39 protein-coding genes (1 of these 39 cut by a window edge) are annotated in these 44,806 nt (G+C 59.2%); 20 read left to right on the top strand and 19 right to left on the bottom strand.

The annotated features are described in order from the left end of the window. Window positions 1-85: 85 nt before the first annotated feature. On the bottom strand, window positions 86-4,453 hold the full coding sequence (locus tag DW151_RS00695) for a carboxypeptidase-like regulatory domain-containing protein (protein ID WP_118333989.1): 4,368 nt from the start codon (window positions 4,451-4,453) through the stop codon (window positions 86-88). A 155-nt stretch (window positions 4,454-4,608) separates the two neighbouring features. Next, on the bottom strand, window positions 4,609-5,613 hold the full coding sequence (locus tag DW151_RS10620; RefSeq protein WP_199407955.1) for a helix-turn-helix transcriptional regulator: 1,005 nt from the start codon (window positions 5,611-5,613) through the stop codon (window positions 4,609-4,611). A gap of 297 nt (window positions 5,614-5,910) precedes the next feature. On the opposite strand from DW151_RS10620, the gene guaA reads away from it, so the two are divergent. Continuing rightward, a complete protein-coding gene (gene guaA, locus DW151_RS00685; RefSeq protein WP_082435590.1) occupies window positions 5,911-6,891 on the top strand; it encodes a glutamine-hydrolyzing GMP synthase in 981 nt (326 codons plus the stop codon). Window positions 6,892-7,007: 116 nt separating this feature from the next. Here guaA and DW151_RS00680 read toward each other — a convergent pair whose 3' ends face one another. Continuing rightward, on the bottom strand, window positions 7,008-8,156 hold the full coding sequence (locus DW151_RS00680; protein ID WP_117645855.1) for a cell wall metabolism sensor histidine kinase WalK: 1,149 nt from the start codon (window positions 8,154-8,156) through the stop codon (window positions 7,008-7,010). After that, window positions 8,153-8,827 (bottom strand): response regulator transcription factor, encoded by a 675-nt coding sequence (locus tag DW151_RS00675; RefSeq protein WP_117645853.1) that lies wholly within the window; start codon window positions 8,825-8,827, stop codon window positions 8,153-8,155. The genes DW151_RS00680 and DW151_RS00675 overlap by 4 nt, the downstream gene beginning before the upstream one ends. An 89-nt stretch (window positions 8,828-8,916) precedes the next feature. On the opposite strand from DW151_RS00675, the gene DW151_RS00670 reads away from it, so the two are divergent. From DW151_RS00670 to DW151_RS00650, 5 genes are all read left to right on the top strand, one after another. Further along, window positions 8,917-9,063 carry a CD1871A family CXXC motif-containing protein gene (locus DW151_RS00670; protein WP_197032205.1) on the top strand — a complete coding sequence of 49 codons (147 nt, stop codon included), beginning with the start codon at window positions 8,917-8,919 and terminating at the stop codon, window positions 9,061-9,063. After that, window positions 9,056-9,967, top strand: a complete 912-nt coding sequence (locus tag DW151_RS00665; RefSeq protein ID WP_233543266.1) for a 4Fe-4S binding protein — start codon at window positions 9,056-9,058, stop codon at window positions 9,965-9,967. The genes DW151_RS00670 and DW151_RS00665 overlap by 8 nt, the downstream gene beginning before the upstream one ends. A gap of 35 nt (window positions 9,968-10,002) precedes the next feature. Beyond that, window positions 10,003-10,965 carry a redoxin domain-containing protein gene (locus DW151_RS00660; protein WP_118333986.1) on the top strand — a complete coding sequence of 321 codons (963 nt, stop codon included), beginning with the start codon at window positions 10,003-10,005 and terminating at the stop codon, window positions 10,963-10,965. A 226-nt stretch (window positions 10,966-11,191) separates the two neighbouring features. After that, the gene (locus DW151_RS00655; RefSeq protein WP_117743321.1) at window positions 11,192-12,883 is read left to right on the top strand and encodes an FAD-dependent oxidoreductase; all 1,692 of its coding nucleotides are present in this window, start codon (window positions 11,192-11,194) and stop codon (window positions 12,881-12,883) included. A gap of 221 nt (window positions 12,884-13,104) precedes the next feature. Beyond that, on the top strand, window positions 13,105-16,359 hold the full coding sequence (locus DW151_RS00650; RefSeq protein WP_118333984.1) for an ABC transporter ATP-binding protein/permease: 3,255 nt from the start codon (window positions 13,105-13,107) through the stop codon (window positions 16,357-16,359). 43 nt (window positions 16,360-16,402) lie between these two features. On the opposite strand, the gene DW151_RS00645 is transcribed toward DW151_RS00650, so the two are convergent. Then, the gene (locus DW151_RS00645; RefSeq protein ID WP_117799875.1) at window positions 16,403-17,536 is read right to left on the bottom strand and encodes a hypothetical protein; all 1,134 of its coding nucleotides are present in this window, start codon (window positions 17,534-17,536) and stop codon (window positions 16,403-16,405) included. A gap of 258 nt (window positions 17,537-17,794) precedes the next feature. Between DW151_RS00645 and DW151_RS00640 the strand changes: the two genes are divergently transcribed. Continuing rightward, window positions 17,795-18,748: a tRNA-dihydrouridine synthase gene (locus DW151_RS00640; protein ID WP_117799876.1), complete on the top strand. Its 954-nt coding sequence runs from the start codon at window positions 17,795-17,797 to the stop codon at window positions 18,746-18,748. 131 nt (window positions 18,749-18,879) lie between these two features. Here the strand turns inward: DW151_RS00640 and DW151_RS00635 are convergent, their stop codons facing one another. From DW151_RS00635 to DW151_RS10530, 4 genes are all read right to left on the bottom strand, one after another. Further along, window positions 18,880-19,146 (bottom strand): ribbon-helix-helix protein, CopG family, encoded by a 267-nt coding sequence (locus DW151_RS00635; RefSeq protein ID WP_055252530.1) that lies wholly within the window; start codon window positions 19,144-19,146, stop codon window positions 18,880-18,882. A gap of 332 nt (window positions 19,147-19,478) precedes the next feature. Beyond that, a complete protein-coding gene (locus DW151_RS00625; protein WP_118333983.1) occupies window positions 19,479-20,765 on the bottom strand; it encodes a hypothetical protein in 1,287 nt (428 codons plus the stop codon). 285 nt (window positions 20,766-21,050) lie between these two features. After that, window positions 21,051-21,296 (bottom strand): glutaredoxin, encoded by a 246-nt coding sequence (locus DW151_RS00620; RefSeq protein ID WP_118333981.1) that lies wholly within the window; start codon window positions 21,294-21,296, stop codon window positions 21,051-21,053. Between the two features lie 52 nt (window positions 21,297-21,348). Next, window positions 21,349-22,176, bottom strand: a complete 828-nt coding sequence (locus tag DW151_RS10530; RefSeq protein WP_117757265.1) for a TipAS antibiotic-recognition domain-containing protein — start codon at window positions 22,174-22,176, stop codon at window positions 21,349-21,351. A gap of 140 nt (window positions 22,177-22,316) precedes the next feature. On the opposite strand from DW151_RS10530, the gene DW151_RS00610 reads away from it, so the two are divergent. Then, window positions 22,317-23,054: a tRNA (N6-threonylcarbamoyladenosine(37)-N6)-methyltransferase TrmO gene (locus tag DW151_RS00610; RefSeq protein ID WP_233505724.1), complete on the top strand. Its 738-nt coding sequence runs from the start codon at window positions 22,317-22,319 to the stop codon at window positions 23,052-23,054. A gap of 112 nt (window positions 23,055-23,166) precedes the next feature. Then, on the top strand, window positions 23,167-24,378 hold the full coding sequence (locus tag DW151_RS00605; protein WP_118333979.1) for a MalY/PatB family protein: 1,212 nt from the start codon (window positions 23,167-23,169) through the stop codon (window positions 24,376-24,378). A gap of 97 nt (window positions 24,379-24,475) precedes the next feature. On the opposite strand, the gene DW151_RS00600 is transcribed toward DW151_RS00605, so the two are convergent. Continuing rightward, window positions 24,476-24,955 carry a pyridoxamine 5'-phosphate oxidase family protein gene (locus DW151_RS00600; RefSeq protein WP_117630053.1) on the bottom strand — a complete coding sequence of 160 codons (480 nt, stop codon included), beginning with the start codon at window positions 24,953-24,955 and terminating at the stop codon, window positions 24,476-24,478. 42 nt (window positions 24,956-24,997) lie between these two features. Further along, on the bottom strand, window positions 24,998-27,802 hold the full coding sequence (locus DW151_RS00595; RefSeq protein ID WP_158571631.1) for a transporter substrate-binding domain-containing protein: 2,805 nt from the start codon (window positions 27,800-27,802) through the stop codon (window positions 24,998-25,000). A 170-nt stretch (window positions 27,803-27,972) separates the two neighbouring features. Between DW151_RS00595 and DW151_RS00590 the strand changes: the two genes are divergently transcribed. The 3 genes from DW151_RS00590 to DW151_RS00580 all read left to right on the top strand — a co-directional run bounded on the left by DW151_RS00590 (window position 27,973) and on the right by DW151_RS00580 (window position 30,392). After that, on the top strand, window positions 27,973-28,398 hold the full coding sequence (locus DW151_RS00590) for a potassium channel family protein (protein WP_055252221.1): 426 nt from the start codon (window positions 27,973-27,975) through the stop codon (window positions 28,396-28,398). Window positions 28,399-28,434: 36 nt separating this feature from the next. After that, window positions 28,435-28,968, top strand: a complete 534-nt coding sequence (locus DW151_RS00585; RefSeq protein ID WP_117758274.1) for a TIGR00730 family Rossman fold protein — start codon at window positions 28,435-28,437, stop codon at window positions 28,966-28,968. 125 nt (window positions 28,969-29,093) lie between these two features. Further along, window positions 29,094-30,392: a chloride channel protein gene (locus DW151_RS00580; RefSeq protein ID WP_118333976.1), complete on the top strand. Its 1,299-nt coding sequence runs from the start codon at window positions 29,094-29,096 to the stop codon at window positions 30,390-30,392. 95 nt (window positions 30,393-30,487) lie between these two features. Here DW151_RS00580 and DW151_RS00575 read toward each other — a convergent pair whose 3' ends face one another. From DW151_RS00575 to DW151_RS00565, 3 genes are read right to left on the bottom strand one after another with little or no spacing between them, the layout of a single operon-like run. Next, window positions 30,488-31,186 carry an ABC-2 transporter permease gene (locus DW151_RS00575; protein ID WP_117776021.1) on the bottom strand — a complete coding sequence of 233 codons (699 nt, stop codon included), beginning with the start codon at window positions 31,184-31,186 and terminating at the stop codon, window positions 30,488-30,490. After that, window positions 31,183-32,064 (bottom strand): ABC transporter ATP-binding protein, encoded by an 882-nt coding sequence (locus DW151_RS00570; RefSeq protein WP_118333974.1) that lies wholly within the window; start codon window positions 32,062-32,064, stop codon window positions 31,183-31,185. The genes DW151_RS00575 and DW151_RS00570 overlap by 4 nt, the downstream gene beginning before the upstream one ends. 23 nt (window positions 32,065-32,087) lie before the next feature. Then, a complete protein-coding gene (locus DW151_RS00565) occupies window positions 32,088-32,468 on the bottom strand; it encodes a GntR family transcriptional regulator (RefSeq protein WP_118333973.1) in 381 nt (126 codons plus the stop codon). A 215-nt stretch (window positions 32,469-32,683) separates the two neighbouring features. Here DW151_RS00565 and DW151_RS00560 point away from each other — a divergent pair, with 215 nt between their 5' ends. The 3 genes from DW151_RS00560 (at window position 32,684) to DW151_RS00550 (ending at window position 35,866) form a co-directional block, all read left to right on the top strand. Then, window positions 32,684-34,297, top strand: coding sequence for a peptide chain release factor 3 (locus tag DW151_RS00560; RefSeq protein ID WP_118333971.1), 1,614 nt, complete (start codon window positions 32,684-32,686; stop codon window positions 34,295-34,297). A gap of 156 nt (window positions 34,298-34,453) precedes the next feature. Continuing rightward, window positions 34,454-35,176: a VUT family protein gene (locus DW151_RS00555; protein WP_233543264.1), complete on the top strand. Its 723-nt coding sequence runs from the start codon at window positions 34,454-34,456 to the stop codon at window positions 35,174-35,176. A 9-nt stretch (window positions 35,177-35,185) separates the two neighbouring features. After that, complete coding sequence (locus tag DW151_RS00550; RefSeq protein ID WP_118333970.1) at window positions 35,186-35,866, top strand: SDR family NAD(P)-dependent oxidoreductase; 681 nt, start codon at window positions 35,186-35,188, stop codon at window positions 35,864-35,866. A 51-nt stretch (window positions 35,867-35,917) separates the two neighbouring features. Here DW151_RS00550 and DW151_RS00545 read toward each other — a convergent pair whose 3' ends face one another. Together DW151_RS00545 and DW151_RS00540 are read right to left on the bottom strand one after the other, a co-directional pair. Continuing rightward, the gene (locus DW151_RS00545) at window positions 35,918-36,643 is read right to left on the bottom strand and encodes a uracil-DNA glycosylase (protein ID WP_118333968.1); all 726 of its coding nucleotides are present in this window, start codon (window positions 36,641-36,643) and stop codon (window positions 35,918-35,920) included. An 88-nt stretch (window positions 36,644-36,731) separates the two neighbouring features. Then, the gene (locus tag DW151_RS00540) at window positions 36,732-37,634 is read right to left on the bottom strand and encodes a DMT family transporter (protein ID WP_118333967.1); all 903 of its coding nucleotides are present in this window, start codon (window positions 37,632-37,634) and stop codon (window positions 36,732-36,734) included. 158 nt (window positions 37,635-37,792) lie between these two features. Here DW151_RS00540 and DW151_RS00535 point away from each other — a divergent pair, with 158 nt between their 5' ends. Beyond that, window positions 37,793-38,659 carry a LysR family transcriptional regulator gene (locus DW151_RS00535; protein ID WP_117776026.1) on the top strand — a complete coding sequence of 289 codons (867 nt, stop codon included), beginning with the start codon at window positions 37,793-37,795 and terminating at the stop codon, window positions 38,657-38,659. 27 nt (window positions 38,660-38,686) lie between these two features. On the opposite strand, the gene DW151_RS00530 is transcribed toward DW151_RS00535, so the two are convergent. Then, window positions 38,687-40,069: an MATE family efflux transporter gene (locus DW151_RS00530; RefSeq protein ID WP_117776027.1), complete on the bottom strand. Its 1,383-nt coding sequence runs from the start codon at window positions 40,067-40,069 to the stop codon at window positions 38,687-38,689. A gap of 191 nt (window positions 40,070-40,260) precedes the next feature. Between DW151_RS00530 and DW151_RS00525 the strand changes: the two genes are divergently transcribed. Continuing rightward, the gene (locus DW151_RS00525; RefSeq protein ID WP_118259607.1) at window positions 40,261-41,073 is read left to right on the top strand and encodes a putative RNA methyltransferase; all 813 of its coding nucleotides are present in this window, start codon (window positions 40,261-40,263) and stop codon (window positions 41,071-41,073) included. Window positions 41,074-41,198: 125 nt separating this feature from the next. On the opposite strand, the gene DW151_RS00520 is transcribed toward DW151_RS00525, so the two are convergent. Beyond that, window positions 41,199-41,600, bottom strand: a complete 402-nt coding sequence (locus DW151_RS00520) for a hypothetical protein (RefSeq protein ID WP_118333965.1) — start codon at window positions 41,598-41,600, stop codon at window positions 41,199-41,201. Window positions 41,601-42,036: 436 nt separating this feature from the next. On the opposite strand from DW151_RS00520, the gene DW151_RS00515 reads away from it, so the two are divergent. Beyond that, a complete protein-coding gene (locus DW151_RS00515; RefSeq protein WP_118333963.1) occupies window positions 42,037-42,741 on the top strand; it encodes a class I SAM-dependent methyltransferase in 705 nt (234 codons plus the stop codon). Between the two features lie 48 nt (window positions 42,742-42,789). Here DW151_RS00515 and DW151_RS00510 read toward each other — a convergent pair whose 3' ends face one another. Further along, window positions 42,790-43,086 carry a hypothetical protein gene (locus DW151_RS00510; RefSeq protein WP_055310006.1) on the bottom strand — a complete coding sequence of 99 codons (297 nt, stop codon included), beginning with the start codon at window positions 43,084-43,086 and terminating at the stop codon, window positions 42,790-42,792. 77 nt (window positions 43,087-43,163) lie between these two features. Here DW151_RS00510 and DW151_RS00505 point away from each other — a divergent pair, with 77 nt between their 5' ends. Continuing rightward, complete coding sequence (locus DW151_RS00505; protein ID WP_118333962.1) at window positions 43,164-43,652, top strand: GNAT family N-acetyltransferase; 489 nt, start codon at window positions 43,164-43,166, stop codon at window positions 43,650-43,652. Between the two features lie 257 nt (window positions 43,653-43,909). Next, window positions 43,910-44,806 carry the 5' end (the start) of a translation factor GTPase family protein gene (locus tag DW151_RS00500; RefSeq protein ID WP_118333960.1) on the top strand. It continues 1,107 nt past the right edge of the window, so only the first 897 of its 2,004 coding nucleotides appear in the window; its start codon is at window positions 43,910-43,912; its stop codon lies beyond the right edge, outside the window.

The following is a 44,806-nucleotide window of genomic DNA, read 5'->3' as shown; positions in this document are numbered from 1 at the left end:
TACCCTAAGAGCAAACCACCCCTTTTAGGGGTGGTTTTGATGTTCGATGAGCCGATTCAGCGTCTCTCACAAAAGTAAGTAGGAGCTAGCGAGGCCTATCCAAATTGACCTCATTGGCGGTGTCGGTCTCGACCGCCGTGCGGCGGGCGCTGTAGGCGACGAGGCCGGCGCCTGCCGCGGCGAGTGCTGCGGCGGCTGCTGTAAGGGGGACGTTGACATCGCCCGTGCCCGCAAGCGCGCCCGCTTTCCCGGAGCGCTTGTTATTGCCGTGGTCCTTGCCACTGCCGGAGCTGCTTCCGCCGGAGCCGCCGCCCTTGTCAGTACCGCCGCCACTCGAGCCACCATCGCCGTCTGCCGTCATCGGGGCGTCGTGAAGTCCTGTCGCATCCGCGCTATCGCATACGCCGACCTGAACTTCTGAGCGTTCGCATGCCGCGCCGGGCACATGAAGCTCGTGCAGTACGGCACCCAGCGCCGAGTTCGCGCCTGGTCGAATTTCCCCGAGCGTTACGGGATCGAGCGCCACCAGATCACGCGCTTTCGCATACAGCGTTACGCGTTTGCCCACTTCGTCGCTCCAACTTTCGGGGATGGCGAAGCTCATGCGGAACTGTGCCGTGCAGCCTGGTGCCAGCACGGCGTTTCCATTGTCGGCAACCAGCGGGTGCGTCGCAAAACGTGCGCCCAGCGCCTCGAGCGCGTGCTTCACGTGTGCCATGTCGTTGGCCGAAGCGTCCTCGGCAAGCTCTGGATCGTAGATCGAAGCCATGCGCGCGTTCGCTCCGAATCCAATGGATGCGCTGGAGAACGGCTGGCTGGAGCCCTCTCGGTACAGATCGATCGTGCCGGCGGTCAGCAAGGTGTTGCCGTCGTTTCGAACCGTGACCATGAAGGATTCGCCTGCTGCTCCGGGCACCACCGCGCCCGAGGTAGCGACCGCGCCCGTCGGAGTGGCACATGCCACCAAAGGCACTTCGATGCCGTGCAGCTCTGCCTTGCTCTGCTCGGCACTCACAATGTGCGTGGCGAGCGCGGAGAGCATGCCTCCCGACGTCAAAAATGTCGTTATCTGATCGACGGGATGGTCCAGCTCGCACATTACGAACGGCTCCGTGAAAAGATCGCCTGCCAAGGTGCTGGCGAAGATGCGGAAGTGCTTGCCCATCACTGCTACCGGGTTGCCTTCTTCGTCGTAGGTTTGTCCCACCTTGCCGTCGGTGTTCTCTACATAGAGTACACACCTGCCGTTGTTGCTTACGCTAAACGATGCCGGGCCACAGCCTGCGGCACCCACGGGCTGCGTTGCAAATGCCGATGCGCCTCGCGTCCAAGTAATATGCTGCAGTTGCTCGTTGACGGTGGCCAAAAAGCCCGAATGTTGTGGCCACGGCACCGCACGGGGTACCGTGGCGTCTGGTGACATAACGCCCCAGCCCGCAATGGACTGGCCGATCACGGCGTACGATGCGCAGCCGCAACCGTCTGCGGTCTCGTACGCAACGGGCACCACCATTTTGCCGTTGATATTTTCGGGCTCGCCCAGCTCGATACTCGACGGTGCTTGCGGAAAGCGGAGAACTTGGCGGAACGTCAGGCTGTCGCCCGAAACGTCCGACCACAGGGTAAAGCACTCCAGCGCAACCTCAGCCTCGCTGCCGAGTGCCTTTTCTGCGGTGGTTCCGCGGCGGTGGAGGTAGGCACCCGACAGGCGCCCGTCGACCAGCGTCTTGCCCACCGTGATACGCGGGCACTGCAGGCAATGGTAGCCATCCTCTTGCAGGCGGCCGCGCGAGATGCTGCGCCATGACGTATGCGACACCACGCGGGTCTCGTCATTACTTATGCGCAGGCGCACGACGGACAGTATGCCGGCTGTGCTTGCCGTATCGAAAAGGGTGTTGTCGCCGTCGGGGCGCTCGCCCGAGACCAGCAGCACGTAGGCGTCCTGGTTTCCCCTCTCGTCCGTATATTCCACCACGTCGAAGTCGTAATCGTATATGCCGTCGCGCTCCACGTCGCCCTCGCCAAACCCAAGGGGGAAGTCCACGGGCGTGGGGGCGGACCACGTGCCGTTTGCCCTTGTGTGCACCACCAGGCGCGAGCGGCCATTGTCGCCGTAGCACACCGAGGCGATACGGAACAGGCATTCTACGCCGGCAATCATTGCCAGCTTCATGTGGGCTTCGCTGAGCACGCCGGAAAACAGCACGTTGTCGCTCGAGGGTTTTATGCCGCCACGCTCGTCCTCCGACACGCCGGCAGAATTGGCGTTGGGGTCCGCAACGGCGTTCGTCGCCTGCCCGATATAGGTGTACTTATACATTGGCGCGGCGTTTTCGTCGTTCTCTATCAGTGCATGGACGAAATGCTCGATCTGTCCCGTGTCGTCGCTTTCTGCATCCGCCTCGAGCTCAATGCGCGTGACCGCTTGATCCCAATCGCGCACGACAGGCGCGGCGTTTACGGCAGTGGCCTTAACCTCGGCGCGTGCGAGCAGCTCGGCGTTAGTGACGATGGTGGCCGATGCGATAAATTGCGGCACACCACCTGTCTCGGCGTTGCCGGGCGTGCCGAAGCAGGCATCCAACGTATAAGGCGTATTTCCACCCAATGCCAGCTCAGAGCGCTGGAGCACATACTGATCGCCATTGTTCACCGACAAATTCCACGAATCGAGGAGTGTGGGCCACGATCCCGACCAAGCTTTGGTGGTCCACTTGAACATGACGAACTGGAGTATCACATCGACATCGACGTCCGCACCTACGCGCAGTCGCGGAAGCTGGTGTCCATCCGCCTTCTCGTACCCAATGAACAACGTGAGGGACGCGGCGCCGCGCACGGCAGACGAGGCGACGCCTGCAACGCCGGCGCCAAAAGTGACGGCAAGCCCGATCTGGATGGTGAACGAGCCCGACGTGTTTGACCAATCGAGCGAAATGTTTTTAAAAAACGCCGCGCCGCTACCGTGCGTGTGGGCGCCCACCGCGAGCGCCAGTTTTGCCAGCACCCAGGGGTTGACGTTTAGGAAAAACGGCACCGGTCCCAAGGTGAACTGTTCGGTCCAGTTGAGGTCGGTTCTTACCTGGAAGAGGGCCTTAATATTGCCGTATGCGGGGTCGTTGTTGTCACCCCAGGTTTTGCCCACCCAATCGTAGGCGAGCGAGCCGTACAGCTGTGTGGCGATATCCATTGTGAACAGCAGCGTGCAATGGTGGCGAAGGAGCTTGGTGTTTCTTGGGTCGGTGCCCGAACCGGCACTCATGCTCTTGTACTGATTCCACTTCCCCTCCATCTCGTCGAGGTAGCGGTTTGCCTGCTTGGCACCCGACTCGCGCGGTGATTTCTTCCAGTATTCCGGATCAGGATTGCCCGAATCGTTCATATAGCTGGCTGGTTTGTATCCTCCGCCAAACAGCACGTATCCAGCAAACGAGAAATCGAAGAGGATCGGAAATGTGGGTATCCAGCACGTGAACTTATTGCCGCCGATGCCGGGAAACGCCGCGGGGAAATCAAACGGAGTGATCTCTTGGTCCATGGTGGTGGGAATGATGGTGGTCGAGCCCGATTCCGCCTTTGCGGCCGGCGCGGTAACAACGGCCATAGGGGATGAAAGCGTGTAGGTTTTGCCCTGATAGTCGAGGACAAAGCGCAGTTTGCACCCTTCTTCCAGAAGGCCCGATGCCGCGTCGAGAAACATGTCTTCGAGTGTGAACGTCGCCAGATTATCCGCGCCCGATGCGCTGGCCTTGATCTGACCGATCTGCGTGACGGTTTCGGGTGAGCTGCCCGCGGCAGACGTCACTTTGTTGATGCGCAGCGTTGCCTGTCCGCCCTGTGGCAGATGTGCCTGAACGGTAAAGGCGTGCGTATCGGGCTGCTCGTTTGCCGTGTCGTCTTTCGGCAATGCCATAAACGTGGCTTCAGCGTACTGGATGTCCCATTCGTCGAATGTGAGCTGGCGGAAGTACGGCTCGCCGTCGGAAAGCGGACGCGTGGGCGCGGTTATGGCGGTGCCGCCCTGAATGCGCGCAAGGGGAATCTCGACATCACGGTAGCCCGCCATACTAATGGAGATGCCGCCGTTAAAGTCGTACGCGTCAAGGAGCGTTGCCTCGTCCACGTAGCCTTCCGAAAGCGGCGCGACCTCAAAGATGGCCGTGCCTTCGTCGTCGGTCGTGGCGGTGAGCTGCTTGCCTGCGGCATAGCGTGATGTGAGCGTGACCTGGGCACCTGCGATGGGCGCATTCTTGTTGGCGACGTCGACCACGACCACACCAAACATGGTGCGCGAGAGAACGAGCACCTTAAAGGGACCTTCTTCGTCGGCATAGGCCGCGGTGGGCGCGAACGGCAGCAGGAAGGCATTTTCGCTTCCCGGCATGCGAGGCAACATAATGCTCGCTAGCGAGGACGCTCCGGCAACAAGTAACGAACGGCGATCAAGCATCTTGGACTCCCATCCCGCAAATATCGGTGGAAATAATCCAATTTTGCGAGAAGGCGCTTCGTGGCGGTAGTGCCGTTCGATGGCCAAAATGTCCAAATTGATCGAGCGAAGCGCCGGGTTCCGGAACGCGTTCGATGCGCTTGGCGGCCCGGTCGCTAACGCAACATATGCGCGACCAGCTCGGCGCGTGTGCCGATGCCAAGCTTTGCGTATACGCCGGATAGGCGGTTTTTGACGGTGCCCGGCGATACTCCCATATGGCGTGCGATTTCGGCGTTGGTCCATCCGCGGCAGGCGAGCATGGCCATGGTGAACTCTGTGGTCGTTAAATCGTCGGCAACGTCCTCGCCCGAATCGGGGTTGTGGATGCGCCGCCAGCCGTAGCTGAAGCGGTACGTGATCTCGATGATGCGCGCGAAATCGTCAGGGTATTGCGTTTTTAGGCACGCCTCGATGAGCCCCTGTAAAAGGCCGTGGTGCTCGCCGATGAGCTCGATGAGGCCGTCGGGGCGCGCAATGTCCCAAGCGGCGCCAAAATGCGCTTTTGCGGCGTCGACGTCTTTGATACTCATGTATGCCATGGAAGCTGCCAGGTGCAGGAACAGTTCCGAGATGGGATAGCTTCCCTGTTTCATAATTAGGGCGTTTTCCGCCATGCCCAGACTGCGGCCATATTCGCCGCGCAGGTACAGGGCATGCGCCATCACGTAGCTGGCGAACAAGCGCAGGCCTTCGGGCAGATGCGCCGCAAGCGGATAAAACTCTTCGGCAGAATACGGGGAAGGCAAGTGCAGCAGGACGCTCGCGGCCGAGGCGAACAGGATATGCGTGGCGTGGACGGCGGGCGATTCCTCGTCAGTTGGCGTATCGAGGATGCCCGCAAGGCACCGGCGGGCGTCGGCGATACGGTTGAGCGACAGACTGGCGTATCCGCAGATAAAGCATGCGGAATAGCGCAGTGCGGGATCGGTGGCGTCAAGATAGGGGCGCGCCGTCTTGGCAGCAAGGGTGGCCTGTCCGCGAAAGTACAGCGCTTCTGCCGTGGCAATGGCGCGCGAATCGGGGTCGGAAATGCCTGCAACCGCAGCGTCCATCTGCCCCGGCACAAAGGCAGTGCACATCAACGGCATGGGAACGCATGGGTAGCCATCGCAGTCCATCTTCCATCTCCCAACAGCTGGCAACAATAGCAGCAATTGTACTCCTGTTGCTCGGGACTTGAATTTGTGGGTATCGCCTACGATTGTGCCGAACGTATAAAGGAAGAGTCTATTGGCGATGCTCCCAAGGTGGCTACCGAAGCCTAGCTGACCTCGACATTAGGAAAAAATACCACCCCTGTAAAAAGCTCTGTCGCAGCGATGGGAAACGCATCTCGTTCTGCATATAATGAGGTCATGTGACGGTGCGTTTGCATACGTGTAACGCATTCCCATCGAACCGAAAAGGAGCTCTGCATGGATCCCAACAAGCGTCCCGACGACATGGTGCGTATCACCACTCCCGAACTTGCCCAGGCGTTCATCGAAGAGCAGGTCGCTGCAATCCGCGAGCAGATCGGCGACAAGAAGGTCCTGCTGGCCCTTTCGGGCGGCGTTGACAGCTCCGTTGTCGCGGCCCTGCTCATCAAGGCCATCGGCAAGCAACTCATCTGCGTGCACGTGAACCACGGCCTGATGCGCAAGGGCGAGAGCGAGCAGGTCGTCGACGTCTTCAAGAACCAGATGGACGCCAACCTGGTCTATGTTGACGCGACTGATCGCTTCCTGGATAAGCTCGTGGACGTCGAGGAGCCCGAGGCCAAGCGTAAGATTATCGGCGCCGAGTTCATTCGCGTGTTCGAGGAGGAGGCCCGCAAGGTTGGCGACGAGGTTAGCTTCCTCGCCCAGGGCACCATCTATCCCGACATCCTGGAGTCCCAGGATGGCGTGAAGGCTCACCACAACGTGGGCGGCCTGCCCGATGACCTGCAGTTTGAGCTCTGCGAGCCCGTCAAGCTGCTGTACAAGGACGAGGTGCGCGTCGTGGGCCGCGAGCTCGGCCTGCCCGAGAACATGGTTGAGCGTCAGCCGTTCCCCGGTCCTGGCTTGGGCGTCCGCTGCCTTGGCGCCATCACCCGCGACCGTCTTGAGGCGCTGCGCGAGGCCGATGCCATCGTGCGCGAAGAGATCGACAAGGCCGGCCTGACCATCTGGCAGTACTTTGCCGTAGTGCCCGATTTCCGCGCTACCGGTGTGCGCGAGGGCAAGCGCGCCTACGACTGGCCCTGCATTATTCGCTGCATCAACACCGTCGACGTCATGACTGCCGAGGTGCCCGAGCTCGACTGGGCGCTGCTCAAGCGCATTACCGCTCGCGTGACCGCCGAGGTCCCCGGTATTTGCCGCGTTTGCTACGACCTCACGCCGAAGCCCGTCGGCACGGTCGAGTGGGAGTAAGCTAACTCAGCTGGTAGGCGACGAGAACTAGCAGATGTGACAAAGGGACAGTCCCTTTGTCACATCCTCGATATTATGTGCGGGATGGTACGCCACGCGGCGTGCCATCCCGTTCGTTATTTTAATGAGCCGAGTGCGCGAGTGGGAAGAGTCACGAGCATGGTCGTTCCGCGCTCCGAGCTCTCTTCGACCTCGATGGAGCCGCCGTGGAGCGCGGCAATCTCCCAGACCAGCGCAAGTCCCAGCCCCACGCCGCCGTATGCCCTGCTGCGCGATTTGTCGACGCGAAAGAAGGGCTGAAAGATGCTCGTCTGGTATTGCTCGGGAATGCCCGGCCCCTGGTCGCGCACGCGTAGCAGCACACGGTCGCCTTCGGCGCAGGCGTTGATTTGCACGGTCGAGTTGGGCGCGCTGTAACGTATGGCGTTTTCGGCCAAGTTGAACAGCAGCCGATAGATTAGCGTATCGCTGCCGATCGTTTGCGCGTCGCCCTCACTTGCGAGCGCGATGCCCTTTTGCTCGGCAAGGGGCGCCAGGTCCGTGAGTACTTCTTCGATCATCGGCGCCAGGTCAATCGCATCGTTGCAAGGGACACTGCGCAGCTCGCTCATCTCGAGCAGGGTCTTTGTCATGTGCGTCATCCGCTCGGTCTGCTCCTGCAGCAGCCCGAGCAGGCTCGCTGTATCGGCGTCGGCGTCGGGGTGCTCGGCGCAAAAAAGCTCAACCTGGGCCTGCATGAGCGCAAGTGGCGTGCGCAGCTCGTGCGCCGCATTGCCCGTAAACTGTCTTTGTGCGGAAAATCCCTCGTCAAGGCGGGCAATCATGTCGTTAAACGACGCGCTGCAGCGCCTGAGTTCAGAGGGCACGTCCTCGCTGATTTTTGTGTCAGCGAGGTTGTCGGGCCGCACGCTCTCGACTTGCGTCGCAAAGAAGCGCAGCGGTCGCAGTGCGCGCCCGCTTACAAAGTAGGCCAGCACGCCGCCGAGCAGCGTCACCGCCGCAGTTATATACCAGCTCGTCGCGCCAAACGATTCTTGGGCGTCGTTCACGACGATGGTCAGCGCGTCGTCGAGCTCTTTGTTTGTCGGGTCAAATGAGCTGGGCGAGGCCGCCTCCACCTTGCTGTGCGCCGATAGTTCATTGCCGATCGAGTCCATGTAGCGCATGCCGGAGTAGCCAACCAGGCAATTCATAAGTACGCAGGTTGAACATATCAGCAGTGCCGTCATCAACGTGATGCGCCACTGCAGCGACAGCCGCTTCATTTGCCGTCCTCCATAACGTAGCCTTCGCCGATTCGGTTGCGGATGGGGTCGTGCCCCAACGCACCGCGCAGCTTTTTTCGCAGCGACGAGATATGCACGCGGGTCGCGTTGCTAAAGCTGTTGACGCTGCTGTCCCATACATGCTCGATAAGCTCTTCCTGGCTCACCGGCCGCCCCTGGTTAAGCATCAGGTATTCCAAGATGCCGGTCTCCTTGCGCGTGAGGGATAGGGTCTCGCCGCCCACGGAGGCGAGGCGCGCCTTGGTGTCAAAGCTCAACAATCCACAGGTTAGAACAACGTCGTTTTGCGTAAAGCGCCTGAGCGTGAGACTGCGTATGCGTGCCGCCAGCTCGTCAAGATGGAACGGCTTGGTGAGGTAGTCGTTGGCGCCCGCATCGAGCCCCGCTACCTTGTCGGAGACCTCGCCACGTGCCGAGAGCACAAGCACCTTGGTCTCACAATCAGTTGTCCTGAGTTGCCTGAGCACGGTCATGCCGTCGACATGGGGGAGATTGAGGTCGAGCACGACAAGATCAAAGGTCTCGACATCGAGTAGATCGAGGGCCTGCTGCCCGTCGTAGCAGCAGTCGACGCTATAGGCCAAGTTGCGCAGGCTGCGTGCGATCGCATCGCACAGCGCCCGCTCGTCCTCGACGACCAAGATGCGCATAACGTTCTCCTTGCATAGTCATTCACGCTTAACACGGATTTTATAGTCGGTATGGTCCAATGGGTCGCGAAACGAAAGGAGTGGTCAGATTGTTCAAAGCGATTAAGCCTGTGGCGCAGGTGGCTTTGCTGATCGTTGGGGTAGCCATGGTGTGCTTTGGCGTTATGCGCGGCGAGGCAGATGCCGTGCTGGCCAAGGCAATCAGGCTGTGCTTGGAGTGTATCGGAATTGGATAAAAGAAAAAACACTGCATCGCATCTTTTGGCGAGATTCCGCGGATTGATTCAGGCGGCGGCGACGCTTGCGACCAATATGCACCTGCCTAACTTTGCCAAGGGCGGTATCTACCAGGGAGCCGGCAAAGCCGTCTGCGTGCCGGGGCTTAACTGCTACTCGTGTCCAGCGGCCTCGGGTGCGTGCCCCATCGGGTCGTTTCAGTCGGTGGTGGGATCGTCTAAGTTCAGCTTTTCGTATTACGTCACCGGAACGCTCATTCTAATCGGCGTGCTACTGGGACGTTTTGTATGCGGCTTTTTGTGTCCGTTTGGATGGCTGCAAGAGCTTCTGCATAAGATTCCCAGCAAAAAGCTCTCCACGAAAAAGCTCAAGCCGCTCACGTACATCAAGTATGCCGTGCTACTGTTTGCCGTGGTGCTGCTGCCCGTCTTGGTGGTTAACGATGTGGGTATGGGCGACCCGTTCTTTTGCAAGTACATCTGCCCGCAGGGTGTGCTCGAGGGCGCGATTCCGCTGTCCATCATGAATACGGGAATCCGCTCCGCGCTGGGAAAGCTCTTTTCCTGGAAGCTCGCGATCCTCATTGCGGTTGCGGTGCTGAGCGTGCTGTTCTACCGCCCCTTCTGTAAATGGATTTGCCCCCTCGGCGCATTTTATGCGCTCATGAACAAGGTGTCTTTGCTGGGGATCCAGGTTGACCAGTGCAAATGCGTCTCGTGCGGCAAGTGCGCCAAGGTGTGTCAAATGGACGTGGACGTTACGCGTACGCCCAACCATGCCGAGTGCATTCGTTGCGGCAAATGCGTGGGCGCGTGCCCCGTCGATGCTATTAGCTTTCGCTATGGGCTGGGTGTGACGGGCGACAAACCCGCGCAGTCCACGCAAGCCTGCGAAAACAAATAGGTACCTATATAAGTTTCGATATAAACGGAGGAACCATGAAACTGTCAAAAATTGCGGCTCTGTTGATGCTGCCCGTGCTGGCGTTGACTCTCGCGGCGTGCTCTGCCCCCAAGGGCGACGCGAAGGATGCTACGAGCGGCGATGCGCAGATTGCCGAGCTCATAGCGCAAAAGCCGTCAAGTGCCGAGGAGGCGGCCGAGCTGTATCAGCAGCTGCTGCAAAAGGAAAATGAGATCTTTGCGAGCGATAACGCCCTATGGGAAAAGGTGTTCCTTGCGGCCAACAAAGACACCCCCATGATTGAGGACGGCAAGAACTACGGTGACTTCTTGCTCGATACCATCGAGGGCGCCAAGGATCAGTTTGCGGCTGACGAGCTTAAGACGCTTAAGGCCGGCGCGCAGCAGGTCAAGGAGATCGAGGACAAGCTCATGGCGCTGGAGAAGGAGTTCCCCGGATGTGGCAGCACGCCCGGCGAGGGGGAGAGCGTTGATGCCTCGACCGCGGGTATGACCAACGGCGAGAGCGGGGAGACGAAGTTCCCCAGCTTTAAGGGCAAGGACTTGGACGGCAACGATGTAAACAGCGACGAGCTGTTCTCCAAGAACAAGGTCACCGTCATGAACTTCTGGTTTACCACCTGCAAGCCGTGCGTGGGAGAGCTGGGCGATCTGGAGAAGCTCAACAAGGAGCTTGCCGAGAAGGGCGGCCAGGTCGTGGGCGTTAATTCCTTTACGCTCGATGGCAACAAAGACGAGGTGGGCGATGCCAAGGACGTGCTTTCCAAGAAGGGCGTGACGTATAAAAACATCTGGTTTAAGTCGGACAGCGAGGCCGGAAAGTTCACCTCCAACCTGTACTCGTTCCCGACCACCTACGTGATCGACCAGAACGGCAACATCGTGGGAGAGCCGATCATGGGCGGTATCAACTCTGCTGAGCAGCGCGAGGCGCTCAACAAACTGATCGATCAGGCACTCGCGAAGAGCGAACAGTAAGTCCGTGGGACAGACAACTGAAGGGGAGTCGCTGGAAACAGCGACTCTTTTTTCTGCTTCGGGGTAGCATCATGGGTATACGTCGAAAGGGCACGCAGCTTTTCGTGCATTGCCTGAGCGGTGCGCGAAGCAACCAAGCTGTGAGTTTTCTTAAGCGTTCTGGGTATGGCAATGTCAAGAATATCGGCGGCATAAGCGGCTACACGGGAAAGGTGGTGCGTTAGCTATGAAGGTGGTTATCGTTGGAGGCGTCGCGGGCGGCGCATCGGCGGCGGCACGTTTGCGCAGACTCGACGAGCAGGCCCAAATTGTCATCTTTGAGCGCACGGGTTTTGTATCGTATGCCAACTGTGGGCTTCCGTACTACATTGGCGGCGTGATAGAAGAAGAGAGCGCATTGACGCTGCAGTCTCCCAAGGGCTTTTGGGATCGCTTTCGCATTGCGGTCAAGACGAGTCACGAGGTGTTTGCCATCCATCCCGATTCGCATACGGTCGAGGTTCGCAATATGCTGACGGGCGAGGAATTTGTCGAGACGTATGACAAGCTCATCCTGTCGCCGGGTGCAAAGCCGATCCGCCCTGCGTTGCCGGGCATCGACTCGGATAAAATCTTTAGCCTACGCACCGTTGAGGACACGCTGCGTATTCACAGCTATGTTCGAGAGCGGCGACCGAGCAGTGCCGTCGTGATCGGCGGTGGCTTCATTGGCGTCGAGACGGCGGAGAATCTGTGTGAGCTGGGGCTCCAGGTGACCCTTCTGCAGCGTCCCGTCCAGCTTATGAACAACCTGGATTACGACATGGCGACCCTTTTGCATACCGAGGTGCGTGAGCACGGTATCGATCTGCGCCTCAAGGCCGATGTGACAGGTTTTGAGGAAGTTGATGGCCGCGTTGTCACCCATGTTGCGGGCGATGACCCTATCGGAGCCGATATGGTGCTGCTTGCCATTGGCGTGGCACCTGAGAGCCATCTGGCGCAAGAGGCGGGGCTCGAACTGGGCATCAAGGGGGCTATTGTGGTCAACGACCGCATGGAGACCTCTGCTGCCGACGTGTATGCCGTGGGCGATGCCGTGCAGGTCACGCATCAGGTGACCGGCGAGGACGCGGTCATTTCGCTCGCCGGCCCCGCCAACAAGCAGGGGCGTGTCGTCGCCGATGTCATAGCCGGCATGGACAGCTGCTACCTCGGATCGTTGGGCTCATCGGTTATCAAGGTATTCGACTTGACGGCGGCAAGCACGGGACTATCCGAAAAGGCGGCACACGCGGCGGGAATTGACTGCGACAGCGTGGTCCTGTCGCCCGGTTCGCATGCGGGTTATTATCCGGGTGCAACGCCCATGACCATGAAGGTTGTCTTCGAGAAGCAGGGATTGCGCCTGCTGGGTGCGCAAATCGTGGGCATCGATGGTGTGGACAAGCGTATCGACGTTCTGGCGACTGCCATCCAGGCAGGCATGCGCGGCGATAGGCTTAAGGATTTGGACCTAGCATACGCGCCGCCGTATTCATCGGCGAAGGATCCCGTCAATATGGCGGGCTTTATGATCGAGAACCTCAATCGCGGCATACTGGCGCAGTGGCATTGGGAGGATGAGCCCAACTTGCCACGCGATGGCAGCGTGCAGCTGCTCGATGTTCGTACGGAAGGGGAGTATGAGCGCGGGCATATCGATGGTTTCGTAAACATTCCCGTCGATGATCTGCGCAATCGCCTGGGCGAGCTCGACCGGGCCAAGCCGGTTTACGTGATTTGCCAGAGCGGCATTCGCAGCTACATTGCTTGCCGCATTTTGGCGCAGCATGGCTTTGAGTGCTTTAACTTCTCGGGCGGCTATCGCTTCTTTGCAGCCGTGACTGAGGCTCGCCGCGGCAGCGCTAACGTTATGCCGTGCGGGCTCGAAAAGTAGCGCGCATTGGAATGTGACAAAGTGACAGCCTCTTTGTCGCATCGGGGATGTTATATGCGGGATGGTGCGCCATGCGGCGTGCTGTCCCGTTCGTTTTTTGGCGCGATTCGTTACATTCCTCACTGGTATCGGCCAAAAATGAGGATAGAGTAGGACAAACGCGCCGAACGTGAACGGCGGGGGAGCGGGCGAGCGCGCCCGCGCGAGAGAGGTTGCCGTCCATGCTGGATCTCAGAGATATTTGCAAAAGGTACGTTACGCAGTCGTTTACGCAGGTAGCGCTCGACAGCGTAAGCCTGTCTTTTCGCGATAACGAGTTCGTAGCCATTCTGGGTCCCTCGGGTTCGGGTAAAACTACGATGCTCAACGTCATCGGTGGACTCGATCATTTCGATTCGGGCGATCTGCTGATCGACGGCATCTCGACCAAGGACTTCAACGATCGCGATTGGGATGCCTACCGCAACAACCGCATCGGCTTTGTGTTCCAGAGCTATAACCTCATTCCGCATCAGAGCATTTTGGAAAACGTGGAGTTGGCGCTTACGCTCACGGGCGTGGGGCATGCCGAGCGCCGCCAACGTGCGCGCAAGGCGCTCGAGGCAGTCGGTCTGGGCGAGCACGTTGACAAGCGCCCGAGCCAGCTTTCGGGCGGGCAGATGCAGCGCGTGGCCATCGCCCGCGCCCTGATTAACGACCCCGAGATCGTGCTGGCAGACGAGCCGACCGGCGCCCTAGACTCAACGACATCCGTGCAGGTCATGGATTTGCTCAAGGACGTTGCGCGCGACCGTCTGGTCATTATGGTCACGCACAATCCCGAGCTGGCGTACCAGTACGCCACGCGCATCGTCAACCTGGCGGACGGCAAGATCACCGACGATTCCGACCCCTTTGATGTTGCCAAGGCCGCGCGCCGCGAGGCCAAGCCTACGCGCAAAACCTCGATGAGCTTTGTGACGGCGCTGGGGCTTTCTGCCCGAAACCTTATGACCAAAAAGGGCCGTACGGCCATGACTGCCTTTGCGGGCTCGATTGGCATTATCGGCATTGCGGCGATCCTGGCACTCTCCAATGGCGTAAACGGCTACATCAAAAAGGTTGAGGAGGACACGCTCTCGAGCTACCCACTCACCATTTCCAAGCAGGATTACGACCTGTCGTCCATGATGGGCGGGCATGGGGCTGCCGATGAGGAGGTATCCAAGGGCGAGGGCTCGTCCGATGGCGCCGCCGGTGGCAAGGCTCAGGGGACCGATAAGATCCCGGTGGTCACGGCCGTAAAGGACATGTTTGCGAGCGTTAAATCTAACGATATGACGAGCTTTAAGGCATGGCTCGATGCCGGTGGCGACGGCATCGATAAAGAGGTCAACGCCATTCAGTACGGCTACGGCGTGACGCCGGTTGTCTATCGTGCCGGCAAGGGCGATGAGAAGCCTGTCCGGCTGGTGCCCAACGCCATGACCGAGGCCATGAGCGGAGGCGCGAGCTCGGCGGCAACGGTGAGCATGGAATCCATGGGAACCTCGGTCTTTAACGAGATGATCAACGACCAGAGTCTGCTCGACAGCCAGTACGATGTCGTTGCCGGCCATTGGCCTACGTCTGCCAACGAGGCCGTGATGGTGCTTTCGAGCCGCGGAACAGTGGGCGACTACACGCTCTACAGTATCGGCGCGCTGGATATCGATGAGCTCAACGACCTGGTTAACAGTGCCATGACGGCCGACGGCAAGGTCAAGACGCCCAAGACCGGCAGCGACTTTACCTACGACGATGCACTGTCCACGACGTTTAAGGTGTTGTCGCCGGCCGATGCCTATCGCAAAAACGAAGAGACCGGCATGTGGACTGACATGTCTGGCGACGCCGACTTTATGAAAGCCAAGGTTGCCGACGGTATTGACGTGCGCATTGTGGGCGTGGTGCGACCCAACGAGACGGCAAACGCGAGCGCATTGTCCCCGGGCATTGTCTATACGCATGCGCTGACTCGCCAGCTTATGGAGCGTGCTGCCGATTCGCAGATTGTGCAGGAGCAGCTTGCCCACCCCGAGACGGATGTCTTTACGGGCAAAAGCTTCGACGAGCTGCAGGGCGAAGCCAAGCAGGGCGTGGATTTGGGCAGTATGTTCAGCGTAGACGAGGCGGCACTGAAGAGCGCGTTCTCACTCGATACGTCTGCGCTCTCGGGCGCGGCAGGTGGCATGGACCTTTCTGGTCTCGATTTGTCCGGGTTGGACATTGACCTTTCGGGTGTTGGGCGAGACATCGATTTCAGCGACATCATGGCCAAGGCGCCGGTCCCGGATTTCTCGGGCATCTTTGACGGTCTGGAACTCACACCCGAGCAAATGCAGCAGGTGGGAGCGCTAGCCAACCAGCTGTTTGAGGGCTTTATGCGCTCTGATCAGTTTAAGGCGCTGTCGCCCGAAGATCTTAAGGACGCGTCAAAGCTCGCTGCCGCATTCTCAGCGTACCTTGAGAATGATGTCGCAGCCCAGCAATACCTGGCTCAGCTCAGGGCGCTCGGCGGCGATGCCCTGGCCGAGCGTCTGCAGCAGGTGATGGGCGACTATGTGCAAAAGCAGCTGGCTCCGTATTTGCAGCAGTCTATGGATCAGGTGATGAAGGCGGTCAGCGAGCAGATTGCGACGACGGTATCAACCCAGCTCAAGGCGGGTGCGGCAGGGCTCATGGACCAAATGGCGACGCAGATGTCTTCGAGTTTTGCCAACTTGGCGAGCGCCATGCGCGTGGATGCGAACGCCTTTGCTCGCGCTATCCACTTTAACATGGACGCTGAGGACCTGAGTTCGCTCATGATGAGCTATGCCAAGGCGTCGAAGCTCACCTACGACAACAACCTGACCACACTGGGCTATGCGGACGAGGCCGACCCCATCTCGGTCAAGATTTTCCCGCGCGACTTTGAGGCCAAGGAGCGCGTGCTTGAACACATCGATGCGTACAACAAGCAGGTCAAAGCCGCCGGCCACGACGAACAGGCCATCTCGTACACCGACTACATGGGCATCATCATGGGCTCGGTGACCGACATCGTGAACACCATCAGCTTGGTGCTCATCGCATTCGTGAGCATCAGTCTGGTGGTGAGCTCCATCATGATCGGCATCATCACCTACATCAGCGTGCTGGAGCGCAAAAAGGAGATCGGTATCCTGCGCGCGATCGGCGCGTCGAAGCGCAACGTGGCCAACGTGTTCAATGCCGAAACCTTTATCGAGGGTCTCATTGCCGGCGTCTTTGCCGTTACCGTCGTGGTGCTCGTAAGCTTTCCTGTTAATGCTTGGGCGCTTGCTGCCAAGCAGGTCCCCAACCTGATGAGCCTGCCCGTGCAGGATGCGTTGATACTCATTGCGATATCGGTGCTGCTGACGGTCGTCGCCGGCCTACTGCCGGCCCGCAGCGCATCTAAGAAAGACCCCGTAGAAGCCCTACGCTCCGAATAATGTGACAAAGGGACAGCCCCTTTGTCACATTTCTCTCCTGCGCCTAGCTTGTTTTGCCCATCAGCGTGATGCGGATGGCTGGATGGGTATACTCGTCAAACTCGTCCTCGGGTTCCGTATCAAACGAGTAATACGCTTTGACGGGGCCGTCGCTCGTCCTGATAGAGATTCTCTCGTAGAGCGAGCCGTTCAAAAAAGCCTGCCTAAACTCTTCAGGGAGCTTCTGCGGTGCTAGGAGCTCGGGACTTGCGGTCTTGACGTCTATGGTTTGGACGACAGAGGAAAGCTCGTCAAGGTCGAGCTCGATACGGGCGAGATTGTCCTCGAGGTTCGCATCGGGGTCGACCTCTGCCGCGTAGCTCACTTCCGCGAGCGTTCCCTTGTTGTCAAAATCCAGGTACGTATAGGTCTTTTGGGCATCGGAGTCGCCGTCGTGCAGATAGCCTCGGACGTGATAGCCGTAATCTTGGTATCGCTCGTAGGGGTCATCGGCGGATACGTACTCGCATGAGGGTTCCAGCGCCTTGCGGGCGATGGCGATCTGCTCGGCTGCAGCCGCGGCGTTCTCCTGCATCTCGATGTTTCCCTGCGCCAGCTGCGGGATATAGGCGCCGCACACGATTGCGAGGGGCAGCGCCACAAGCGCGACGATCCACTTTTTTGCACGGGGGATAGGCACGCCACAGGCCTCTGCCGCGGCCTTTGCGTTGGCGAAGCTCTCGGCAAGCACATCTGCCGCGGTGGCGACGGCGCCTACGGCAGCGGCGACCTCTGCCGCGCCGCCCAGGTTGCGCGCGGTCTCGTTGTCACTGTTCCTGAGCAGGCGCGCGGCGGCCTGCGTGCCAACAACGCCTGCGATCTGTGCCGAGCGGTCTTTCTCGCTCTGCTCGACGGCGAGCCGGTACTGCATTTCCTTCCACTGCTTGCCACGCATGCCAAAGCGCGGGGCGAGAGCGCAGTAGCAGAATATAACGAGCTCGATGGCGGTGAGCACCAAGGCGGTCATCATGCCTGTCTCTTGGAAGCCTTCGTGATGGAAGACGATGTCGTCGACCATTTCGAAAGGAATGATCGATAAGGGCAGCACGAATGCCATGGCAAGCGCCGCGCCGGCAACCTTGGGGCAGATGCAGTATCGCTGGATGCGCTTGCGTTCTTGTTCGGAGAGTGCTGCCATGGCGGGTCCTTGGTGTCGTGGCGGTCGTTGTGGCGCGATGCCGTCATATGTGACTCAGTATAGAGAATCCCGCCATCGATGAGCGCATGGTCATACGGCAAAAGTGCCACGGCAGCCCTGGTTTAGAGCGGCTGCTCCTGTGCCCACGCGATGATGCCGCCCGATACGTATGTGTGCCAAAATAAACAGCCGAATGATGATTTGCAAATGTGACAAAGGGACAGTCCCTTTGTCACATTGATGTGAGAATGGATGTCGATGTATTTATCGCTGGCCCCTATGGAGGGGATTACCGGGCATGTGTTCCGTCGCGTGCACGCGGAGTGTTTTGGCGCACTCGATTGTTATTACACGCCGTTTTTGCCGCCGCCACGGGTAGGCAACCGCTTTGGCGGCAAAGCGTTTAAAGAGGTCGATCCCGCCAATAACCAGGGGCTTAACGTAGTGCCTCAGCTGATGTCCAAGAATGCGGATGAGTTTGTGTGGGCGGCGCAGGTGCTCGCCGACATGGGTTATCACGAGGTCAATCTCAACCTTGGCTGCCCCTCGGGCACGGTTGTCGCCAAGGGGAAGGGCTCGGGCTTTCTGCGCAATCTGGATGAGCTCGAGGTGTTCTTGAGCGACGTGTGCGAACGCTCGCCGTTGCCGGTGTCGGTCAAGACCAGGCTGGGATTGGAGAACGACGACGAATACGAGCGCGTGCTCGATCTGTATTGCCGCATGCCGCTGGCAGAGCTGATTGTGCACCCGCGCGTGCAAAAGGACCGCTATACGGGCTCGCCGCGCAAAGAGTTTTACGGTGAGACGCTGAAGCGGGCGCCGTTTCCGGTGGCCTATAACGGCGACATCTTTGATCTTGAGGACATGGATGCGCTGGTGGAGGCCTATCCCGGAACGCGTCACGTCATGTTGGGGCGCGGCTTGCTTGCGAACCCCGCGCTGGCTCGCATGGTTAAGGGCGGTCCTACTGCCACGGCAACTGAACTGCAGCGCTTCCACGACACGCTGTTTGCGGCCTATGCAGAAGAGATCGGCGGTAACGCGGTCTTTCGCATGAAGGAGTGGTGGTTCTACGCCAAGTGCGCCTTCGCCGATCCCGCGACCGTTCACAAACTCGTACGCAAGACCAAAAAGGTCGATGAATACCGTGCCGCTGTCGACCGTGTCTTTCGCGAGCAGCAGCTTGCGCCCATCGCCCGCTTTTGTGGCTAAATGATCCCTTGGGGACGGAGAAGAACGGATCGCCTGTGCCGGACCCATGCAAAAAACTGTACGCCAGCATCCAAGGATGTCGAATAATATCGTTTTTGGATGCTGACGTACATGTTTGGTTCGGCAGGGGACTAGGCAATCATTGCATCGAGTGTAATGAGTTCCCTGAGTCGCTCCGTGCGCGTTTGCCCATGGCGCTTTGCCTTTGCGTCAAATGCTTCAAGAACCGATTCGCCCACACGTGCCGATAAAACAACGCTTGGTTCATCGGAAATCGGCGGCCTTCCCAACTTGACGGTGTGGCCCTTCGGCCACTCATCTTTTTCGTATGCCGCTGCGGCTTTTTCTAGCTCACCGGGAGCAAACCCCATCATCTTTTCGAGCTGTTTAGCGTCCATAGCGCCTCCTATCGATCGATTCCGATTTCCCTGAGCACCTTGCGCGTAGGAGGGACAAGGGCGTGGTAAATGATGTAACCATCTCGGTCGGGGCAACATCGAGCAATGAGCTCCATGAGGCGGTTTTTTCCATCAAGTCCAACGAGAACGTAATCGATGCCTCCATTTTCAAGATCACGCCTAAACCATGCGAAAGCGGAGTTCCAAGCGCAGGTAATATCCGTCTCTGTCAGCCCATGTTTGAGGGCATGGGGGTGGATTGCGATGAGCTCCATAGGGACCTCTCTTTATGTATACAGTTTTGTAGACAAAAATACAAGCAGTTAATATGGTTAAGCAGCCTGTTTTGGTTGGACTGTTGGTTGCATAGTTGGCACGAGAGGCTCTACCGCTTCTTCATTTCTTAGTTCGGTATGCGAGCGGCCGTTGAACTCCCAGAGGGGAGTGTTCTCATAGATTATCGAGAGGAGTTTGGAGACCTTGTTTATCTTCGCTTGTTCATAAAAATCGGGCCGTACGACGATCAATAGAAATTCGGCATCTTCGTTAATTTGTTGCACTGTCGGCATGCCGTTGAGACCAATAGAGCGCAAGAGCTTTGCCATAATGAAATCGAATTCGTCCTCTCTTGCGTGAAGGCTCGCGGCACTCAGCTTGGAATCCTTCAAGATATCCAGTTTGAGATTGTTAAGAAACCGTGTGTAGGTGGCATATCCGCAGACAACGTCCTCATAATCGAGTTTTTTGATTGGATGCTGTTTATGAGCAGCGAATATGGCCGCCCTCCTGCTCTGAACACGTCGCTCGCGTAACGAACGCATTTCCTCGGTGTACTCGCTATGGCGTTTATATTTTCGATAAGAATATCCGTAGTCGTCGTAGTAATAAGGGTTGTTTTCGACTGTGTCATCAAGTTCCGGCGTTATGAGGTACAGCTCTCCGTCTCTGGATAACATACAGGGGTTGTCGATGCGCCCCGACTCGTCTCTGATTTTCCAAATGGTTTCATTTACTTCGAATATCGAGACTGGTTTGGGAGCGCAAGAATTGTAAAGCTCAACAAACTTCTCAAGCGAGATGATTCCGCAAGCATCTGTATAAGCGCGTGCAAAGCGCCAAACTTCCTGGTTCGCTATGAGCTCGCGGAATTCCCTGTTGCTTGGAGCATCTTGTGGGCTTTGGTATCTGGCGTGAAGCGCGACGCGTGATGAGGACCATCTGTTGTCGGCCGCGACGTTCATGAGCTCCAGACGCAGGTACTCGTTTGTAATGCGAGCGAGTGACTCATAGTGAGTTAGGCCAAGCTCTGATCTAGGTGGCACGTCTTTGGGAACGGCGCGAGCGAACTTAATGCAGCGTGTGAGATAGGATTGTCCTAAGCGGGGACCATAATGCTTGTGTAGATGGCCGCCGACAGGGGAGAGCAATCCTTTGAGGTTGGTAACGGGGTATCCGGCGGTCTCTTGTTCGAGGCGGCGCCCGATGAGCAATGCCCCCTCAAGCGAAGTTTCATGATCGATACCCTTTTGATTAAGGCTCTTGGCTTCAACGATTCCGCTGATATCTGAGCAGGCGCTCGAAACGATGTCGGACGTAAAGGTTGGAATCTTTTTTGCCATAACGATGCACTCCTGTGTGACTCACGGATAACGGAAACGTTTGGTTGTGAGTGCCGTTCTTTGATGGCGACGGCGAACAGGAGCGCAGCCTGTCTGAGATGGGCGAGTGCGGTAACCACCGATCTTACTTACCGAGCTCGCTCCAGCGTGTCATTGGGGACCTCCGCAGGAGCTCTCGACTCGTCTCATGCCTTGAGGCGAGTATAGCATAAAAGCAAACGTATGTTCTATAAATTTGAGAAGCTGAATTCCTACCTACTCATTTAAGTACGTCCCCAATGAGTGCTAGAGGAGGTTTTTCTGTGTCCAGGTGATGATGTCGCTCGACTCGTAGAGCGGTTTGCCGTCAATGAACAGGCAGGGAACCTGGCGTTTTCCGCCGACGGCGATGAGCGTCTGCTCGGCATCGGGGTCAGTCGAGATATTGCGTTCGGGAATGGTCACGCCGTTATCGGCCAAAAAGCGCTTGACCTTTATGCAATACGGGCAGCCAGTCATAACGTAGAGCGCGAGTTCATGATCAGTAGCCATGGTGTCTCCAATCGGTTGCGGTTTTGATTGAAATACCCAAAGCCGCCGCAATCTATGCGCGGGCCAGCGACGACTCGATGGCCTGTACCAGAAACGCCGTAGCTCCGGTGCCGCAGGGCTTGTCGTAGTAGTCAACAAAGCGCTGATCGGCAAGATAGCCGTGGGCGAGGCCCAGGTATGCTTCGTCTTGGGGTTCGTGTCCCCAGTTAAGGCCAATCCATCGACGGTGCATTGCGACAAGCTTGCGCGCCTCGCTTCCATCCGGTTCGCCGTCGCCCATGGCGATCGAGAGCTGGCCCAGAATAGCGCGTTCAAGTTCCTTCATGTCGTTCCATGTCTCGGGGTCCATGTCCAGCAGTGCCTCGTTTGCTGCATCGACGGCCTCGTCGCCATAGCGCGCCCGCGCCTCGGCACCGTAGCGCTCCTCGTTTTCCTGCACGGTGCGCCAGCGCTCCAATTGCGGCAGCACGGCGCCCATGAGAGAGACGGCTTCGTCGAGCGACATACCGGTGTTTTGTGCCAGGCGCGGGGCGCAATCCTCAATCATGGCCTCCATCGTGGTCTCGTAGGTGTACTTGCCGTGGTCGTAGCACCACTTGCAGTAATGGTCGGTCGTTGCGCCGTGAGCATCGGTGCCGCAGTCGTCGGGCGTGAGTATCATGCCGCAGCTCTGGCAATAGTGCTCGGGCATTTCGAGCAGGTGGGACAGCGGTTCTCCGGTTATGGCGGCAATGAGCTTCATCATGTCGATGCCCGGCGTGACTTCGCCGCGTTCCCAACGGCTGACGGCTTGGCGTGTGACGAAGAGCTTGGCGGCGAGTTGCTCTTGGGTGAGATTGTTGTCGCGGCGGATGGCGATGAGCTTTTCTGCAAAGGCCATGACGGCTCCTTTCTGCTGTTTGTTGCTTTAAGCATACGCGGCGGCCGGCACCCTTCCAAGCAACCGTTGGTTGCACGACGGGGACCGCGGCGAAGAATTGCGCGCAACACCCCACGCCTCCATGCCGTACAATGACCGGCATGGAACCTATTGCACACATACATACCGACCTGCCGCAGAAGTTCGGCATCCCACGCAACAGCTTTTTGGCGCCCCATCTGCAGGGACGCATCGTCTTTGAGCCGGAATTTGCCTCCAACGCTGCAGTTGAGGGTCTGGACTCCTTCTCTCACCTATGGCTGCTCTGGCGCTTCGAAAACGGAACGCCCGGCGGCACGGCTAAGGACATAGCCGCCGATGCCAAAACGCAGGACAGGTCCGGCACCAACGCAAAATGGTCGAAAACCGTGCGCCCACCGCGTCTGGGTGGAGCCGAACGCGTGGGCGTGTTTGCCACGCGCAGTCCGTTTCGCCCTAATCCCATCGGGCTCACCTGCGTCAAGCTTGATCGTGTCGAGCTCACCGACGATGGTCCCATCATCCATGTGCTGGGGGCCGACCTGCGCGACGGTACGCCCATCTACGACATTAAGCCTTACATTCCGTTTGCGGACTGTCACCCGGATGCGACGGGCGGCTGGATTGAGGACGCGCCATGGCAAGAGCTCGATGTCGAGCTCCCGCAAGCGCTGCGGGACATGGTCCCGGACACAAAGCTCCCCGGCTTGATCGAGGTGCTCCGCCAAGATCCGCGCCGTGCGGGCAGCAAACACGAGCCAAACCGCGTTTACCATTTGGCTTACGCTGGGCTTGACATATCGTTTACGGTCGACGGAACCAGGTTGACGATAACCGCCATCAACGACGCGCGAGACTAACCAGCCATTCGTCCGCACCCGTCAAATTAAGCGCCAAACTCCGCTCCAAAACCGCCCACGCTGGTGGACAATAACGCCTACCGAAACAATCCGCTTTGCACGGGAGCTCAGCATGAAATACGACTTTACCTCGCTTATCGACCGCCACGGTATGGACGCCATCGCCGTTGACTCCTGGGGAGAAATTCCCGACATGGCTCCGAACGCACCCGACGAGGGCTTCGACCGCATCCCCATGTGGGTGGCGGATATGAGTTTTGCCACGGTGCCCACGGTTCAGGAACACATCATTCAGCGCGCCCAGCATCCCATGTTTGGCTATTTCAATCCGCGTGACGAGTACTTCGACCGCATCATCGAATGGCAAAGCCGTCGCAACGGCGTTGAGGGCTTGGCGCCGGAGCATATCGGCTACGAAAACGGCGTGCTGGGCGGTGTCGTGTCGACGCTGCGCGCATATGTCCAGCCGGGCGATGCGGTACTGGTCCACAGTCCCACCTACATCGGCTTTACCAAGTCTATCGAAGCCGCGGGCTATCGCATTGTCCACAGCCCGCTTAAGCTCGACGATCGGGGCGTGTGGCGCATGGACTTTGAGGACATGGAGCGAAAGCTCGCCCAAAACCACATCCATGCCGCGGTGTTCTGCTCGCCGCACAATCCCTGCGGCCGCGTATGGGGGCGCGACGAGATCGAACGTGCCATGGACATCTATCGCCAGCACGATTGCGTGGTGATCTCGGATGAGATTTGGTCCGATATCATCCTGCCGGGTCACAAGCATATCCCGACGCAGTCGGTGAGCGAGGATGCCCGCATGCGCACGGTTGCCCTCTATGCGCCCAGCAAGACGTTTAACCTGGCGGGCCTGGTCGGCAGCTACCACATCATCTATAACGAGACGCTGCGCGACCGCGTGTGCGCCGTGTCCAACAAGACGCACTACAACGAGATGAACGTCCTCTCCATGCATGCGCTTATCGGTGCCTACCAGCCGCAAGGCTACGAGTGGGTTGATGAGCTCAATGAGGTCATCGAGGGCAACGTCGACTACTTCTGCAATTACGTGGACAAGCATTTTGCGGGCGTGTCCTATTCGCGTCCGCAGGGCACCTACATGGTGTTTCTGGACTGCACCGAGTGGTGCCGCGAGCATGGCCGCGATATTCAGTGGCTGCTCGACGAGGGCGCTCGTGTGGGCGTGGGGTATCAGGACGGCCGCCCGTTCCACGGGCCCTGCCACATTCGCGTGAATCTGGCACTGCCCCTTTCGCGGGTAAAGGAGGCGTGTGAGCGCCTGGACCGCTACGTTTTTGGGGTATAGGGGGGCGCTCGATTCGAGTGCTGCCCCATGCGCCCACGCCGTCAAAATGCGTGGGCGCATGGGGCGCAGAGGGTAGCGAGCGCGTTTTTCGCATTCGCTACTTTTCCTGAATCTGCTTGCCGCAAAGATGCTCAATTGAAATCTCGTAGAGTTGGACGCCCTTGATGTCTTTGGCGATTTCTTCCTCGACTTCTTCGGCAGAAGGGTAGTACTTAAGCGCGAGCTGGCGGACTTTGTCCTCGATAAACGCAGGCGCTTCATCTACCAGGCGGCAACGGCCAAAGACCACAGTGCTCATGACGTAAGGAGCCCAGTCGCCGTCCTTGTACCACTCGTTGCCGTAAACGGTAAAGCAGACTTTATCGTCACGCCTGAGCGAATCGACCTTGTGGCCGGCCTTGGCGCCATGGAAATAAATCTTGTCGTGCTCGGCGTCAAAGAAGTAGTTGACGGGAATGGCATAGGGGTAGCCATCATCGCCGTTGACGGCAAAGACGCCGCGCTTACAGGTGGCGAGCAACTCGCGCGCTTCCTCGTCAGTGATGGCGCGTTTCTTTCGACGTAAGGGCCTAAACATCGTTGGCTTCCTTTCTGGCTGTGCATGGTGGTTAAACGCAAACTATAGCGAAACAGTTCCGTTTTTCTTGATGCGGGCGAGTATGTTTTTGAGCTTGTTAAAGTCGAGCGGTTTGGGCAGATGGGCGTTCATACCGGCATCGTGTGCCGCCTTGGCGTCCTCGTTGAAGGCGTTGGCAGTGAGCGCGATGATGGGGATGTCGGCTGCATCGGCCTTTTCGCTCAGACGAATCGCGCGGGTTGCCTCGTAGCCATCCATGCCCGGCATCATGATGTCCATCAGGATCGCATCGAAGCTGCCGGCGGGACGACTAACGTATAGGTCGACTGCTTTGTTGCCGTCGGCGGCGCGCGTTACGACGATGCCTTCGCTTTCGAGTAGAGCCTGGGCAATTTCGGCATTGAGCTCGTTGTCTTCTGCCAAAAGGACGTTCATGCCGGCAAGCGAGCAACTGTATGTCTGCTTGGACGCACGTTCTTTTGCCTGAGGGTTCTTGTCGATATCGAGCGGTATCTGGACGTTGAACGTGCTTCCCGCGCCAACCTCACTCGAAATCTCAATCGTGCCGCCCATCATATCGATGAGCGATTTGACGATAGACATGCCAATGCCGGTTCCTTGGAACTTGCTACGCGCATCGTCGCCTTCCTGGGCAAACGGCTCGTAAATGTGCGTCAAAAACTCGGGCGTCATACCAATGCCGGTATCCGAGACGCTAAAGCAAAACACGGCGTGCTCGTCGTCGACCGGTTTGATGGTCGATGAGAACGTGACGGTGCCTCCGTGCTTGTTGTACTTGATGCTGTTGTCGAGCAGGTTGACAAGGATCTGCCGAATATGGGTGGGGCTGCCGATCATATATTGGTCGACAGCGTAGGGCTCGCTGGTGTCGAGCATGGTTATGCCGCGGTCCGATGCGCGGAGCTTGCACAGTACGAGCGCATTGTCGCACAGCTCTTTAAGGTTGAATGATTCGTGCTCGAGCGTCACTTTGCACTCCTCGATCCTGCCCATCTCGAGGATGTCGTTAATCAGTGACAGCAGGTGATTGGCGGCAACGCGCGCCTTGGCGCGGCTTTCGCGGGCGACCTGCATGTCGCCTTCTCTCAATTCCTCAATTTCGATAAGGCCTAGGATGCCGTTGAGCGGCGTGCGGATGTCGTGGCTCATGCGCGTGAGGAAAGCGGTTTTGGCGGCGTTGGCGGCATCGGCTTTCTGCCGTTCCTCCTGTGCGCGGTAAAGCGACCAGACAAGGATGACGATGCCGGTGAGCAAAATGCAAATGACGACTGCCGCAATGACGATGCGGTTGCGGTAGAGAAGTCGGAACGCATCCGATTCTTGCGCCGAGTACGATGTGGGGAAATAGCTGTTTGCAGAGAGCGATTCACCTGCATTGACGATGCCCTTATTGATGATTCCCAGCAGCTCGGGCTTGCCGCGCGAAATTAAACACGATAGTTGTGCCGTGTTGGTGAGTTCCTGTGTTTCGAAATCCTCGATGTCGTAGATGTCGCGGAGAGTTTCCAGGCGCGTGCTGGGGACAATGATGCAACGTGCCTTCCCCTCATCGAGGGCTTTGAGCACCTCGCCGTCATTCGAATACTCGGTTACCGTTGCGTTCGGAAAGAGACTTTCGAGCTCAAAACGGTTAACGATTGTGCTCTTTGTACAAGCGATGTTCTTAAGGTCGCTGTTCAGGTTTTTGCCACTGTGAATGGCGGTCAGCGAAACCGTTCCCATCGAGTTTGACTGGATGACCCCTGTCTGCTCGGCGAGCCAGTAGTCGCGAAACAACGGCAGAGCGACATCGATGGTCCCGTTGGAAAGGGCTTTGATCATTTGTTTGTTGCTCGAGAGTGCGATTGTTTTGACCGTAATACCAAACTTGTCGTGCAACGTCGTTGCAAGCGAGGCGAGCGATCCTTCCATCTCGCCGTCGTCATTTTGCGTGCAGTAGGGAAGTTGGTTTTTAAGATAGCCGAGCGTGATGGTATTGCCGTTTGTTTTGAGCCAGGTGGTCTCGGGGCCGGTGAGCGATGACGAGCCACTGTTTTGGGCCGAGTAACTCGATTTGACTTCCTCGTTATAGCGCGGGTTATCGCGGGCGATGGTCGTCATGGCGGCGTTGATGTCGTTCATCAGATCGGGGCGGCTTTTGGGAACGGCAAAATAGTAGTCGCTCGAGCCTACGTAGAACATGGGTGACGCATCGGGCGACGAAATGGTATCGTTCATGATGACGGCGTCGACCTCGCCGTCTGCAAGCGCCTCAAAGAGGGCGCTGCCGGTGTCGATTTCTTTATAGGTGCAGGTGACGCCTTCGTCGGCGAGCCACTGCTGGCCGACGATAGTTTGCATAACGCCAGAGTTGCAGCCGATGGTGAGGCCTTGGAGCGCCTGGGGGTCACCCTTGGCCAGATCGTCGCGGTCGGGCCTGGCGTAGATGTAGTAGCGCTCGGTGCCCTCGGGGTTCGAGGAAAAGAGCAGCTTCTGCTCGCGTTCTGCCGAATACGAGATGTTGGGCATGAGGTCGATTTCGCCTGCTTCGAGCATGTCCATAAGCTCGGAGAAGGTGCCGCTAACGTATTCGTATTGCCAGCCCTTTGTGTAATACGAGAGGGTCTGGAGGTACTCGTAGCCCCACCCCGAGAGTCGCTCGCCCGGCATGCCTTCCTGGAAGCCTTTGTTGTTGACGAGCCAGCCAACGCGGACCGTCTTGACCTGCTGGTCGGAGTCGGCGGCAAAGGCGGGGGCGGGCATGACGGCGCTCAGTATGGCGAGCGCGGCAAGCGCGACGGCCAGGGTGCGATATAGAGCCAAGCGAAGGACGGCGGAAGGTTTCACATGAAATCCTATCGAGTTGAGACAGTTTCGCATAAGGATACCAGCTCAGCCTGCCCATTCAGCCGCCGCACCGCTAAACGGTCACTCCCGGCAGTTGGGGACAGTCCCTTTCTGCCGGGTGTGGGACAATAACGAGCGAATGTGATTGGGCGTCTGGAAAAGGGGTCGCGATGAACAAGTTGAGGACGCTTGCCGACGTGTTGCGCCAGGCTGGCTTTGCACGCATCACGGGCCTGTTTCTCGTCTTCTATCTGCTGTGCTCGACGGCCGTCTGGCTGTCCGAGCCCACGACCCTTACGTTTGGCGACGGCCTCTGGTTTAGCTTTGAGACCGTATCGACCATCGGCTTTGGCGATATCCCGGCCGAAACGCCGGTTGCCCGCGCTATCACTGTCGTTTTGAGCGTCATCAGCATCTTCTACATCGCCATGCTCACGGGCGTGGCGGTGAACTACTGCAACACGCTCATCAAGATGCGTCAAAAGGACACCATGGCGCGCTTTATGGACGATCTCGAGCATTTGGAAGAGCTCGATCGTGACGAGCTCGCCGACCTGTCGCGCCGTGTGCGCGAATATCGCCGACGCCAACGCTAGAACGGGCGACGCGCGTCACGACGAGGGGGACTGAATATGAATATCACGGTATACCTGGGCGCGAGCGTCGGCAACGACCCGGCGTTTCTGCCTGCAGTGCGAGAGCTCGGCACGTGGATTGGCTCCAACGGCCACGCGCTGGTATACGGCGGCTCCAAGTCGGGCCTGATGGGCGCGCTTGCCGATAGCGTGCTCAATGCTGGCGGGCATGTGACGGGCGTTGAGCCGAGCTTTTTTATCGAGGCAGAGTTTCAACACGACGGTATTGACGATCTCATCGTGACGAGTGACATGGCCGAGCGTAAGGCCAAGATGATCGAGCTCGGCGACGCGTTCATCGCCTTCCCGGGCGGTACGGGCACGCTCGAGGAGATTGCCGAGGTCATGTCCGCCGTGTCGTTGGGGCATCTCGATGCGCCGTGCATCCTGTACAACCTCGGGGGCTACTACAACGATCTTAAGTCGCTGCTCGGGCGCATGATCGACAAGGGCCTATCGAGCCCGCAGCGCCAGACCGGCATCTACTTTGCCGACGACCTGCGTCAAATCGCATCGATTATCGGCGCCTAAGCCTTAGGCTCATCGCTCGTGCGGCACCCAACGGCACCGTTCGCGGCGTAGATGGTTAGCCCGCCCGAGGCCTGCTCGTCCTACAATAAAACGTATCTTTGTCGATTTGACCACGGGAGGTCCCGATGGATACCCTTGCAAAACCCAAAAACCGTGCGCTGTTCTTAGTGAGCGTGGCTGCGACCGGTGCGTTTGCGGGCACCGCGGTCTGGCTGTTCTTCTTTGCGATGGAGCGCGGTATCGACTATCTATGGACCGAGATCCCGCATATGCTGGGCGTCGCTTCACCCGAGCTCGCGAGCGGCCCGTTCGGGTTTTTGCCGTATCCGTTTTTCGTCTGCCTGCTGGGCGGCCTGCTGATCGGCCTGTACGAAAAGATGACGGGCACCAAGACCGATGACCTCAACCAGGTAATGGCCAAGGTTAAGCAAGACGGTCGCTATCCGTACGACAACCTGGGCAAGCTTTCGCTCGCGGCGTTGCTGCCGCTGCTGTTTGGCGGAAGCATTGGACCGGAGGCCGGCCTGACCGGCGTTATCGCGGGTCTGTGCAGCTGGGTCGGCGACCGCATGCGTCGCTTTGGTGCCGAGTTTAGGCAGCTCACGCTGCTGGGTACCCAGGCCGCCCTGACGGCGCTCTTTACCGCGCCCGTCTTTGGTTTTGTGGCGCCGCTCGCCGGTAGCGCCGATGGCCAGGGCGCTGGCGAGGACTCCGCGTCCGATGAGATCACCATCAAGCTGCCCAAGGCGCAAAAGACCGTGGTCTACGGCATCGCGATTGCCGGCGGTCTGGGCACCTATCTGCTGCTCGGCCAGCTTATGGGCGGCGGCATGGGCATGCCCAGGTTCGAGGCCGCCCAGGTGGGTAACCTGGAACTTGTCTGGCTCATTCCGCTGGCGTTGGTCGGCACCGTATGCGGTTGGCTGTACTTTGTCTCTGAGCATGCAAGCGAGGCACTGTCCCATGCAATAGGGGAGCGCCCGGTCGTCAAGGCCATGCTGGCCGGCCTGGCGCTCGCCATCTGTGGCACGGTCCTGCCCTACACCATGTTTGCCGGCGAGACCCAGGCCGATGTGCTCATGGAAACCTATCTGACCATTCCCGCTGGCGTGCTTATCGCGACCGGTCTTGTTAAGGCCATGCTGACGCCCGCCCTCATCAACCTTGGTTGGCGCGGCGGCCACTTCTTCCCGGTTATCTTCTCGGGTGTGAGCCTGGGCTATGGCCTTGCCATCCTCACCGGCGCAGATCCGGTCTTTTGCGTCGCCGTCTGCACCGCCTCGACGATGGGCGCCGTCATGCGTCAGCCCGTCATGGTCGTGGGCCTGCTGCTCATGTGCTTCCCGCTCAAGGGCATCGTCTGCATGATCATCGCCGCTGTTATCGCCGCCGGCATTCCGCTTCCCAAGCCGCTGCGCAAGTAGTACGGTGGCGCACGCCGGGGACATGCCGTTTGCCATGGATTTGCGGATGGGCGATTGCGACCGATTGCGGCCCGCGTGGGTCGAGATTTGCTTGCCTACAGGTCGCGTGCCCGATAGACCTTGGTGCTGACGGTGCAGCTGATTGCACATAGCGTGAGGGCCAGTACGGCAATTCCTGCGCACAGGCAGCCGAGGACGGCGGGATCGGGATTCGCCCCAGCAATCGACATGAGCCAGTTGCTGATGGGGTTGGAGGAGCTCAGCGTGGCCATGGCAAGGCATCCGAGCAGGGCAAACAGGCCGACGGAAAGGCGCAGCGCCTCCATGTGTCCAAATCGAAAGAACAGCGGCTGTGCCAGAAACACCATCATGAGGGAGATGAGCATCGATGCGGCGGAGGCTATTGTGGTCTCAAAGACGATCTGTCCCGTCGAGGGCATGCCCGTGTGATCGAAGAACGGAAGAGTGATGGTGCTCAAAAGCACGGTCGCGCACGCCATGATGGCCGAGAAGGCAACAATGCAGAGGTAACGTGCGCAGATGATGTCTTTGCGCGAGAGGGGCAGCGTTGCCCGATAGCGCTCCCATCCGTTTTGATTGTCGTAGCCGGCCAGCGAGCTCATGACCACGATGGGCGACATGGCACTGACCGCGCAGGCGCCGGCGCTCATACTGGCATCGCCATCCGATGCGTTGGCGAGGGTTAGTACGACGAAGATGAACAGGCCGACGCCCGCGATGCTCGGGACAAGCGTGCGGACGATGGCGAGCTCAGACATAAAGGCGCGTTTCATTTCGAAGCCCCTTTCAGTATGAGGCGAAGATAGTCATCAATGGTTGCCCGGTCGCAGGGAATCTCGGGGAAGGCCTCGAGCGCCTCGCGACGGTTGGGTACGAGCACGTCCACGCTATAGGCGTGGTGGGCGGCACGGGCACCTTCGACGCAAGCCATAAGCTCTGCGGCCTGTGCTTGGGTGCAGTGGGCGATGCCGGCTCGGTCGGTAATGTCCTCGCGCGGCAGGTCAAACACAATCGAGCCGTTATCGATGCAGATGACGCGGTCGGCAGTGCGATCGAGGTCGGATGTAATGTGGCTCGAGAGCAGCACGCTGTGCTGGCCGTCGGCGACAAAGGCAAGCAACTCGTCGAGCAGTTCCTCGCGCGCCATGGGATCGAGGCCCGCGGTGGCTTCGTCCAAAACGAGCAGCTTGGCATTGTGGCTGAGCGCACAGGCGAGCTGCAGCTTCATGCCCATGCCGCGGGAGAGGTCCTTGACCTTCGTCTTGGGATCGAGGCCAAATCGGTCGATGAATCCGGCGAACGTTTCGCAGCTCCACGTGGGGTATGCCGGGCCTACGAGCTTCTCGACCTGGCCCACCTTGAGCGTGGAGGGGAAGGGACACGTGTCCAGGACAAGCCCGATGCGGGAGCGCAGGTGGCGCTGCGTCTCGTCGGGCGCGTTGGCGTCGCAGCGCTGTCCAAGCAGATGCACCTCGCCGGCATCGGGCTTTATAAGCCCAAGCGCGGCGCGAATGGTCGTCGTCTTGCCGGCGCCATTTGCGCCCACAAAGCCAACGATCTGGCCGGGCTCCACGGCAAGCGTGACGTCGCGCAGTGAAAAGCGGTCGCTCACGCGGCGCGATACACCTTTGAGTTCTAGCAACTTTTGCATGGTATAGCCTTTCTTGCAGATGGCTACTGCATGGTTTCGGGGGCTACGAGGTCGAGCATCTCGTGCAGCTTGTCGCGCGTGACGCCCAAGGCTTCGGCTTGGCTCGCCGCTTTCGCAAGCAGCTCTTCGATATGGCAGAGCTGATTTTCGCGCAAGAGTTCTTGGTTGCCCTCGGCGACAAAGCAGCCCTTGCCCTGCACGGTGCAGATAAACCCGAGTTGCTCCATGTCGGCGTAGGCGCGCTTGGTGGTGATGACGCTCACACCCAGGTCGCTCGCGAGTGTACGGATGCTGGGGAGTTTGGCTCCCGCAGCGAGTGTGCCCGAAAGGATCTGAGCTTTGACCTGCGAGGATATCTGCTCGTAGATGGGCTTGTCGCTCGAATTGGATAGGATGATGTCCACAGCGGCTCCTTAGCTGTTGGGCTACACGTGTATATAACCGGTAAGCACAGTATATATACACTATGTACAGTTACGCAAGAGACAAATTCGGATTGGGCCGGCTACCCAGGCCCCAACTGATGAATTTGTCCTGATAGGCGCCCTAGAGCGGGATTTCGCGGCTACAATAGTGCGGTTACATCGACGTAATGCACTCATTGCAAGAAAGGATCCGCATGGCAAGCCTGTCGGATGAAATCTCGTCGCGCCGCACATTCGCGATCATCAGCCACCCGGACGCCGGTAAGACCACGCTTACCGAGAAGCTGCTGCTCTATACCGGCAGCATCCAGACTGCCGGCTCGGTCAAGGGCAAGAGCTCGGCCAAGCATGCCGTCTCGGACTGGATGGACATCGAGAAGGAGCGCGGTATTTCCGTTACCTCCTCGGTGCTGCAGTTCACCTATAACGGCGCCTGCGTCAATATCCTCGATACCCCCGGCCACCAGGACTTCTCGGAGGATACCTACCGTACCCTTATGGCCGCCGACGCCGCAGTCATGGTCATTGACGGCGCCAAGGGCGTCGAGGCCCAGACCAAAAAACTCTTTAAGGTCTGTACGCTGCGCCATATTCCCATCTTCACCTTTGTGAACAAGCTCGACCACGAGGCTCGCGATCCGTTTGAGCTCATGGAAGAGATCGAGAACGTTCTGGGCATCAACACCTATCCCATGAACTGGCCGATCGGCAGCGGCCGCAACTTCCGCGGCGTGTTCGACCGTCAGACCCGTCGCGTCATCGCCTTTGAGGGCGACGGTCACGCCAACGCCACCAAGAAGGTCGCCGAGGTCGAGGCCGAGCTGGGCGATCCGGCCATGGATGAGCTTATCGGCGAGGAGAACCACAAGAACCTGATGGACGACATCGAGCTGCTCGATGGCGCCGGCGACGAGCTCGACCTGGATGCCGTGGCCTGCGGCAAGCTGAGCCCGGCGTTCTTCGGCTCGGCGCTCACCAACTTTGGCGTGGAGCCCTTCCTTAAAGAGTTCCTGCGTCTGGCCCCGACGCCGCGTGCCTATACCGATACGCTCACCAGCGAGCCGGTCGCGCCCGCCGAGAACGACTTTAGCGGCTTCGTGTTTAAGATCCAGGCCAACATGGACAAGAACCACCGCGACCGCATTGCCTTTGTGCGCATTTGCTCGGGCAAGTTCGAGCGCGGCATGGATGCCTTCCATGTGCAGGGCAACCGCAAGCTTAAGCTTGCCACGGGCACCTCGATGATGGCCGACGACCGCGCCATCGTGGACGAGGCGTACGCTGGCGATATCGTTGGTCTGTTCGACCCGGGCATCTTTAGCATCGGCGACACCGTGTGCTCCGGTAAGCGCCGCGTGCAGTATCCGCAGATCCCGACGTTCGCCCCCGAGATGTTCGCTCGCATTACGCAGGTCGACACGCTCAAGCGCAAGCAGTTTGTGAAGGGTATGGAGGAGCTTGCCCAGGAGGGTGCCATCCAGATCTTCCGCGAGCTGGGTGCCGGCATGGAGAGCGTCATCGTGGGCGTGGTCGGCGTGCTGCAGTTTGAGGTACTCGAGCGCCGTCTTAAGGCCGAGTACCGTGTTGAGGTTCGTCGCCAGCCGCTGCCCTATACGGACATCCGCTGGATCCAAAACGACCCCGACACCATCGACATCCCGGGCCTTTCGCTCACGCGCGATACCCTGCGCGTCGAGGACATGCGCGGCGGTAAGCTGCTGCTGTTCACGAGCCCGTGGAACGTGGACTGGGCAACCGACCACAACCCCGACCTTATCCTGTCGGAGTTTGGCAACGTAGCGTTTTAGCGCATCGGCGCGGTGGACCTGCGGGGCTGCCGCGCCGGTTGCTTGCCTGATGCCGTGTGAGCGGCTATCATACCCACCGTCGTCTCAAGACCGGGGCGTCCGAGCAGTTCGGGTCCGATATCCTGCTCGTTAAACCTAAAACCAAAGGAGTACACAATGATCAAGAAGGTCATGGAGGACTATAAGGTCCTGTTGCGGAGCATTCCCGCGGCAACGGTTTCGCTGTTTTTCGTGAGCGTCATCATGATGAACCTGCTGGCCAACAAAGAGCTCATCAGCCTGCCGTATCTGGCACTCGATTGCGGCTTTGTGGTGAGCTGGGTTTCGTTTTTGTGCCAGGACATGATCTGCAAGCGTTTTGGCGCCAAGGCATCCATCAAAATCTCTATCCTCGCGCTGGCGGTCAACCTGGCCGTAAGCCTGTGCTTTTGGCTGTGCTCGCTCACGCCCGGCATGTGGGGCGCCTACTATGACACGGGCATGATCGAGGTCAACACCGCCCTTAACGCCACCATCGGCGGCACCTGGTACGTGGTGTTGGGCTCTTCGCTGGCAATGCTCGTTTCTGCCGTGGTGAACTCCACGCTCAACCAGTCGCTCGGCCGTATGCTCAAAAAGAATAACTTTGCGAGCTTTGCCTTCCGTTCCTATGTGTCCACGGGTGTTGGCCAGTTTATCGACAACCTGGTCTTTGCCATTGTGGTGAGCCACACGTTCTTTGGTTGGACCTGGGTACAGGTCCTTATGTGCTCGCTGACCGGCGCTGTTGCCGAGCTGCTGTGCGAGGTCTTCCTGAGCCCCGTGGGCTACAAGGTCGTGCGTGGCTGGGAGCGTGAGAATGTGGGCGCCGAGTACCTCGAGCGCCACGCAATCGCCTAAGGAGCAAGTATGCGGGTTTTGATCACGGGTGCTTCGGGTGGTATTGGAGCCGCGTGCGTGCAGCGCTTTTTGGACGAGGGTCACGAGGTCGTGGGCTTTGATCTGCTGCCGGCGGCAGTCGAGCACGAGCGCTATCGCCATCTGATCGTCGATGTCCGCGAGCCGGATTCGTTTCCAGACGAGCTTGAACCCCAGGTGATCGTGAACGTTGCCGGCACGCAGGATTCGGCCGACGATATTGCCGCCAACCTGTGCGGCACCATCAACGTGACCGAGCGCTATGCCTTTGTGGGGGAGGGGCTTGCCGCCAAGCCGGCGCCGGCCATTACATCCGTGGTCAATGTGGGGTCGGCGAGCGGGCATACGGGATCGGAGTTTCCCGCCTATGCCGCCAGCAAGGGCGGCGTTATCGCCTACACCAAGAACCTTGCAAACCGTCTGGCGCCGCAGGCTATCGCCAACAGTGTGGACCCGGGCGGCGTTATCACGCCGCTCAACCGTTGCGTGATGGAAGACGAACACCTGTGGAACCAGATTATGGAGCTCACGCCGCTTAAACGCTGGGCCACCGCCCAAGAGATCGCCGAGTGGATCTACTTTGTGGGCGTGACCAACCGGTTTATGACCGGGCAGAGCCTGCTGATCGATGGCGGCGAGGCCGGCCGCACACAATTTATTTGGCCCGAATAGGAAACGCGCCCGATGGGAAGCCGTCGGGCGCGTTTTTTGATGTATCGATTTTTAGCCGAGGCAAGTCCAGTTGACGGGGGTCGAGCCGTGCTGTTCGAGTAGCCGATTGGCAGCGGAGAAGGGGCACGACCCCATAAAAGCGGGGAGTTCTGCCGTGGCACGGTTTGCCGAAAGCGGCGAGGGGTGCGTAGAGGCCAGACAGAACTTGCCGGTTGCCTTTCCCGCGCCGGTCGCGGCGAGCTTGCCTTCGACCATCTGCTGGGCAAAGCGACCCCATGCCAAAAAGACGACCGGCTGGGGCAGCTGACAGCAGCGTTCGATGACGTAATCGGTCAGGGTGCTCCAGCCCAGCTTGGCGTGCGAGTTGGCGGCATGCTCGCGCACGGTGAGCGTCGTGTTGAGGAGCAGGACGCCCTGTTGTGCCCATGGGGTTAGGTCTCCCGTGGCGGGAATGGGACAACCCAGATCGGCGTTGAGTTCCTTATAGATGTTGCGCAGGCTCGGCGGCAACTTGGTTTGCGACGCGGGGACCGAGAACGATAACCCCATGGCCTGGTTGGGTCCGTGATAGGGATCTTGACCCAAAATGACAACCTTGACCTGGTTGGCCGGCGTATAGGCGAGGGCATTGAGGATGTCGTCTTGTGCCGGGTAGATAGTCTGCTCGGCACGTAAAAGGGCGATGCGCTCGAGCAGCTGGTTCGTTGTGTCACGTACCGGCTGCGGCGCATCGCCCAACCAAGTTGCTATGTTGCGGTCGCGAGTTGCGGTGTCCATGGGGCTCCTTTACGGCAGATGCTCTGTTGGCATCTATTGTAAAGGCGCACCGGTTGCCTTTATGCCGCGGCTGCATGAAGAGTGGGGTCTACGAGACGCGCTCGGGCGCTCCTGCCATGTGAGCGTGTCCTTGCGAGCGAAGGCGCGGGAGCTCGACGGTTGCCACCATCACACCGGTGAGGATGAGGGCGGCGCCAAAGAAGGCGATGGGGCTCAGGACCTCGCCGACCAGGAAGAACGAGAAGACGGCGGAGCAGACCGGCTCCAGCGAGAAGGCAAAGCCGGTGGTCTCGGCGGGCACGTGGGGCTGCACGAGCGTCTGGGTGATAAAGCCGTAGGCAGAGCAGATGAGTGCGAGCGCGACGACCACGACGATTTCGTTGGGCGTGCTGGGAAGCGTGAAGCCGCCAAAGGTGCACGCGGCGATGCCCGAGAACAGGCCGCCAAAGCCCAGCTGCCAAACACCCAAGGCCAGTGGGTCGACTTCTTCGACAAAGCGCTTGGCTACGATAATGTGGCTGGCATAGATAAAGGCTGAGAGCAACATGATGATCGCGCCGGGATTCAGGCTGGTAAAGTCGGCACCCGAGAGCAGCAGCATACCGCAGGTGACGATGGCGGTGCCGATGAGTACCTTGCGCTCGGGGGCGCGACGCAGCAGGGCGGCGTTGGCAAACGGCACGATCACGACCGTCAGGCTCTGCAAAAAGCCAGCGGTGGAGGCGGAGGTGAGGCTGGAGCCCAGGCACATGCAGGTGAGCTCGGTTGCCATGATGGCGCCGATGATGGCGGCGCGAACCATCAGGTCACGGTTGATGCGCAGCGCGTGCTTGTGAAAGAGCACAAGGCAAGCTGCAAAGGCGATGATGCAGCGCAGCGCAACGATGCTCGTGGCGTTCATGCTGTCCATGCCGATCTTCATGAGGGGGTACGAAAAGCCCCATGCGACGGGAACGGAAAATGAGAGCGCGATTGCTTTTTTGCGATCCATGGGACTCCTTTTGTTACAGAACGGTTTCGCAAAAAGGATTCTGCTCCCAGATATGGATGTAGTAAAGCGAATGTATCTTCAGTATGATTAAGAAATACTAATGCTAGTAGAAAAAGCCCTGGCAAAACGTTTTACGGCTACATCGATGTGGAGGCACGATGGCATCGCGGTATCAGATTGTTTGTATGGTGGTCGATTGCGGCAGTCTTAAGGGCGCGGCCGACGAACTGGGCTATACGCAAAGTGCGGTGAGCCAGGCCGTCAAAGCGCTCGAGCGCGAGCTGGGTACCACGCTTATCGAGCGCGGTAAGCAGGGCGTTTCGCTTACGCGCGACGGTAAACAATATCTGCCGTTCCTGCGCCAGATTGTGACCGCTGAGGCCGAGCTCGAGGGCAAGCGCCAGGAGCTGCTGGGGTTCTCCTCGACTGATATTCGCATTGCGACATTTACCAACGTGAGTCGTACCGTGTTGCCACGCGTGATCCGCGACTTTGGTGCGCTGCACCCGGGCGTACGCTTTACCCTCAAGCAGGGCGATTACACGCGCAACGCTCAATGGGTACACGATGGCGTGGTTGATTTTTGTTTTACGGCGCGCGGATTTACCGCTGGGCTCGAGAAGCGCGTGGTCTATCACGACGAGTTGGTAGCATTGTTGCCGGCCGCGCATCCGCTGACGGCAAAGGAAAAGGTGACACTCGCCGACCTGGCGTCCGAACCGTTTGTGTTACTGGATGAGGGCGAGCAGAGCCTGGTGCTCGATGCATTCGCGGCGCACGGGCTGTCGCCGCACGTGACGAGTGAGGTCACCGACGACTACACCATCATGGCGATGGTGGAGGAGGGCCTAGGCGTAAGTATGCTGTATCGCCGTACCGTCGAGGGCATGCGGGCCGATATCCGCGTACGTCCCATCGTGCATGCTCCCTCGCGCGACGTGGTGGCAGCTTGGCGCAGCTGGGACACCATGCCTATCGCCACGAGGCGTTTTATCGACTATATGAGCTCGCATATTGTCAATTAATGACTGGCGTGACGTTGAGTGCGGTGTTTAGCGGGCTGTCGCTTTGGCTTGGGCGGTGTGATAGGTGCGTGCCGGGTGGCAGAGCAATACCGCCACGACCATAAAGAATGCCGTGGTGCCCAGGCTGATGGGGTAGACCATCATGATGTTCGCAAAGGTACGGAAGTGCGGGAACACGCAGAATACCCAATAGAAGCGAATGCCGCAGACGCAGATCATGGTGATGAGGGCGGGCATGAGCGAGATGCCAAAGCCGCGCAGGTAGCCGGACATGTTTTCGTAAAACATGCTAAAGGCGTATGCCGGGAAGATCGAACACACGCGGATGTAGCCGATCGAGACGATGTTGGGGTCGCTGTTAAAGAGCGATAGGATCTCGCGCCCCAGACCGACGATAACGATAATCGTGGTGAGTGCAACGATACCGCCTTCGATCAGGCAGACCTTGAGCGTCTTGGTGCAGCGGTCGATCTGGCGAGCGCCGTGGTTTTGTCCCACAAAGGTGGTGCAAGCCTGGCTAAAGCTGTTGAGCAGGTTGTAGCACACGTACTCCAAGCTCATGGCGGCGCTTGATGCCGCCATGACCTCGGTGCCCAAGCTGTTGATGGCGGACTGGATGATGATGTTGGCGACGGCAAAGACAGCGCTTTGGATGCCGGCGGGCAGGCCGATCTTGACGATGCGCTTGAGGGCGACGGGGTCTAAGCCTAAGTCGCGTGGGGTGACGCGGACGACGGAGTCGGTCTTGAGCAGGTGGACAAAGAGTGTGGCGGCGCTGACGGTGTAGGCGATGGCGGTGGCGATGGCGACGCCCGTGACGCCCCAGTGGAGCACGGGGACAAAGATGAGGTCCAGGCCAATGTTGAGGACGGTGGACACGGCGAGCGCCTGCAGCGGCATGCGGGTGATGCCGACGGAGCGGAAGATCGCGGCCTCAAAGTTGTAGAGCAAGATCGAGGGCATGCTGAGCAAAAAGACGCGCAGGTAGAGCGAGGCGAGCGGCATGGTCTCGGCAGGCACGTTGAGCGCAGCGAGCATGGGCTCGGCAAAGATCTCGCCCAGTGCGATGACGACAAAGCCCACGAGCGCCATTAAAATCGAGGTATGGACGGCGCGTTTGACCATGTTCTGATCGTTGCGGCCGATAGCGTTGGCGATGACCACGTTGGAGCCAAGCGACATGCCAATAAAAAGGTTGAGCATAAGACTGGTAAGCGGAACATTGGAGCCGACCGCCGCCATGGCGAGGGTTCCCTGGTCGCCCGAGAAGTTACCGATGATGACCGTGGCGATGAGGTTCGACAGCTGCTCCAAGATGCTCGTGGCGGCCACGGGGAAGGCGAACAGGGGAATATTGCGCCATAGCGAGCCGGTGGTCATGTCAATGTGCTTAGATGCGGTGCCTGCCATACGCTCTCAATCTCTAATATGCTCTTTCGTGCTTATTTGCGCAGACGATGATACTCCTAATGCAGCCAGCCGGCACTTAGGGACGTTCCTTTTCTGTCGGCAGCTGGGGACACTCCTTGTCTCTTCTATGACTAGGTGGGGAAGGCGTGCGACAATGGTGGGCGTTGTGTTGTTCGCGCTAAGGAGTTGCCATGTTGTTGTGTCCCGTTTGCCATGAGCCGTTGGTGGACGACGAGCGCGGTGCTGCATGTGCGGGTGGACACCGGTTTGACCGTGCGCGCGAGGGCTATCTGTATCTGCTGCGCTCGTCCAAGAGCGGCGACTCCATGGGCGATCCCAAGTCGCAGGCGCGCAGCCGTCGTGACTTTCTGAACCGTGGATACTATGCGCTGTTGCGCGATGCGATGGTCGAGCTGGTGCGCGAGCGGGTGTCTGAACGTGCCGCGTCTACGAACGGCCCCATGACCTTGCTCGATATTTGCTGCGGCGAGGGCTACTACACCAGCGCCATGGGTGCGGTGCCGGGCGTGGACGCTTACGGGTTCGACTTGGGCAAAGAGATGGTGCGCCTGGCCGCCAAGCGCGGCGATGCGACCTATTTTGTGGCCAACATGAAGGATATCCCCGTGGCTGATGGCGCCTTTGATATGGTGACCGAGCTCTTTGCTCCCTTTAACGAGCGTGAGTTTTCTCGCGTGCTGGCGCCCGGGGGCTCGCTCTACACCGTGGTGCCGGGTGCCCGTCATCTGTTTGGGCTCAAGGAGGTGCTCTACGACACGCCATATCTCAACGACGAGAAGCTGCCGAAGACTACCGAGCTCGAGTTGGTCGGAACGCAGCGGGTGTCTGCGAACATTACGCTCCAGACCCAGGCCGACATCGAGGCGGTGTTCCAGATGACGCCGTACTACTACCGCACGCGCCCCGCCGACAAAGAGCGCCTGGCAAACCTGGACACCCTTCAAACCGACATCGACTTCATCATCGCCGAGTACCGCCACTAACCTACCAAAAAGGGACAGGTTTATTTTGGCAGGTTTTATCTGGGCAAACGTAAAGGGCCGACCGCGGAGATGCGCGATCGGCCCTTTTTAGTTGCTTGGCTGCAGAGGTTATGAGAAGCGAGCGCTTACAGGCGGTCCTTGTTCTCGGCCTTAACGGCATGTGCCTGCTGAACAAAGAACAGGTCGTAGACCACGATGACAAAGGCGCCATAGTTGATGGCGTCGCCGCCAAACGCGGGGAGCGTGAGCACAGCCTGCGCAATCGTGGCGATTGCGGCGACGATGCCGAGCTTAAACGCGCCGCCTACCTGCGAAGGCTTGTTGGCGCCCTTGATGCCCGCAACGCCCGCGGCGAGATCGATGAGGCCTTTGGCGACAAGCACGACCGTGGCGAGCATGGCGTTCGGCCCGTAGGTGGACTCGAACTTGCCGGTCGCGATGCCGGCGATTCCAATGACGAGACTGGCGATGCCCAGAACAAAATAAATCAGGGCAAGGATTTTGAGTGTCTTGCGAGCGGCGCTCATAGCTGGTCCTTTCGATGCGGGCGCGGTGAATCTGTCGCACCCAGGTTGCGGCATATATGGTGAAGCACATTGTAGTTCAACGCGGCGATGCATGCGCCTGAAAGCGTCTCTTGCCCGTACGGTCCAACCTTTCAAAAAGGAAAGCTGGGCGTAAGTCAAATCGATGGCAGCTCATGTGCGGCGCTGCGATGATGAGGCTGTAACAAGGGGCTGGTCTTAAGGAGGAGCCATGATGTACGGAGCAGGGCAGGTGCGTGAGCCGCGGTCGTTGGGAAGGCGCATGGGTGATTCTGTGATCGCTGCCGTGTGCACGGGATTGATGGCGGTTCTTTGCATTGGGATGCTGTGGGCCATGTCGCATGTGGGACAATAGCGGACGGTTGGGTGCCGACATAAACGGCGCTCACGTATTCGTTTTGCATGTTAAGGAGTACCCATGGGCGTCGTCGATCCCTTTTCTGTTGCTCGTGCCGCGGGGCTTGAGCTGACCGGGAAGTCCGAGGGCCTCACGCTCACCGACGGCACGATGGAACTGCGCGCCGATTTTGGCCGCATGCTGCCACGGCTCAAGCAGGGCCGTCTGCAGCAAGAGCTGCTGGTGAAGGCTGCGCGTACAAAAGGCATCGAGCAACCATGGGCGATTGACGCCACGGCAGGCTTTGGCGAGGATTCGCTGCTGCTGGCTGCCGCGGGCTTTACTGTCGATCTGTATGAGCAGGATTGCGTGATCGCGGCGCTGCTCAAGGATGCCTTGGATCGCGCGGCAGATGGTCCGGCGCTTGCTGATGCCGTGTCGCGCATGCGCTTACATGCGGGCGAGGACAGCATTGCCGGCCTTCGCCATGTAGCTGAACTGATCGGGCAGGGCGAGCTCGCGACTCCCGACGTGGTGTATCTGGACCCCATGTTTCCCGAGCGCACCAAGAGCGCGGCGGTGAAAAAGAAGTTCCAACTCTTGCACCATCTGGAACAGCCGTGTGCCGATGAGGAGACGCTGGTCGAAGCTGCGCTTGCGGTGCGGCCGCGTAAGGTCGTTATCAAGCGGCCGGTGAAGGGGCCGTTGCTTGCCGGCGTTAAGCCGAGCTATCAGCTTGCGGGCAAGGCCGTCCGCTACGATGTTTTGGTGCCGCCGCGCCCGTAGTTTGCGTGCGATGCCCGGCGCTGCGTGAGCGTCGCACCGATGCGGGGCCTATTTCCAAGGGTGCGACGTCAGGTGCCACCCGCCGCAGTATTCGCATTTGTAGCAGGCCAAACCGCGCCGTCCGCGGTTTTCGCAGTCGGCCATAACTGCCTCGGCCTCGGCGCGCGTGTCGTAACGGTTTTTGCGCTCGCACGACTTGTAGCGCCAGGCTTCATCGCGCTCGGCGTCCAGGGCGTCGCGGCGCTCGTCTTCGCGTGCAAACAGGTCGCTCATATCGCCGCCGGTGGCAGCGCCCAAAAACTCGCTTTTGGCTTTTGACCAGGCGGCTCGCTTTTTGCTCCCCATCTGCTTCGCGCCCCTCTCCAAACGTTGGTATCATTGCTCAATCAAAGTGATACCAATAAACGTGAGGTCGCCGCGTGATGATCAGAAAAACCCTCGATACCGACATTCCCGCCGTCATGGCTATCTATGACGCCGCCCGCGCCTTTATGCGCGCGCATGGCAACGCCACGCAGTGGCCCGAGGGCACGCCTTCGGCCGAGCAGCTCAAAAGCGATATCGCCGCGGGCGGTAGCTATGTGTGCGAGGAAGACGGACGCGTGCTGGCGACGTTTGCCTTTCTGCCGGGGCCGGACGAGTGCTATGACCTCATCGAGGACGGTCAGTGGCGTAGCGACACTCCGCATGCCGTGCTGCATCGCGTGGCATCCGACGGCACCGTGCACGGTATCGCGGCAGCGATGTTTGCCTTTGCCAAGGAGCGCGCCAGCCACCTGCGTATCGACACGCACGCGGACAACCTGCCTATGCAGGGCGCGAGCATGAAAGCGGGGTTCGAGCGCGCCGGCGTCGTGTATGTGTCGGACGGCACGCCGCGTGTTGCGTTCGACTGGCTGCGCGAGGCATAAGAGCGGGGACGCGTATCAGCAATCCATATACATGAAAATGGCCCCGGGTGGGGCCTTTTTGATCGCTGGGCTGTTAAGGGGAGGTGCCGGCTTTCGCAAGGCGCGAACCTACGAAAATCGCCGCGCGGCAACGCGGGGCGATGAGCTCGGTCGGGGGATAGGGCCCGCTTCGCCCGCCGGCCCGTAAATTGTATCATCCAGTGTGGAGCGTGAACGCCCGTTGCCGCGTGCGATGGGCTTGTAATAAGAGGAGAGCCATGTCGAAGCAAGCGGTCGTTGGAATCTTGGCGCATGTCGATGCCGGCAAGACCACGCTGGCCGAGGCCATGCTGTTCAACGCGGGTCGCATTCGCAAGCGCGGCCGCGTGGACGATGGCGATTCGCATCTGGACACGAACGCGATCGAGCGCGAGCGTGGCATCACGATTTTCTCGTCGCAGGCCGTACTCGACCACGGCGACGCCCACGTTATGCTCGTGGATGCGCCCGGCCACGTCGATTTTTCTGCCGAGGCAGAGCGCACACTGCGTGCCCTGGACTACGCGATTCTGGTGGTGGGCGCCAACGATGGCGTGCAGGGGCACACCGAAACCCTGTGGCGCCTGCTTGCGCGCTATGACATTCCGACGTTCATCTATATCAACAAAATCGATTTGGAGAATCCCGGCCGCGATGTTTTGCTGGCACAACTTGGGCAGCGTCTTTCCGAGGGCTGCCTGGATGCCAGCGAACTGCTGGCGGGCGGTGCCGCCTGGGAGGACGCTGCTGCGTTGGACGAGGCGGCGCTCGAGGAGTTTCTTGAGACGGGCGAGATTTCCGTCGCAACGCTGTCGCGCATGGTTGCCGAGCGTAAGCTCTTTCCCTGCTTTGCTGGTTCGGCGCTCAAGGATCAGGGCGTGGGCGAGCTGCTGGATGGCATGTGCGCGCTGATGCGTGAACAGGCGTGGCTCCCGGAGTTTGCCGCGCGCGTCTATCGTGTCAGCCAAGGTGTTCGCGGCGAGCGCTTGGCTTGGGTTAAGGTGACCGGCGGCACGCTGCGCGCAAAACAGGTAATCGGCGGACGCTCCGGTACCGAGGCATGGGAGCAAAAGGTCGACCAGATTCGCATCTATAACGGCGAGAAATACGAGCTTGCCCAGGAAGTTGCCGCTGGC

The organism is Collinsella sp. AM13-34 (genome assembly GCF_003473055.1).
Classification (GTDB): Bacteria; Actinomycetota; Coriobacteriia; order Coriobacteriales; family Coriobacteriaceae; genus Collinsella.
This window is presented reverse-complemented; position numbering and strand designations above follow the sequence as displayed.

Coding starts and splice junctions, on each gene's coding strand:
- DW151_RS00695 (WP_118333989.1), bottom strand. CDS start 4,453: ATGCTTGATCGCCGTTCGTTACTTGTTGCCGGAGCGTCCTCGCTAGCG.
- DW151_RS10620 (WP_199407955.1), bottom strand. CDS start 5,613: ATGGACTGCGATGGCTACCCATGCGTTCCCATGCCGTTGATGTGCACT.
- guaA (WP_082435590.1), top strand. CDS start 5,911: ATGGATCCCAACAAGCGTCCCGACGACATGGTGCGTATCACCACTCCC.
- DW151_RS00680 (WP_117645855.1), bottom strand. CDS start 8,156: ATGAAGCGGCTGTCGCTGCAGTGGCGCATCACGTTGATGACGGCACTG.
- DW151_RS00675 (WP_117645853.1), bottom strand. CDS start 8,827: ATGCGCATCTTGGTCGTCGAGGACGAGCGGGCGCTGTGCGATGCGATC.
- DW151_RS00660 (WP_118333986.1), top strand. CDS start 10,003: ATGAAACTGTCAAAAATTGCGGCTCTGTTGATGCTGCCCGTGCTGGCG.
- DW151_RS00655 (WP_117743321.1), top strand. CDS start 11,192: ATGAAGGTGGTTATCGTTGGAGGCGTCGCGGGCGGCGCATCGGCGGCG.
- DW151_RS00650 (WP_118333984.1), top strand. CDS start 13,105: ATGCTGGATCTCAGAGATATTTGCAAAAGGTACGTTACGCAGTCGTTT.
- DW151_RS00645 (WP_117799875.1), bottom strand. CDS start 17,536: ATGGCAGCACTCTCCGAACAAGAACGCAAGCGCATCCAGCGATACTGC.
- DW151_RS00640 (WP_117799876.1), top strand. CDS start 17,795: ATGTATTTATCGCTGGCCCCTATGGAGGGGATTACCGGGCATGTGTTC.
- DW151_RS00635 (WP_055252530.1), bottom strand. CDS start 19,146: ATGGACGCTAAACAGCTCGAAAAGATGATGGGGTTTGCTCCCGGTGAG.
- DW151_RS00625 (WP_118333983.1), bottom strand. CDS start 20,765: ATGGCAAAAAAGATTCCAACCTTTACGTCCGACATCGTTTCGAGCGCC.
- DW151_RS00620 (WP_118333981.1), bottom strand. CDS start 21,296: ATGGCTACTGATCATGAACTCGCGCTCTACGTTATGACTGGCTGCCCG.
- DW151_RS10530 (WP_117757265.1), bottom strand. CDS start 22,176: ATGGCCTTTGCAGAAAAGCTCATCGCCATCCGCCGCGACAACAATCTC.
- DW151_RS00610 (WP_233505724.1), top strand. CDS start 22,317: ATGGAACCTATTGCACACATACATACCGACCTGCCGCAGAAGTTCGGC.
- DW151_RS00605 (WP_118333979.1), top strand. CDS start 23,167: ATGAAATACGACTTTACCTCGCTTATCGACCGCCACGGTATGGACGCC.
- DW151_RS00600 (WP_117630053.1), bottom strand. CDS start 24,955: ATGTTTAGGCCCTTACGTCGAAAGAAACGCGCCATCACTGACGAGGAA.
- DW151_RS00590 (WP_055252221.1), top strand. CDS start 27,973: ATGAACAAGTTGAGGACGCTTGCCGACGTGTTGCGCCAGGCTGGCTTT.
- DW151_RS00585 (WP_117758274.1), top strand. CDS start 28,435: ATGAATATCACGGTATACCTGGGCGCGAGCGTCGGCAACGACCCGGCG.
- DW151_RS00580 (WP_118333976.1), top strand. CDS start 29,094: ATGGATACCCTTGCAAAACCCAAAAACCGTGCGCTGTTCTTAGTGAGC.
- DW151_RS00575 (WP_117776021.1), bottom strand. CDS start 31,186: ATGAAACGCGCCTTTATGTCTGAGCTCGCCATCGTCCGCACGCTTGTC.
- DW151_RS00570 (WP_118333974.1), bottom strand. CDS start 32,064: ATGCAAAAGTTGCTAGAACTCAAAGGTGTATCGCGCCGCGTGAGCGAC.
- DW151_RS00560 (WP_118333971.1), top strand. CDS start 32,684: ATGGCAAGCCTGTCGGATGAAATCTCGTCGCGCCGCACATTCGCGATC.
- DW151_RS00555 (WP_233543264.1), top strand. CDS start 34,454: ATGATCAAGAAGGTCATGGAGGACTATAAGGTCCTGTTGCGGAGCATT.
- DW151_RS00550 (WP_118333970.1), top strand. CDS start 35,186: ATGCGGGTTTTGATCACGGGTGCTTCGGGTGGTATTGGAGCCGCGTGC.
- DW151_RS00545 (WP_118333968.1), bottom strand. CDS start 36,643: ATGGACACCGCAACTCGCGACCGCAACATAGCAACTTGGTTGGGCGAT.
- DW151_RS00540 (WP_118333967.1), bottom strand. CDS start 37,634: ATGGATCGCAAAAAAGCAATCGCGCTCTCATTTTCCGTTCCCGTCGCA.
- DW151_RS00535 (WP_117776026.1), top strand. CDS start 37,793: ATGGCATCGCGGTATCAGATTGTTTGTATGGTGGTCGATTGCGGCAGT.
- DW151_RS00530 (WP_117776027.1), bottom strand. CDS start 40,069: ATGGCAGGCACCGCATCTAAGCACATTGACATGACCACCGGCTCGCTA.
- DW151_RS00525 (WP_118259607.1), top strand. CDS start 40,261: ATGTTGTTGTGTCCCGTTTGCCATGAGCCGTTGGTGGACGACGAGCGC.
- DW151_RS00520 (WP_118333965.1), bottom strand. CDS start 41,600: ATGAGCGCCGCTCGCAAGACACTCAAAATCCTTGCCCTGATTTATTTT.
- DW151_RS00515 (WP_118333963.1), top strand. CDS start 42,037: ATGGGCGTCGTCGATCCCTTTTCTGTTGCTCGTGCCGCGGGGCTTGAG.
- DW151_RS00510 (WP_055310006.1), bottom strand. CDS start 43,086: ATGGGGAGCAAAAAGCGAGCCGCCTGGTCAAAAGCCAAAAGCGAGTTT.
- DW151_RS00505 (WP_118333962.1), top strand. CDS start 43,164: ATGATCAGAAAAACCCTCGATACCGACATTCCCGCCGTCATGGCTATC.